The 57401-nt window shown below is 61.3% G+C and carries 54 protein-coding genes and 2 pseudogenes (2 of these 56 cut by a window edge); 18 read left to right on the forward strand and 38 right to left on the reverse strand.

What is annotated here, in order from left to right:
- From HGO38_RS18545 to HGO38_RS18585, 9 genes are all read right to left on the reverse strand, one after another.
- Window positions 1-762: the 5' portion of a GMC oxidoreductase gene (locus tag HGO38_RS18545; protein WP_250957397.1), read on the reverse strand. The gene continues 744 nt to the left of window position 1, outside the view; only the first 762 of its 1506 coding nucleotides appear in the window; it begins with the start codon at window positions 760-762; its stop codon lies beyond the left edge, outside the window.
- Between the two features lie 11 nt (window positions 763-773).
- Window positions 774-1889 carry an ABC transporter ATP-binding protein gene (locus HGO38_RS18550; protein WP_250957398.1) on the reverse strand — a complete coding sequence of 372 codons (1116 nt, stop codon included), beginning with the start codon at window positions 1887-1889 and terminating at the stop codon, window positions 774-776.
- 4 nt (window positions 1890-1893) lie between these two features.
- Complete coding sequence (locus HGO38_RS18555) at window positions 1894-2826, reverse strand: carbohydrate ABC transporter permease (protein ID WP_250957399.1); 933 nt, start codon at window positions 2824-2826, stop codon at window positions 1894-1896.
- Complete coding sequence (locus tag HGO38_RS18560) at window positions 2823-3776, reverse strand: carbohydrate ABC transporter permease (RefSeq protein ID WP_250957400.1); 954 nt, start codon at window positions 3774-3776, stop codon at window positions 2823-2825. Before HGO38_RS18560 ends, HGO38_RS18555 begins: the two co-directional genes overlap by 4 nt.
- Before the next feature lie 77 nt (window positions 3777-3853).
- Entirely contained in the window at window positions 3854-5116 is a 1263-nt protein-coding gene (locus tag HGO38_RS18565) for an ABC transporter substrate-binding protein (RefSeq protein ID WP_250957401.1), read from the reverse strand.
- Window positions 5117-5212: 96 nt separating this feature from the next.
- On the reverse strand, window positions 5213-6724 hold the full coding sequence (locus tag HGO38_RS18570) for an aldehyde dehydrogenase family protein (RefSeq protein WP_250957402.1): 1512 nt from the start codon (window positions 6722-6724) through the stop codon (window positions 5213-5215).
- Window positions 6725-7504 carry an enoyl-CoA hydratase/isomerase family protein gene (locus HGO38_RS18575; protein WP_250957403.1) on the reverse strand — a complete coding sequence of 260 codons (780 nt, stop codon included), beginning with the start codon at window positions 7502-7504 and terminating at the stop codon, window positions 6725-6727.
- Entirely contained in the window at window positions 7497-9110 is a 1614-nt protein-coding gene (locus HGO38_RS18580; RefSeq protein WP_250957404.1) for an acyl CoA:acetate/3-ketoacid CoA transferase, read from the reverse strand. The genes HGO38_RS18575 and HGO38_RS18580 overlap by 8 nt, the downstream gene beginning before the upstream one ends.
- 64 nt (window positions 9111-9174) lie before the next feature.
- Window positions 9175-10221 carry a LacI family DNA-binding transcriptional regulator gene (locus HGO38_RS18585; protein WP_250957405.1) on the reverse strand — a complete coding sequence of 349 codons (1047 nt, stop codon included), beginning with the start codon at window positions 10219-10221 and terminating at the stop codon, window positions 9175-9177.
- 411 nt (window positions 10222-10632) lie between these two features.
- Here HGO38_RS18585 and HGO38_RS18590 point away from each other — a divergent pair, with 411 nt between their 5' ends.
- Entirely contained in the window at window positions 10633-12015 is a 1383-nt protein-coding gene (locus HGO38_RS18590; protein ID WP_250957406.1) for a sensor histidine kinase, read from the forward strand.
- Entirely contained in the window at window positions 12012-12686 is a 675-nt protein-coding gene (locus tag HGO38_RS18595) for a response regulator (RefSeq protein ID WP_250957407.1), read from the forward strand. Before HGO38_RS18590 ends, HGO38_RS18595 begins: the two co-directional genes overlap by 4 nt.
- A 22-nt stretch (window positions 12687-12708) precedes the next feature.
- Here HGO38_RS18595 and HGO38_RS18600 read toward each other — a convergent pair whose 3' ends face one another.
- Entirely contained in the window at window positions 12709-13119 is a 411-nt protein-coding gene (locus HGO38_RS18600; protein ID WP_250957408.1) for a hypothetical protein, read from the reverse strand.
- A gap of 113 nt (window positions 13120-13232) precedes the next feature.
- Complete coding sequence (locus tag HGO38_RS18605) at window positions 13233-13577, reverse strand: hypothetical protein (protein WP_250957409.1); 345 nt, start codon at window positions 13575-13577, stop codon at window positions 13233-13235.
- Window positions 13578-13961: 384 nt separating this feature from the next.
- On the opposite strand from HGO38_RS18605, the gene HGO38_RS18610 reads away from it, so the two are divergent.
- Window positions 13962-14162, forward strand: coding sequence for a hypothetical protein (locus tag HGO38_RS18610; protein ID WP_250957485.1), 201 nt, complete (start codon window positions 13962-13964; stop codon window positions 14160-14162).
- Window positions 14163-14186: 24 nt separating this feature from the next.
- Here HGO38_RS18610 and HGO38_RS18615 read toward each other — a convergent pair whose 3' ends face one another.
- Complete coding sequence (locus HGO38_RS18615) at window positions 14187-15092, reverse strand: LysR family transcriptional regulator (protein WP_250957410.1); 906 nt, start codon at window positions 15090-15092, stop codon at window positions 14187-14189.
- A gap of 212 nt (window positions 15093-15304) precedes the next feature.
- Between HGO38_RS18615 and HGO38_RS18620 the strand changes: the two genes are divergently transcribed.
- The 7 genes from HGO38_RS18620 to HGO38_RS18650 all read left to right on the forward strand — a co-directional run bounded on the left by HGO38_RS18620 (window position 15305) and on the right by HGO38_RS18650 (window position 23916).
- Window positions 15305-16279, forward strand: coding sequence for an ABC transporter permease (locus tag HGO38_RS18620; protein WP_250957411.1), 975 nt, complete (start codon window positions 15305-15307; stop codon window positions 16277-16279).
- Window positions 16276-17178, forward strand: a complete 903-nt coding sequence (locus HGO38_RS18625; RefSeq protein WP_250957412.1) for an ABC transporter permease — start codon at window positions 16276-16278, stop codon at window positions 17176-17178. The genes HGO38_RS18620 and HGO38_RS18625 overlap by 4 nt, the downstream gene beginning before the upstream one ends.
- Before the next feature lie 5 nt (window positions 17179-17183).
- Window positions 17184-18158 (forward strand): ABC transporter ATP-binding protein, encoded by a 975-nt coding sequence (locus HGO38_RS18630; RefSeq protein WP_250957413.1) that lies wholly within the window; start codon window positions 17184-17186, stop codon window positions 18156-18158.
- Complete coding sequence (locus HGO38_RS18635; protein WP_250957414.1) at window positions 18155-19216, forward strand: ABC transporter ATP-binding protein; 1062 nt, start codon at window positions 18155-18157, stop codon at window positions 19214-19216. The genes HGO38_RS18630 and HGO38_RS18635 overlap by 4 nt, the downstream gene beginning before the upstream one ends.
- Complete coding sequence (locus tag HGO38_RS18640; RefSeq protein ID WP_250957415.1) at window positions 19213-20784, forward strand: ABC transporter substrate-binding protein; 1572 nt, start codon at window positions 19213-19215, stop codon at window positions 20782-20784. Before HGO38_RS18635 ends, HGO38_RS18640 begins: the two co-directional genes overlap by 4 nt.
- Window positions 20785-20858: 74 nt before the next feature.
- The gene (locus tag HGO38_RS18645; RefSeq protein WP_250957416.1) at window positions 20859-22763 is read left to right on the forward strand and encodes a CocE/NonD family hydrolase; all 1905 of its coding nucleotides are present in this window, start codon (window positions 20859-20861) and stop codon (window positions 22761-22763) included.
- Window positions 22764-22770: 7 nt separating this feature from the next.
- Window positions 22771-23916 carry a CapA family protein gene (locus HGO38_RS18650; RefSeq protein WP_250957417.1) on the forward strand — a complete coding sequence of 382 codons (1146 nt, stop codon included), beginning with the start codon at window positions 22771-22773 and terminating at the stop codon, window positions 23914-23916.
- Window positions 23917-23924: 8 nt separating this feature from the next.
- On the opposite strand, the gene HGO38_RS18655 is transcribed toward HGO38_RS18650, so the two are convergent.
- From HGO38_RS18655 to HGO38_RS18675, 5 genes are all read right to left on the reverse strand, one after another.
- Window positions 23925-24839, reverse strand: a complete 915-nt coding sequence (locus HGO38_RS18655) for an SMP-30/gluconolactonase/LRE family protein (protein ID WP_250957418.1) — start codon at window positions 24837-24839, stop codon at window positions 23925-23927.
- 16 nt (window positions 24840-24855) lie between these two features.
- On the reverse strand, window positions 24856-25806 hold the full coding sequence (locus HGO38_RS18660) for an ABC transporter permease (RefSeq protein ID WP_250957419.1): 951 nt from the start codon (window positions 25804-25806) through the stop codon (window positions 24856-24858).
- Complete coding sequence (locus tag HGO38_RS18665) at window positions 25803-26750, reverse strand: ABC transporter permease (protein ID WP_250957420.1); 948 nt, start codon at window positions 26748-26750, stop codon at window positions 25803-25805. Before HGO38_RS18665 ends, HGO38_RS18660 begins: the two co-directional genes overlap by 4 nt.
- Entirely contained in the window at window positions 26747-28216 is a 1470-nt protein-coding gene (locus HGO38_RS18670; protein WP_250957421.1) for a sugar ABC transporter ATP-binding protein, read from the reverse strand. Before HGO38_RS18670 ends, HGO38_RS18665 begins: the two co-directional genes overlap by 4 nt.
- 67 nt (window positions 28217-28283) lie before the next feature.
- Window positions 28284-29300 carry an ABC transporter substrate-binding protein gene (locus HGO38_RS18675; protein WP_250957422.1) on the reverse strand — a complete coding sequence of 339 codons (1017 nt, stop codon included), beginning with the start codon at window positions 29298-29300 and terminating at the stop codon, window positions 28284-28286.
- Window positions 29301-29590: 290 nt separating this feature from the next.
- Here HGO38_RS18675 and HGO38_RS18680 point away from each other — a divergent pair, with 290 nt between their 5' ends.
- On the forward strand, window positions 29591-30841 hold the full coding sequence (locus tag HGO38_RS18680; protein ID WP_250957423.1) for a sensor histidine kinase: 1251 nt from the start codon (window positions 29591-29593) through the stop codon (window positions 30839-30841).
- Window positions 30838-31557, forward strand: a complete 720-nt coding sequence (locus HGO38_RS18685) for a response regulator transcription factor (RefSeq protein ID WP_250957424.1) — start codon at window positions 30838-30840, stop codon at window positions 31555-31557. Before HGO38_RS18680 ends, HGO38_RS18685 begins: the two co-directional genes overlap by 4 nt.
- Before the next feature lie 156 nt (window positions 31558-31713).
- Here HGO38_RS18685 and HGO38_RS18690 read toward each other — a convergent pair whose 3' ends face one another.
- The 8 genes from HGO38_RS18690 to HGO38_RS31145 all read right to left on the reverse strand — a co-directional run bounded on the left by HGO38_RS18690 (window position 31714) and on the right by HGO38_RS31145 (window position 39037).
- Window positions 31714-33132, reverse strand: a complete 1419-nt coding sequence (locus tag HGO38_RS18690; RefSeq protein ID WP_250957425.1) for an FAD-binding oxidoreductase — start codon at window positions 33130-33132, stop codon at window positions 31714-31716.
- A 57-nt stretch (window positions 33133-33189) separates the two neighbouring features.
- Window positions 33190-34206, reverse strand: a complete 1017-nt coding sequence (locus HGO38_RS18695; protein ID WP_250957426.1) for a DctP family TRAP transporter solute-binding subunit — start codon at window positions 34204-34206, stop codon at window positions 33190-33192.
- Between the two features lie 56 nt (window positions 34207-34262).
- The gene (locus HGO38_RS18700) at window positions 34263-35540 is read right to left on the reverse strand and encodes a TRAP transporter large permease (RefSeq protein ID WP_250957427.1); all 1278 of its coding nucleotides are present in this window, start codon (window positions 35538-35540) and stop codon (window positions 34263-34265) included.
- The gene (locus HGO38_RS18705; protein ID WP_250957428.1) at window positions 35537-36040 is read right to left on the reverse strand and encodes a TRAP transporter small permease; all 504 of its coding nucleotides are present in this window, start codon (window positions 36038-36040) and stop codon (window positions 35537-35539) included. The genes HGO38_RS18700 and HGO38_RS18705 overlap by 4 nt, the downstream gene beginning before the upstream one ends.
- Window positions 36037-36762: an SDR family NAD(P)-dependent oxidoreductase gene (locus tag HGO38_RS18710; protein WP_250957429.1), complete on the reverse strand. Its 726-nt coding sequence runs from the start codon at window positions 36760-36762 to the stop codon at window positions 36037-36039. The genes HGO38_RS18705 and HGO38_RS18710 overlap by 4 nt, the downstream gene beginning before the upstream one ends.
- Window positions 36759-37622 (reverse strand): isocitrate lyase/PEP mutase family protein, encoded by an 864-nt coding sequence (locus HGO38_RS18715; RefSeq protein ID WP_250957430.1) that lies wholly within the window; start codon window positions 37620-37622, stop codon window positions 36759-36761. The genes HGO38_RS18710 and HGO38_RS18715 overlap by 4 nt, the downstream gene beginning before the upstream one ends.
- On the reverse strand, window positions 37622-38311 hold the full coding sequence (locus HGO38_RS18720; RefSeq protein ID WP_250957431.1) for a GntR family transcriptional regulator: 690 nt from the start codon (window positions 38309-38311) through the stop codon (window positions 37622-37624). Before HGO38_RS18720 ends, HGO38_RS18715 begins: the two co-directional genes overlap by 1 nt.
- 393 nt (window positions 38312-38704) lie before the next feature.
- On the reverse strand, window positions 38705-39037 hold the full coding sequence (locus HGO38_RS31145; protein WP_352230500.1) for a hypothetical protein: 333 nt from the start codon (window positions 39035-39037) through the stop codon (window positions 38705-38707).
- Between the two features lie 260 nt (window positions 39038-39297).
- On the opposite strand from HGO38_RS31145, the pseudogene HGO38_RS18735 reads away from it, so the two are divergent.
- Both HGO38_RS18735 and HGO38_RS18740 read left to right on the forward strand, forming a co-directional pair.
- Window positions 39298-39465 (forward strand): annotated as a pseudogene (locus HGO38_RS18735) (transposase domain-containing protein); the annotation flags it as partial.
- A gap of 898 nt (window positions 39466-40363) precedes the next feature.
- Window positions 40364-41284: a LysR family transcriptional regulator gene (locus tag HGO38_RS18740; RefSeq protein ID WP_250957432.1), complete on the forward strand. Its 921-nt coding sequence runs from the start codon at window positions 40364-40366 to the stop codon at window positions 41282-41284.
- A gap of 44 nt (window positions 41285-41328) precedes the next feature.
- Here HGO38_RS18740 and HGO38_RS18745 read toward each other — a convergent pair whose 3' ends face one another.
- The 3 genes from HGO38_RS18745 to HGO38_RS18755 form a co-directional block, all read right to left on the reverse strand.
- Window positions 41329-42300 carry a hypothetical protein gene (locus HGO38_RS18745; protein WP_250957433.1) on the reverse strand — a complete coding sequence of 324 codons (972 nt, stop codon included), beginning with the start codon at window positions 42298-42300 and terminating at the stop codon, window positions 41329-41331.
- Window positions 42301-42477: 177 nt separating this feature from the next.
- Window positions 42478-43467: an alpha/beta hydrolase gene (locus tag HGO38_RS18750; RefSeq protein ID WP_250957434.1), complete on the reverse strand. Its 990-nt coding sequence runs from the start codon at window positions 43465-43467 to the stop codon at window positions 42478-42480.
- A 7-nt stretch (window positions 43468-43474) separates the two neighbouring features.
- Window positions 43475-44170, reverse strand: a complete 696-nt coding sequence (locus HGO38_RS18755; RefSeq protein WP_250957435.1) for an MBL fold metallo-hydrolase — start codon at window positions 44168-44170, stop codon at window positions 43475-43477.
- Between the two features lie 6 nt (window positions 44171-44176).
- Here HGO38_RS18755 and HGO38_RS18760 point away from each other — a divergent pair, with 6 nt between their 5' ends.
- Both HGO38_RS18760 and HGO38_RS18765 read left to right on the forward strand, forming a co-directional pair.
- Window positions 44177-44539, forward strand: coding sequence for an RNA-binding protein (locus HGO38_RS18760; protein WP_250957436.1), 363 nt, complete (start codon window positions 44177-44179; stop codon window positions 44537-44539).
- On the forward strand, window positions 44536-45219 hold the full coding sequence (locus HGO38_RS18765; RefSeq protein ID WP_352230501.1) for a glutathione S-transferase family protein: 684 nt from the start codon (window positions 44536-44538) through the stop codon (window positions 45217-45219). The genes HGO38_RS18760 and HGO38_RS18765 overlap by 4 nt, the downstream gene beginning before the upstream one ends.
- An 89-nt stretch (window positions 45220-45308) precedes the next feature.
- On the opposite strand, the gene HGO38_RS18770 is transcribed toward HGO38_RS18765, so the two are convergent.
- From HGO38_RS18770 to HGO38_RS18785, 4 genes are all read right to left on the reverse strand, one after another.
- Complete coding sequence (locus tag HGO38_RS18770; protein WP_250957437.1) at window positions 45309-47264, reverse strand: methyl-accepting chemotaxis protein; 1956 nt, start codon at window positions 47262-47264, stop codon at window positions 45309-45311.
- 456 nt (window positions 47265-47720) lie between these two features.
- Window positions 47721-48977 (reverse strand): arsenic transporter, encoded by a 1257-nt coding sequence (locus HGO38_RS18775; RefSeq protein WP_250957438.1) that lies wholly within the window; start codon window positions 48975-48977, stop codon window positions 47721-47723.
- A gap of 45 nt (window positions 48978-49022) precedes the next feature.
- Entirely contained in the window at window positions 49023-50264 is a 1242-nt protein-coding gene (locus HGO38_RS18780) for an MFS transporter (RefSeq protein ID WP_250957439.1), read from the reverse strand.
- Between the two features lie 106 nt (window positions 50265-50370).
- The gene (locus HGO38_RS18785; RefSeq protein WP_250957440.1) at window positions 50371-50886 is read right to left on the reverse strand and encodes a hypothetical protein; all 516 of its coding nucleotides are present in this window, start codon (window positions 50884-50886) and stop codon (window positions 50371-50373) included.
- A 135-nt stretch (window positions 50887-51021) separates the two neighbouring features.
- Here HGO38_RS18785 and HGO38_RS18790 point away from each other — a divergent pair, with 135 nt between their 5' ends.
- Together HGO38_RS18790 and HGO38_RS18795 are read left to right on the forward strand one after the other, a co-directional pair.
- Window positions 51022-51684: a response regulator transcription factor gene (locus tag HGO38_RS18790; protein WP_250957441.1), complete on the forward strand. Its 663-nt coding sequence runs from the start codon at window positions 51022-51024 to the stop codon at window positions 51682-51684.
- Window positions 51681-53063, forward strand: a complete 1383-nt coding sequence (locus tag HGO38_RS18795) for a sensor histidine kinase (RefSeq protein WP_250957442.1) — start codon at window positions 51681-51683, stop codon at window positions 53061-53063. The genes HGO38_RS18790 and HGO38_RS18795 overlap by 4 nt, the downstream gene beginning before the upstream one ends.
- Before the next feature lie 283 nt (window positions 53064-53346).
- On the opposite strand, the pseudogene HGO38_RS18800 reads toward HGO38_RS18795, so the two are convergent.
- From HGO38_RS18800 to HGO38_RS18825, 6 genes and pseudogenes are all read right to left on the reverse strand, one after another.
- Window positions 53347-53691, reverse strand: a pseudogene (locus HGO38_RS18800) (transposase); the annotation flags it as partial.
- A gap of 195 nt (window positions 53692-53886) precedes the next feature.
- Window positions 53887-54513, reverse strand: a complete 627-nt coding sequence (locus tag HGO38_RS18805; RefSeq protein WP_250957444.1) for a cysteine hydrolase family protein — start codon at window positions 54511-54513, stop codon at window positions 53887-53889.
- Window positions 54510-55136, reverse strand: coding sequence for an amino acid ABC transporter permease (locus HGO38_RS18810; protein WP_250957445.1), 627 nt, complete (start codon window positions 55134-55136; stop codon window positions 54510-54512). Before HGO38_RS18810 ends, HGO38_RS18805 begins: the two co-directional genes overlap by 4 nt.
- A gap of 44 nt (window positions 55137-55180) precedes the next feature.
- On the reverse strand, window positions 55181-55861 hold the full coding sequence (locus tag HGO38_RS18815; protein ID WP_250957446.1) for an amino acid ABC transporter permease: 681 nt from the start codon (window positions 55859-55861) through the stop codon (window positions 55181-55183).
- Window positions 55858-56691, reverse strand: a complete 834-nt coding sequence (locus HGO38_RS18820; RefSeq protein WP_284739472.1) for an amino acid ABC transporter ATP-binding protein — start codon at window positions 56689-56691, stop codon at window positions 55858-55860. The genes HGO38_RS18815 and HGO38_RS18820 overlap by 4 nt, the downstream gene beginning before the upstream one ends.
- Window positions 56692-56777: 86 nt before the next feature.
- Window positions 56778-57401, reverse strand: the 3' portion of a protein-coding gene (locus tag HGO38_RS18825) for a substrate-binding periplasmic protein (protein WP_250957447.1). It continues 324 nt past the right edge of the window; 624 of the gene's 948 nt are visible here — the last part of the coding sequence; its start codon lies off the right edge, out of view; the stop codon is at window positions 56778-56780.

The following is a 57401-nucleotide window of genomic DNA, read 5'->3' on the forward strand; positions in this document are numbered from 1 at the left end:
CGTGAGACGTTTCGTCTCGCCATGGCTTTCGTAAAGGATCGACGAGATGCGTCCATCGGCCTGCGTGTCCAGCCGGATGACCCGTGAACGGGTCTGCAAACGCACATTTTGATAGGCGAGCGCCACCTTCAATGCCGCCGTTTCCGCATCCATCTTGCCATCATCGGAATTCGGATGGGCATCCCAGGGCGTCTTTGCCTTGGCGATCCATCGATCGATATCAATACCGAGCGGCAGGGAGAATGGATGAAGCCCCGCCTTCAACAGCTTGGCACGAACCTGCGCAATCGGCGCCTCTTCCGGCACGGGTTTGAAGGGGTAGTCCGCAGAATGCGCCGGTTCGGTCGGGTCTTGCCCGAGCGTTCCACGCACTTTGTAAAGCTGTTCCGCCTGCGTGTACCAGGCCTCCAGCTCCTCGTAGGCAAACGGCCAGGCGGGAGAGACCCCTTCCCTGTGTTTCAACGCCGCGAAATCTTCCCTCCGGTAGCGAGACAGCACCGAACCATAGAATTTGGAGTTTCCCCCCACATTGTAGTAGTTGCCCGGATTGAACCCGGTGCCATCCGTCTCGAACCAGGTTTCCTTGGGCCGAAAGTGTCCACGCTGAAAAATGGCGCGTTGGTCGCGATTTTCCGGTTGATCCGGAATATGGTCGCCCGCCTCCAGAATGAGGATGTCTGCACCGGAGGCGGCCAGTCCCGCCGCGACGGTCGCGCCTCCGATGCCTGATCCGATAATGACGATGTCAGGGCTCTTCTCCATGCCAGCCAAGCTCATGCAATCCGTTGTTCGGTCTGCGGATCGAAGAAGACCGCCTTGTCGAGGTTGAAGGCCAGCCGCGCTGTTTGCCCGGCATTGATCCGCACGTCGGCACGAAGGCGCGCCACGACTTCCTTGCCGCCAAGCTTGGTCACAGCGAAGGTGTCCGAGCCGGCTGGCTCGACGACATCGATGAGGCAGTCACTTTCGGCGATGGTCTGCGCGTTGCGGTCCGCGCCTTCGGGATCGGTCAGCGCTTCAGGACGAATACCGAACACCACCGTCTTGCCGGTGTGAGATGCCAGCTGATCGCGTCCCGGCGCGACCGGCAGCCTGATCGCCTCGCCGTGTTCCCGACCCAGAACGACGGAAAGGCCGCCGGGGCCGTTCTCGATCGTTCCGGAGAGCAGGTTCATGGCGGGCGAGCCCATGAAGTCGGCGACGAACATGTTGACGGGATTGTTGTAGATTTCGGCCGGCGTGCCGAACTGCTGGACCATGCCGTCTTTCATCACCGCGATCTTCGTCGCGAGCGTCATCGCCTCGATCTGGTCGTGCGTGACGTAGACGATGGTGGTGCCCGTCGCCTGATGCAGACGCTTGATCTCGATGCGCATGTCGACGCGCAACTTGGCATCCAGGTTGGACAGCGGCTCGTCGAACAGGAACAGTTTGGGATCGCGCACCAGGGCGCGCCCCATCGCCACGCGCTGGCGCTGGCCGCCGGAGAGCTGGCTGGGTTTGCGGTCCAGCAGGTGACCGATCTGCAGAACCTTGGCCACCTTGTCGATCGCCTGCTTGCGCTCGTCCGCCGGCACGCCGCGCATTTCCATGCCGAAGGAAATGTTCCCGCCAACCGTCATGTTGGGGTAGAGCGCATAGCTCTGGAATACCATGGCGATATCCCGCTTGGACGGATGAAGGTCGGCGATGCTGCGGTCGTCGACCCGGATATCGCCTTCGGTGATCGCTTCCAAACCTGCAATCGTGTTCAGCAGCGTAGACTTGCCGCAGCCGGAAGGGCCCACGAGGACGAGAAAGCCGCCTTTCTCAAGCTCGATATCGATCCCTTTGAGGATTTCCACCGCACCGTAACGCTTCTTCAGTTTCGAGATTTCGAGGAAAGCCATGGGATTATCCTTTGACGGCGCCCGCCATCAGTCCGCGTACGAAATAGCGGCCGGCGAGAATGTAAACGAGGAGCGTGGGCATCGCGGCGATCATCGCCGCCGCCATGTTGACGTTGTATTCGACGACGCCCGTCGAGGTGTTGACGACATTGTTCAGCGCCACCGTCATCGGCATCGCGTCCCCGGTGCCGGCATAGGCCGAGGCAAACAGGAAGTCGTTCCAGATATTGGTGAACTGATAGATCACGGTGACGACGATGATCGGCAGCGAGTTGGGCAGCATGATCCGCCGGAAGATCTGGAAGAAGCCGGCGCCATCGACCTGGGCGGCCCTGACCAGTTCGGTCGGGAAGGCTTCGTAGAAATTGCGGAAGAACAGCGTGGTGAAGCCGAGGCCATAGACGACGTGGACGAAGACCAGGTTGGCGGTCGGGTTGCCGAAGCCGAAGGAAAAGCCGGTGGCGTTGCGCAGGCTCATGCCGAAGCGCCCCAGGCTGCCGAGGATCGTCGCCATGGGCAACAGCACCGACTGGAAGGGGATGAAGCAGGCAAACAGCATCAGCCCGAACACCAGGGTGTGGCCGGGGAACCGCCATTTGGTCAGGACATAGCCGTTCAGGGCGCCAAGGACGGTCGAGATCGCCACGGCCGGCACGACCATCTTGATGGAGTTCCAGAAATAGCCCTTAATGCCTTCGCAGGTCAGGCCGACGCAGGTTTCACCCCAGGCCTTGAACCAGGCATCGAAGGACGGCGCCTGGGGCAATGACAGCATATTGCCGTTCTGGATTTCGTCCATCGTCTTGAACGAGGTCACCAGCATGACGAAGAGCGGCATCAGGTAGAGGATCGCGAAGAGGATCAGCAGACCGTAAATCGCGGTGCGGCCAACCCAACGGCTGCTGGAATAGGATGACGAGGACGCCGAACTGCTCATCGCGCCTTCTCCTTGAGTTCCGAGTAGAGGTAGGGAACGATGATCGCCGAGATGGTCATCAGCATGATGACTGCGCTTGCCGAACCGACAGCCATCTCGTTTCGCTTGAAGGTGTATTCGTACATGAAGTTTGACGGCAGCCAGGCCGAGCCGCCTGGCCCGCCGGAGGTCAGTGCCACGACAAGGTCGTAGGACTTGATGGCCAGATGCGCGAGCACGATGAAGGCCGACAGGAAGACGGGCCGGAGCAGCGGAATAATGATGCGGCGATAGAGCTGGAAGGTCGATGCGCCATCGATCTGCGCCGCCTTCATGATCTCGCCGTCGATGCCGCGAAGTCCTGCAAGGAACATGGCCATGACGAAGCCCGAGGCCTGCCAGACACCGGCGATCACGACGGTGTAGATGACGAAGTCCTTGTTCTTGATCCAGTCGAAGTGAAAGCTGGTCCAGCCCAGCTGATGCAGGGTCTGTTCCAGGCCGAGGCCGGGATCGAGGAACCACTTCCACGCAACCCCGGTCACGATGAAGGAAAGAGCCATTGGATAAAGGAAGATCGGCCGCAGCACGCCTTCACCCCTAATCTTCTGGTCGAGAAGGATGGCGAGGAACAGGCCAAGCCCCAGGCAGATGCCGATATAGAGAAAACCGAAGATCCCCATATTGGTGATCGAGGTGTACCAGGAGGACGGCGGATCGCTTTCCAGCGTCCAGCGCCAGAGCCTCTGGTAGGCCCGCGGGCCGGTCAGCGCATAGGATGGAAACGTCTTGGAGTTGGTGAACGACAGATAGACCGTCCAAAGAATGAAGCCGTAGACGAAGACGATGGTGATGGCGAAGCTCGGTGCCAGAACGATTTGCGGCAGCAGATCCTGCAATCGTCCACGGATCGACGATCGACGATCGCGCGTCGGCGTTCGAACGGGTTCCGTTGTTGCGACCCTACTCATGATGCTCATTCCTCCCGAGCGCAGTTCGACGACGGGTCCTCCCCGCACGGATGCGGGGAGGACTATGGAAGCGAGGCTTACTTTGCGTCGTCGATCGCCTTGACCAGCTCTTCGACGGCCTGGTCGGAGCTGGTGATCTGGCCGTGAACGAACTTCGTCACGACGTCCTTGTAGGCGTTGGCAACCGCCGGAGGCGCGCCATAACCCTGGGCCAGCGAGCCGAACAGCGTGCCGCCGTCATTGGCGGCCTTCAGGTCGGCAATGCCCTTCTTGCCGCAAGCATCGAAGTCGGTGTCCGGAACGTCGGTACGGGCCGGAACCGAACCCTTGACGACGTTGAAAGCCGACTGGAAGCTCTTGGAAAGGGTGGCGGTGGCCAGGGCGACCTGCGCTGCCTTCTGATCATCCGGCACATTGAACATGCCGAACATGTCGGAGTTGTAGATCACGCTGCCGTCGGTGCCGGGGAAGCGGTAGCACAGGAAATCGGTGTCCGGGGTCTTCTTGGCGGCGACGAATTCGCCCTTGGCCCAGTCACCCATGACCTGCACCAGGGCGTCGCCCTTGATGACCATGGCGGTGGCAAGGTTCCAGTCGCGACCGGAGAAGTTGGGATCGACATACTTGATGATCTGGCCAAGATTGTCGAAGGACTTCTTCATGGTATCGGACTTCAGCGAGTCCTCGTCGAGCTCGTTGAAGGCCTTCTTGTAGAATTCAGGCCCGCCGGTCGACAGAACGATGGAGTCGAACATGGTGGCTTCCTGCCAGTTCTGTCCGCCGAGGGCCAGCGGGATCACGCCCGCTGCCTTGGCCTTTTCGAGAAGAGCGATCAGGTCTTCAAAGGACTTCGGCTCGGTGCCGCCGATCTTGTCCATCACGGCCTTGTTGATCCACAGCCAATTGACCGAGTGGACATTCACCGGGGCTGCGACCCACTTGCCGTCATAGACCGAGAATTTCTGAAGGGCGGCCGGAACCGACTTGTCCCAGCCTTCCTTGACGGCCGTCTCGGTCAGATCGCCCATCACGCCGGCGGCGGCATAGTCGAGCACGGTGTAGCCGAGCATCTGCGAGGCGGTCGGATAGGTTCCGGCTGCGACCATGGCTTTCAGGGCCGTCATGGCCGCGTCGCCGCCACCGCCGGCAACCGGCACGTCCTTCCAGGCAAAGCCTTCCTTGGCCAGGTCGCCCTTCAGCACGTTGAGTGCTGCGGCCTCACCACCGGATGTCCACCAGTGCAGCATCTGCACTTCCTTGACGTCGGCAGCCCGCGCCGCCGTGACCGCCCCAGCAAGCGCCAGTGCGATGACGGACGTGGTTGTCAAAAACTTAGTCATTGAATTCCTCCCAATGCAAGTTTGGACGATGCGGGACCCATTCCCGCATCCATTACTCGCCCTCCTCAGGCGTAGTCTCACTGCTGGCCGAGCCAGCTATTCGGTCTTCGGCACCCACCAATTGGTACGGCTGCCGATATGCATGTTGAGCGTCTTGGTTTCCGTGTAATCCTCGACGGCATGCAGGCCGAGTTCACGGCCGAGGCCGCTCTGCTTGTAGCCGCCGAAGGGAAGCTCGGACGCTCCATCCATGAAAGTGTTCATCCAGATTGTCCCCGCCTTGACCTTCCGGCCAATCGTCAGACAGGTATCGAAGTCCCGGCTCCAGACGCCGGCCGATAGGCCGTAGTCGATGGAATTCGCAATGGATATTGCTTCTGCTGCAGTGTCGAACGTCAGCACTGACAAAACAGGACCGAACACCTCCTCGCGGGCGACAGCCATATCCGGCGTTACACCGGACAGAATAGTCGGTGCCATGAACTGGCCCATGCCGAGGTCCAACCCACCGCCACCATGCGCCACTTCGGCACCGGTCTTCAAGGCGCCGTCGACGAAGCCGTTGATTTTCTCCAGGTGCTGCGGCGTGATGATCGCACCCACCTGCGTCGTCGGGTCCAGCGGATCGCCAACGCGAACCTTCTGCGCAAGCTCCGCCACGCGGCTGATGACGCTTTCGGCGATGGACCTGTGCAGGATCAGCCGCGACCCTGCATTGCAGCATTCCCCGGCGTTGAAATAGGCGCCGAACACCGCCGCATCGATGAACGCATCGAGATCCGCATCCGGGAAGACGATCTGCGGGTTCTTGCCGCCGAGCTCCAGCGACACCTTTTTCAGCGTCTGGGCCGCATTGGCCATGGTCAACCGGCCGACGCCGGTCGACCCTGTAAACGACACCACGTCGACGTGTGGATGGGAGGTCATGACCGCACCGACTTCCGGCCCCGTCCCGGTCACGATGTTCACGACGCCTGCCGGAACACCGGCCTCCAGAAGGATTTCACCCAGCACAACCGTCGAGCCGGAGGTCAGTTCGGAGGGCTTGACCACCGCCGTGCAGCCGGCAGCCAGCGCGAAGGGAAGCTTCTGCGCGACGATCAGGAACGGAAAGTTCCAGGGCGTAATAATCGAGACCACCCCGATGGCCTCGCGCAGCACGACGCCCAGGGTTCCGTCACCAAGGGTGTTGTAGCTTTCCCCATGCAGGCTTCGCGCCAGAGCGGCGGCATAGCGCCAGATATCGACAGAGCCAGCGATCTCGCCACGCACCTGGCTGATCGGCTTGCCGGCCTCGATCGCATCAAGGAACGCCAGTTCTTCGGAGCGGGCAGCAATCAGATCCGCCGCTTTGAGCAGGATGGCTGAGCGCTCCGAGGCCGTCAGGCGCGGCCAGGGACCCTCTTCGAACGCGTCGCGGGCAGCCTTGATCGCGCGCTCCGCGTCAGCCTTGCTGCCGGCCGCGACCCGGCTGACGACAACGCCATGGCTCGGCGCGATGCGTTCGATCGGCGCGCCCGTGCCCTGCTCCCATTTGCCGCCGATCAGCATGCCGAACTCGCGGGCCTTGTGATTGGCAAGCGCCGTTGGGTTCACCAGAACCGTCATTTACCATTCTCCCTTGAAGTGTGCGGGGCGCTTTTCCGTAAAGGAAAGAACGCCTTCCTTGAGATCGCCGGTCTTGGCCGCGAGGATCGAGCCAAGCGCCTCGACGGCGGCTCCGGTATCCTCGCCGCTTGCAGAAGCGATCATCAGCTTGACGATTTCGACCGCGGCTGGGCCGCGCGATGCGACGCGCTGCGCGTATTCGAGGGCGTGGGTGAGGGAGCCGCCCGTCGGCGCCACGTGATCGACAAGGCCGAGCAGCTTGGCGTCTTCGGCTCCGAAAACCTCACCGCCAAGTGCCATGCGACGCACAATCTGTGCGCCGAAACGCTTGACCAGCCGCTGGGTGCCGGACCAGCCGGGAACCATGCCAAGCCCCGTCTCCGGCAACCCGATGCGAATATGCTGTTCGGCGATGCGGATATCGGCGATCCCTGCCAGTTCCAGCCCGCCGCCAAGCGCATGGCCGTTCAGCGCCGCCACCAGTGGCATGCGCAGCGTTGCAAGGCGCTCGAACACGCGGTGCCCACGGCGCACCCAGGCGTGACCGAATTCCTCGGGGCGCATGCCGCCCCAGGCACGAATATCGCCACCCGCGGAAAAGCCCTTGCCTTCCCCCGTCAGCACCGCAACCCGGATATCCGGATCAGCTTCGATGGCATCGGCGGCACCGGAGAGTGCTGCGAGCATATCGAGATCAAGCGCGTTGAGCTTTTCCGGACGGCAGATCGTCAGGACGGCAACAGGCCCGTCTTTTTCGATGCGAACGGTTCCACTAGCCATGGGCGAGCCCCTCCAGCGTGCGGATGGGCTTTACCGGAAGCGAAAGGCCAATCGGCCCTTCGCCAAACAGGCTAGCATCCATGGTCTTGAGTTGCGGCGACACGATCAGCGGGAACTCGGCCTGGTCCAAGATATGGGATAGCAGGTCCACGCCGGGGGCGATTTCGGTCAGGACGATGCCGTCCGGCGTCAGCTTCATCACAGCGCGCTCCGTGACATAGGTGATATCCTGTCCCTGCTCGACGGCACGGCGGCCGGAGAAGGTGACATGTTCCACCTCGTTGACAAGCTTCTTCAGCTTGCCCTCCTTTTCGATCACCAGCTTCCCATCGCGGATGCTAAGCTTTGCGCCCGCATTGAACATGCCGGAAAACACGATCTTGCGCGCCCGCGCCGTGATATCGACGAAGCCGCCCGCCCCTGCCGTCACATGCGGACGGAAAGACAGCTTGGACACGTTGACTGATCCGTCGCGACCGATCTCAAGGAAGGACAGAAGCGATGCATCAAAGCCCGCGCCCTGAAAATAGGTGAACTGATAGGGCGACGGCATGAAGGCATCGGCATTGGAGGCGCAGCCAAAGGCGAAGTCCAGAAGCGGCACGCCCCCCACGGCGCCCTGCTCGATCACCCAGGTGACGGAGCCGTGAAGGCCTTCTTCCAGAAGGATGCGCGGCACGTTCGCCGAAATGCCGAAACCGAGATTGACGCAGCTGTCCGCTTGAAGCTCCTGGGCAACGCGCCGGGCGATGACCTTCTGGATATTGAACTCCGGCACACGGAAGGACGACAGCGGACGCATCAGTTCGCCCGAGATCGCCGGGTCATAATCCGTCTGGGTCGTCTGCTTCTGGTCCGGATCAACGACGACATAGTCGACGAGCATGCCCGGAACCCGCACGTCATGCGGCCGCAGCGAACCTTCTTTGGTAATGCGCTTGACCTGCGCAATGACGATGCCGCCATTGTTGCGGGCAGCAAGCGCCTGATCGAGCCCGCCGAGATAGGCGCCCTCATGCTCATAGGTGAGGTTGCCCCGTTCATCAGCCGTGGTTGCGCGGATGATCGCCACCTTCGGGACGATGACCGGGAAGAACAGCCATTGCTCGCCAGCAAAGGTGATGCGCTCGACAATGGGTTCGGCGGTGGCCGCTTCATTCATCGCGCAGCCCTGACGGGCCGGATCGACGAAGGTATCGAGGCCGACCTTGGTGATGACGCCCGGCCGCTTGGCCGCCGCCTCGCGATGCATGTCGAACAGGATTCCGGATGGCACGTTGTAGGCCGGGATTTCGTTGCCCGTCACCATCTGCCAGATCAAGGGCGGTTCCGAGGTGGACGGACCGGACGGATAGGATCCACCGATGATCTTTTTCAGCAGACCCTTGCGCGCGATGTGGTCGACGCCCTTGATGCCGCTCATGTCGCCGGCGGCAATCGGATGCAGCGTCGTGATGTCCTTGGGATGGCCGGTCTGTTCGAACCGTTCGCCGATCGCCTTCAGCATGAGATCGGGGCAGCCGAGACCGCTCGACGACGAGACCGAAACGATGGCTCCGTCGGGGATAAGGGCAGCAGCCTCTGCGGGAGTGATATGCTTGCTCATGATCAAACTCATATTCCAGATTGAATATTCACGGCGCAGAGTGCCGGTGATGGCCAACGGATCGTCATAGCGGCGCCTCCGCACTGCCCCTGACCGTGGCGCCGCAACTTTCCCGTACGATCAGACGAACGGCGGTGGTGACGGACTCGGCTTCGACTTTTCCGGCATTGATCTGCTTCAGCAGAAGCTGGGCCGCTTTCTGCCCCATGCCCTGCGGATCCACGGAAACCGTCGTGAGCGACGGAACGGCAGTCTTTGCCTCGATCACATCGTCGAAACCGACCACCCCGAATTTAGGCCCGGCCTCAAGGCCCTGCACCCGCAATCCGTCGCAGACACCGAAGGCAACGGCATCATTGAAGCAGACCGCGGCCGTCGGGGGCTCAGGCAGCTTCAAAGCTCGGCCGATCGCATCGACACCCCCTGCCCTCGACGCACTGGATGCAATCACATAATCCGCATGGAGCTCGTGCCCGACCGCCTGAAGGCCCTCGCAATAGCCGCGATAGCGCTCCTGGAAGACCATGATGTCCGGATAGCCGCCGAGAAACGCGATCCGCTTGTGGCCAAGTCCTGCCAGATGTTTCACACCTGCCAGCGTGCCCGCCGCATTGTCGGACACCAGCGACGAGCATTTGGCGCCTGGAATATTGCGAACGGCCGTGACAACCGGGATCCCGGCCTCCGTCACCGCTTTCAAGTCCAGAGCGGTCGTTTCCCTTGCCGGAGATATGATCAAGCCGGAAATTCCATGTTCGCGCATGGATGCGATGACTTCCTGCTGCCGATCCACCCGCTCCGCCGTATTGGCCAGGAACTGCACGAAGCCAGCCGACTGCACGACGGTGTCGACGCCCACTGCAAGCTCTGCGAAGAACCCGTTCGTCAGGTCGTTGACGACCATTCCGATGATCTTGGTATTGCCCGACGTCTGGCGCAGCGTCGCCGCACCCCGGTTATAGACATAACCCAGCTCCCGCATCACCACGGTGACCTTGGCGCGCGTTGCCTCATTGACGAGAGGCGACCCCTGGAGGACGAGCGAGACGGTGGATTTGGACACACCGGCAGCACGCGCAATATCGATGACCGTCACGCGTCCTTTCGCCATCGACCCCTCCCCAAGGATACTCTCCGTCCTGGAAAAGGGTTTATTGGAACGTTCCAAATCGGTCAAGCGATTTTTCTGCTGAAGCGCGTTGCATGAGATCCGAAAGATGACAGGAACGAAAGAAAACGGCTGCTGATGCGGTATCTCACGCACAGAATCTGGTTCCGACGCAGAGAGACCCCGTGGGAGTTGGATCGTTCCATATATTAGCGGGCGACCGGTGCCTGTATAGACTGATCTCAAGGGCTGCCGCTTGTTGCTCGGTTCGCTTGGAGAGATCATCGGCCGCCCTGACCGTCCGATGCCAATCTTCGAAGGGCTACGCTGCTTATCCGGGTGATCAGACTTTGGTCCCTATCCGGCGCCATGGGTCCGACTTCTTTGGGCCCGTGGAATGCGCTATGAACGAGCATGGAGAGAACATCGGACACCAAGGACGTGCGGGCACCGACTGGAGGCACAAGTCTTGCCCGGCAGTTCGTGCTGGCAGCAGCAGGTGTCCTTCTGTTCGGCATGTCGATGATCGGCTTCTGGGTGAGCGGGCGCATCGAAGATTCCGTCATCCACAACGCAGCGGCGGCAACGGCGCTCTACGTGGACAGCATCATTGCGCCGCTGACGCAGGAGCTGGCAAAATCCAATACCTTGGGCGAAGGCGCGCGTGTTGCGCTCACAGAGACGCTCTCCCAGGGCGTCCTCAGGGAAAAACTGATTGCCTTCAAGATCTGGAAGCCCGACGGCACGATCGTCTTCAGCAACGAGGATGGCGCGATCGGCAAGCGTTTCGAGATGACCGACGGGCTGGTGACGGCCAAGGCTGGACAGATCCATGCGGAATTCAACCAACTCGAAGGACCGGAAAACGAGGTTGAGCGCCTGAGCGGCCTTCCGCTGCTGGAAATCTACAGCCCGATCCGCGAACCCTGGTCCGGCGACATCATCGGCATCGCCGAGTTCTACGAGAACGGCGTCGATCTCAGCTCCGAACTGACCAGTGCGCGGCTGCAAAGCTGGCTGGTCGTCGGCGTGGTGACGCTGGTGATGTTCGCCTTGCTGTTTGGCATCGTCGCCCGCGGCAGCCGTCTGATCACCCGCCAAAGAGTGGCCCTCGACGAAAAGGTGGAAACGCTATCGGCGCTGCTGGCGCAAAACCAGGCACTGCGCCGCCGCGTCGACCAGGCGACCCATCGCACCGCCGACCTCAACGAGCGCTACCTGCGGCGTCTCTCGGCGGAGCTTCACGACGGACCGGCGCAATTGCTGGCCTTCGCGTCGCTGCGGCTCGGGTCGATCCTGCCGGCCGGATCGACCAATCAGGATGGTGAACGGGTCAAGACGGCACTGGACGATGCGATGCGCGACATCCGCAATATCTGCCGAGGCCTGACATTGCCCGAGCTGGACGGGCTCGGCGTCGAGGACGTCTTGAGGCGCGTCATCGCGGCGCATGAAAGCCGGACCGGAACGCGCGTCGCCTTCACCTGCGATCCCGCACTTCCCGACCTGTCGAAAGCCGAGAAGATCTGCGCCTATCGCTTCGTCCAGGAAACGCTCAACAATGCCGCCCGCCACGCCGCCGGCATCGGTCAGCAGGTGACGGCCTCGGCGGCGGGCAGCGGGATCGAGATCACCGTCAGCGACAAGGGGCCGGGATTTAATCGGCGCACAGCCGGTGAAGGCCTCGGTCTTCTGGGGCTTGAGGAACGGATTGCCGGTCTCGGCGGAAAGCTCGACCTCGATTCGCAAAACGGCGCGCGCCTGACGATGCGCCTGCCAGGGAACACAGGACCATGACCGAACATACCATCCGCATCCTCGTCGTCGATGATCATCCGATGTTTCGGGACGGTGTTTCGAGAAGCCTTTCGGAACAGCAGGACCTTGAGGTCTGCGGCGAGGGCGCGTCCGCCGACGAGGCGATCCGGCTTGACCGGCAGCTGAAGCCCGACGTCATCCTGCTCGATCTTTCCATGCCGGGCGGCGGCCTCAATGCCCTGCGCCTTATCCTCGAACAGTCCCCTGACGCCCGGGTCGTCGTGCTGACGGCATCGGAGGCCGACGAGGATGTGCTGATGGCGCTGAAGTCCGGTGCGCGCGGCTATGTGCTGAAAGGCGTTCCCGCCACGACGCTGATCGAGGTGGTGCGCGGTGCGATGGCGGGGGAAAGCTATGTGTCGCCGGCGCTTGCGGCCCGCATCCTGGCGGAGCTGCGCATAGTGGCGCCGGTGGTTCATGGCTTGGAGAAGGGCGACAGCTCGCAGGACATGCTGGCGAGCCTGACGCGCCGCGAGGAGGAAATCCTCAAGCTGGTCGCGGCCGGCAACAGCAACAAGGAAGTCGCTCGGCGGCTCGACCTGCAGGAAAAGACGATCAAGCACCACATGACCCGGATCCTGCAGAAGCTGAATGTCCGCAACCGGACAGAGGCCGCCATGCTGCTGCGGGACGCTGGCCAACGCTCCTGACCGCGCCTGGCATGAGCGCGCTCTAGAATTTCTGGTAGTCGGCCGTCCTGGCTTCGCGGTTGATCACCAGCCGTCCGGCCGGGTCGAACACCTGGTATCGCCCATTGCGGATCTGCGCAAGCCAGCCCCCGTCATAGGTATGACGGCGCTCCTGTGCGTCCTTGTCGCCGCTGCCACGCGCAGAATCGTCGCTTCCGCCATTGTCATCCCTATCATTGTCATTGTCGTCGTCGTCGCCGCTGCCCTTGCCGCTGTGCCCTCCCGAGTCGGAATCATCCGAGCTTGAATGATCGGAGCCCGAGTGATCCGAGCCGGAGTCGCTGGAACCGCCATCCTTTGCCCACACGCCATGCGGCAATGCCAGGAGGGTAAGGACCGCAACCAGCAGTACTGCCGCAAAGGCTCTACCACGAAATCGAAGATCATTCGCCAACGCGTCTACTCCGTACCACTGGACGATTTTGCAATCGGATCACCGACGCACCCGAAAGGCTGCGCCGGTGGATTGAATCAGGTGTGGATCTTTGTCCGCATCGCTCATTCGGCTCAGGCGCGGCGACCGCCGTGATCGTCGCCGGCTGCGTCGTCCGATCCGCGACCACGACGGTTGTGGCCTGGCTTATCATCCGCGCCGCGCCGTGCGACCTGCGTTTCGTCCAGCTTCAGCAGGAATGTATGGTTCGGGCCGTCGTCACGGCCGCGGCCGCGGCGGGTGTGGCCCGGCTTGTCATCGGCGCCTTTCCTGGCAACGAGGTCGTAGGGCTGAGCGAGGCGGGTTGTGCCTGCGACTCCGGTATCAAGCTCGCCGTTCAGGGCGGCACTGGCCGGGATGGCGGGGGATAGCATGGCCAGCACGATCGCCGAGCGCAGGACATATTGGGTTACCGACATTGTAGTGCTCCTCACATGGGTTTCGACCAGAGCCGAAGGTTGGTGCGAAAGGCCTTTGGCATCTCACAGCGACAAGATGCGCCCATGCGGCATGCCCTGTGAACGGCCCTGGGACCTTTGAGGGCGCCCCAGGGACCTTGGTCCGGTTTCGGATAGGGTTGTTGCAAAGGCCTGTCGTCGATCATCCGACGCCTGTCGACGATGGCGGCTGCGAAGCGACCTATCCGTTCATCGCCGACACGCAGACAGCATCAATCTGATCGCTGGTTGTCGTCGGCATCCATTTCATGCAGAAGAGGCCGGCAATGGCTCGATTTCTCAAAAGGGCCAGGCGACGCGAAACAGCCGTATGAGACAGGCATGGAGAGTCAAATTATAAAGATCATGGTCTTGCTGCACAGCGCCGATGGCGCTGACTGGCAGTCTCCGCCCAAGGGCACAAGCCTGAAGACATTGAGCGAAGCCGAGGAGCAGGGCTTCATCCAGATCCGCGGCGAATTTCAGAAACGACAATTCTGTTTGACAAAGCTCGGCATCGACCATGTCGAGCGCGACAAACGGCGTCTGGAAGCACGCAGGCTCTGAACCGGCCGAAATGGGCGATGGACGCTAGAGGCTCCTGTCGTCGAGACTCGGCCCGTGGCGGCGGAGTATCTCGATAAACGCTTCCGCGGTCCAGGACAGCGGCGCACCCGACAGCGTGATGATGCCATAGTCGGCGACCTTGTCCGGCAGGAAGGGCCGCATCGCGATGGCATCATTGCGGAAAAAGGCCGCGATCAGCGAGGGCACGATGGCAATGCCCAGACCCTGGGCTGCGCAGGCGCAGGCGGTTTCCACCGAGTGGACCTCCAGGCTGCAGCGATAGCTCGGCACGATGCGGCGCAGTTCGTGCTCCAACTCATTGCGGTTGATCCGCTGTCGTCCCAGCAAAATCAGGTCGTTGCGGGCCAGGTCATTGACGGTGATCGCCTCCTTGGCCGCCAGCGGATGATCAAAGGGCATCACGCAGGTCGTGCCGCTCTGGAACAGCGAGCGGGCATCAAAGGAATGCTCTTCCGTAGGCAGCCGCACGAAGCCGAGATCGGCGACGCGGCTGCGCACCATCCTCTCGATCGCATCATAGGGGCCGCTCAGGATCTCGACCGTGACCCGCGGGTGGTCCGCCTTGAAACGGGCCACCAGCGGCGGCAGCATGGTCGTCGTCAGGCTGTGGGGAAAGGCGATCCGGATCAGCGCCTCGCCGAACACGCCGGTGCGGATATCGCCGATCTTGTTGCGCAGCTTGGCTACACTGTCGGCCACCTCGTCGACTTCGCCGACCAGCAAATGCGCTTCCGGACGTGGCACCAGCCGACCCTTGTCGCGCAGGAACAGCTCGCGGCCGATTTCCTCCTCCAGCGCGGCCAGCTGCCGGCTGATCGCCGACTGCGACATGCCGAGTTCCGCCGCTGCCGCGATGGTCGAGCCGGTATCCATGATCGTCTTGAAAATTTCGAGCTGTTTGAAATTCATGGCGCCGATCCTAAGGCTGCCACCGTGGAAGGCAAGCCGCCGCGGTGTTATCCCGCATGCTCGGCGCAAAACGCATAGGATCATGCGCTTCACTCATAATATTGCGCGCTTTTTCCGGCCCGCTATCGTCACCTCAACAAAAGACAAAAAAGGGGTTCTCCGATGACATCTCTCTGTCCCCGTCTGCATCGATTCAGGCGGGAGTATCGCTTGTGACGGTTTTCATCATCCGCCGGCTGATGCAAAGCGTTGTCGTGCTGCTGATCACGGCACTCATCGTCTTTCTCGGCGTCTATGCCATCGGCGATCCGATCGAGATGCTGATCTCGCCCGATGCGAGCCCCGCTGAACGCGCTCAGGTTATCGTCTCGCTCGGTCTCGATAAGCCGCTTTGGCAGCAGTTCCTGACCTTTGCCTGGAATGCGCTGCATGGCGATCTCGGGCGCTCCTTTGTCTTCAATCGCCCATCCATCGCCCTGATCTTCGAGCGGCTGCCGGCCACATTGGAACTGACCCTCACCGGTCTGTTCATCGCCTTGGTCGTCGGCATCCCGCTCGGCCTGGTCGCCGGCCTGAAGCCCAATAGCGTCACCGACGAGGCGATCATGACCGGCTCCATCCTCGGCTTTTCCCTTCCGAGCTTCTGGCAGGGCATGATGCTGATCATGATCTTTTCGATCTGGCTCGGCTGGCTGCCCTCGACCGGCCGCGGCGAGGTCGGCAGTTTCCTGGGTCTGCAGTCCAGCCTGTTCACGATCGATGGCGTCACGCATCTGATCCTGCCGGCGATCAATCTCTGCCTGTTCAAGCTCTCTCTTGTCATACGGCTGACGCGCACCGGCGTGCGCGAGACCATGCCGCTGGATTTCATCAAATTCGCCCGCGCCAAGGGCCTGTCGGAGCGGCGGATCGTGCTGGTGCATGTGCTCAAGAACATCCTGATCCCGCTCGTCACCGTCATTGGCCTTGAGCTCGGCAGCATGCTGGCCTTTGCCGTCGTGACGGAGACGATTTTCGCCTGGCCGGGCATCGGCAAGCTGCTGATCGATTCCATCATGAGGCTCGATCGTCCTGTTGTGGTGGCCTATCTGCTGGTCATCGTCAGCCTGTTCATCTTCATCAATTTCGTGGTCGACATCCTCTATTCGCTGATCGACCCACGCGTCCGGCTGGGAGATGCGCAATGAGCGGCCATTTCCTCAACCTTCGCGACGACACGCTGGCCGGTCGTCTGGTCGGCGGTCTGCTGCAAAGCCCGAAGGCCACGATCGCGGCCATCGTCTGCCTGTTTCTCCTGCTGACGGCGCTCTTCGGTCCCTTCCTGACGCAGCAGGATCCCTACGATCTCGCCGTGCTGGATATTCTCGACTCCAAGCTGCCGCCCGGATCGCAAAGCATGGACGGCATGGTCTATTGGCTCGGCACCGACGGCCAGGGCCGCGACATGTTGTCGGCCATGGTGCACGGCCTGCGCACCAGTCTCGGCGTCGGCGTGTTTTCCGGCGTCGTGGCCCTGATGGTCGGCACCATGCTGGGTCTGATCGCCGCCTATTTCGGTGGCCGTATCGATGCGATGATCATGCGCATCGTCGACCTGATGCTCGGCTTTCCCACCATTCTCGTGGCGCTCATGCTGCTCGCCCTGCTGGGGCAAGGGGTGTGGAAAGTGGTGCTGGCGCTGATCCTCGTGCAATGGGCAACCTTTGCCCGCGCCGTGCGCGCAGCTGCCCTGGTCGAGAAGAACAAGGACTATATCGAAGCGGCCGTAACGCTTGGCATCGGCACTCCGCGCATCCTGTTCGGTCATCTCCTGCCAAACTGCCTGCCGCCGCTGATCGTGATCGGCATGCTCCAGGTCGCCAATGCCATCTCGGCGGAAGCCACGCTCTCCTTTCTGGGCATCGGCCTGCCGATTACCGAGCCATCGCTCGGGCTGCTGATTGCCAATGGCTATCAGGTGCTGATGTCGGGTGAATACTGGATGAGCGTCTATCCGGGCCTGCTGCTTCTGATCCTGGTGTTCTCCATCAATATCGTCGGCGATCGCCTGCGCGAAGTGCTCAACCCCCGGCTGGGCGAAAGGTGACCGCGATGACCAGACCCATTCTCGACGTCAGGAACCTCTCCACCCATTTCACCACCCGTCGCGGCACCATCAAGGCGGTCGACGATGTCAGTTTTGCCGTTGGCCAGCGTGAGATCGTCGGCCTGGTCGGCGAATCCGGCTCGGGCAAATCCATCACCGGCTTTTCGATCCTCGGCCTGGTCGATCCGCCCGGACGCGTTGCCTCCGGCCAGATCCTGTTCGATGGCCAGAATCTTTTGGACCTGCCCTCCCGATCGATGCGGCAAATTCGCGGCAAGCGGATTGCGATGATCTTCCAGGATCCGATGATGACGCTCAATCCGGTGTTGTCGATCGGGACGCAGATGATCGAGACGATCCAGGCCCATGAAACGGTCTCACGGGCCGAGGCGCGGGCCCGGTCGCGCGATACGCTGGGCCTGGTCGGCATCCCTTCGCCGGAGGAACGGCTGGATGCCTATCCGCACCAGTTTTCCGGCGGCATGCGGCAGCGTGTGGCGATCGCCATCGCGCTTCTGCATCGGCCCGACCTGATCATCGCCGACGAGCCGACCACCGCGCTTGACGTTACAATTCAGTCGCAGATCCTGTTCGAGATCAAACGGCTGGCCCAGGAGTTCGGCATGGCGCTGATCTGGATCAGCCACGACCTCGGTGTGGTCGCCGCCCTCGCAGACCGGATCATGGTCATGTATGCCGGCCGGATCGTCGAGGCGGGGCCGGTTGATGGCGTGCTGGCACGCCCGGCCCATCCCTACACATCCGGTCTCCTCAATGCGGTGCCCGCAGCCGTGCCGCGGGGCCAGCCTTTGCGGCCGATCCCCGGCATGGCCCCCTCGCCGCTCGACAGACCTTCCGGCTGTTCGTTCCGGGATCGTTGCGCGCGCGCCACCGCTGTCTGTGCGGCCGAACCTGCCCTTGAGCAGGCGGCCGACCGGGAGTGGCGCTGTTTCCATCCGCATGCAGGGAGGGCCGCATGACGACCCCGCTTATCGAGGCTGTCAGTGTCAGCCGCCGTTTTTCGCGCAAGCTGGACTATGCCGAAAAGATCGCCCGCGCCCTGGGGGCCAACCTGCAGGACCGCACGGTGCATGCGGTCGATGACGTCGATCTGTCCGTCATGCCGGGCGAAGTTGTCGGCCTGGTCGGCGAATCCGGATGCGGAAAATCGACGCTTGGGCGGATGATGGCCGGCATCATGCCGGTCAGCGATGGAGAGGTGCGCTGGAAGGGCAACGCCCTGCCGCTTCTCAAAGGCGAGGAAAAGCGGGCCGCCCGGCTCGCCGCCCAGATGATTTTCCAGGATCCGATGTCGACCCTCAATCCGCGCAAGCGCGTGATCGACCTCATTGGCGAAGCACCGCGGGTGCATGGCCTGGTGACCCGTCGCGAGACGCGCGACTACGTCGCGGACATCACCCGCCGGGTCGGGCTCGACCCCTCCTATCTCGACCGCTATCCGCACCAGTTCTCCGGCGGCCAGAGACAGCGCATCGGCATTGCCCGGGCGCTGGCGGTGAGGCCGGACCTTCTGGTTTGCGATGAGTCCGTGGCCGCTCTCGATGTCTCCATCCAGGCGCAGATCCTCAATCTGTTCATGGATCTGAAGCAGGAATTCGGGCTGACCTATCTGTTCATCAGTCACGATCTTGGCGTGGTCAAGCACATCTGCGATCGGGTGGTGGTGATGTATCTCGGCCGGATCGTCGAAAGTGCGGCGCCGGACGACCTCTTCGCCGCGCCGAAGCATCCCTATACCGAGGCCTTGATCCGGGAACTGCCGGAGATCGGTGATCGCAAGCGGGTTTTCACGCCGATCCGCGGCGAGATCCCGTCGCCGCTTCATCCCCCCGCCGGTTGCCATTTCCATCCGCGCTGTCCGATGGCGTTCGATCGCTGCCGCGTCGAGCGTCCGCGTCTTCAGGCGACGGGACCGGGACATGTCAGCGCCTGCCATCTCAACGATCCGATACCTGCACCAACCACCACACTGCCGGTCCAGCCGGTCACCATAACAAAGAAGGGAACAGACCTATGAACATCCGCTCATTTCTTCTCACCACTGCCGCCAGCACGCTGATTGCGCTGAGTGCTCAGGCCGCCGACCTGACGATCGGCAGCTCCACCGAACCATCGGCAATCGATCCGCAGTTCTCGCGGACTGGCAACAATCAGAACATCGCGATGCAGGTTTTCGACCGTCTGGTGCAGACCGATGCCCAGATTCATATCGAGCCGGCTTTGGCTGTGTCCTGGACCAATATCGATCCGCTCACCTGGCATGTGAAGCTGCGGGATGGCGTGACCTTCCATGACGGTGCGCCGCTGACCGCGGAGGACGTCATCTTCTCCCTGACCCGTGCCAAGGATATTCCCAACAGCCCGGCGCCGTTTTCGGGCAATGTTGCCGCCATCGACAGCATGAAGGCCCTCAACACCCTGACCGTCGAGTTCAAGACCAAGAAGCCGGCACCGGATTTCATCGAGCAGATCGGTTTCGTCTATATCGTTCAGAAGAAGGCGGCCGAAACCGCCACGATCGAGGATTTCAACAGCGGCAAGGCGGCGATCGGCACGGGCGCCTACAAGTTCAAATCCTGGACGCCCGGTGACAACCTGACGTTGACCCGCAATGAAAGCTTCTGGGGCCAGAAGCAGGATTTCGACACCGTCACCGTCAAGTTCATCTCCAATGACGCCTCGCGTGTTGCGGCCTTGCGCTCCGGAGCCGTCGATCTGATCGATGCCGTGCCGCCGGGCGACATCAAGACGATCGAAGGCATCGAGGGGCTGAAGGTCTTCTCCATCGCCTCGGCACGCATGATCTATATGGCCCTCGACAGCGCCCGCGACGTGACGCCCTTCGTCACCGACAAGGACGGCAAACCCCTCGAGAAGAACCCGCTCAAGGACAAGAACGTCCGAGCTGCTCTGTCGAAGCTCGTCAATCGCCAGCTGATCATCGACCGTATTCTCGACGGTTCTGCCGAACCGGCCGGTCAGTTGGTTCCAACCGGCGTCGCCGGCAATGATCCCTCGATCCCGACCCCGGCGTTTGATGCCGAAGGTGCCAAGGCGCTGTTGGCGCAGGCCGGTTATCCTGATGGCTTCGGCATTACCCTGCATACGTCAAACGATCGTTTCCCGGGCGATTCCGAAATTGCCCAGGCCCTCGGCCAGATGTTTGCCCGCGGTGGCCTCAAGGTGAACGGTGTCGTGGCCCAGCCCTACAACGTCTACACCAAAGCGGCATCGGCGCAGGAATTCAGCGCCTTTGTCTTCTCGCTCGGCAATTCGACGCCGACCTCTGCGACCGGTCTGCGCAATCTGCTGATGACCAACAACAAGGAGGCCGGCACCGGCTCTTTCAACCGCACGCGCTACAGCAATCCGGCGTTTGACGATCTGATGCGCACGGCCGTCGGCGAGTTCGATGAAACCAAGCGCATCGAACGGCTGCAGCAGGCAACCAAGATGGTGTTCGAGGATACGCCTGTCATTCCGCTCTACTGGCAGAAGGTCCATTGGGCCGGCAAGGCGAACCTGTCCTATGTCGCCAACATGACGGAAGACACAAGCGCCACCCTGACCACGCTGGCCAAATAATAAACGGGGAAACCAGCGGCGGCGCGCGTCTTGCGCCGCCGCCATGGCATCGCAGAGCATCCAAGGAACAGGCAATGAAGACCCTTAAGGCCACACGCTTCGAGGCGATCACCGACGACGTGATTGTCGAGCGGGACGTCATGGTACGAATGCGCGACGGCGTGCAGCTGGCGACCGATATCTATCGTCCGGCAGTGGCCGGCGTCGCGATTGCGGGGCGCTTGCCTGTCATCATGGAGCGCACCCCCTATGGCAAAGCGGAACGTTCGCGCTCGGAAATCGAGATCGGCATGGCCGCTCCGCTCAAACGCGAGGAGGTGGCCACCTTTTTCGTGCGGGCCGGTTATGTGGTGATCTATCAGGATTGCCGTGGACGCTACAATTCCGAGGGGCAATTCAGCAAATATATCTCCGAGGCCGAGGACGGCTACGATACGGCAAGCTGGCTGATCGAGCAGCCGTGGTCGAACGGCACATTCGGAACGATGGGCCTGTCTTATGCAGCCCATACGCAAGCTGCGCTTGCCTGCCTCAATCCGCCCGGTCTCGCCTGCATGGTCATGGATTCCGGCGGGTTTTCCAACGCCTTTCAATGCGGCATCCGCCAGGGCGGGGCGTTCGAGCTGAAACAGGCGACCTGGGCCTATAACAATGCCCGCGAAGCCAGCAAGGGCATCACCCGCGCGGCGATCGAGGCGGAAAACATCCAAGCCTGGTTCAAGGCCATGCCCTGGAGCGAGGGAGTGTCGCCCTTGCGCGCCGCGCCCGACTACGAGAGCTATCTGCTCGATCAGTGGCGCAGCGGCAGCTTCGACGACAGCTGGCGTCGCGTCGGCCTCTATATGGAGGGCTATTACGACACCTTCCCTCAGGTGCCGATCGTATTGATGTCGAGCTGGTACGATGCCTATGTGAAATCGACGCTCGACAACTATCGCGGCCTATCCGGCCATCCGGATCGGCCGCTGCGACTGATCATGGGGCCATGGCTGCACGGCAACCGGAATACGACCTTTGCCGGCGATGTTTCTTTCGGCGCCGAAGCGCCGCTTGGCGGCAATGTGATGGAAACCTGGCTCGGGTTTCGCCGCAGCTGGTTCGACCGTTTCCTGAAGGACGCGCAGGTCGATACCGGCGACGATCCGGTGGTCCGAGCCTTCGTCATGGGCGGAGGCTCGGGGCGGCGCAATGGCGATGGCCGCCTCGACCATGGCGGCCATTGGATCTCGGCCAGCGACTGGCCACTGCCCGGCACCGTGATACGCCGCTTCCACCTGCATGGTAACCGGCAGCTTTCCGAGGTTTCGCCAGCGGGCGATGTGCCGCCGCTGACCTATGACTATGATCCGAAGCACCCGGTGCCGAGCATTGGCGGCTCGCTGACCAGCGGCCAGCCGATTTTCGAGGGCGGCGGCTTCGACCAGCGCGAGGCGGACCAGTTTTTCGGCTCGGACAATCCAGGCCTGCCGCTGTCCGCGCGTGCCGACGTGCTTTCGTTCGAAACCGAGCCGCTTTTGGAAGACATGGTCGTCGCGGGCCCCATCAGTGTCGAGCTTTTCGTTTCCTCCGATGCGCTGGATACCGATTTCACGGCGAAACTCGTCGATGTCTATCCGCCCAGCGAGGACTATCCGGCCGGTTATGCGCTCAATATCACCGACGGAATCATCCGCTGCCGCTATCGCAATTCCTGGTCCAAGCCGGAACCGATCACACCGGGCGAGGTGTTTCGGGTGGTGATCGAACCTTTCGCGACGGCCAACCGGTTTGCCAGGGGCCATCGGATCCGGGTCGATATCGCCTCGTCGAATTTTCCGAAATACGACGTCAATCCGAACACGTTTGCACCGGAGGGCTACGGTCGAACAGCCAAGGTTGCCCGCAACAGCGTGTTCTGCGACGCTGCCCATCCGTCGGCCATCCTGCTGCCCATCGTCGGGCAGGATAGCCTGACACCATTGAAGCCACAGGCGAAGTAGCAGAACCATGCCGATTTCGATTGCCGTCACGGGACAGATCCTGCTGCACGAACCGCTCGACCTCACATCCCGTGGCGCTGAGGCCGTGCGGTCGTTTCTGGCAGCCGACGTGGCGGTTGCCAATCTGGAAGCGACGGTCGAGACGGCAGGCAGCTGGCCGACCAAGACGAAGACGCTGCATCTGGCCAGCGCCGCAGCGCTTGCGTCGCTGCGCGAGCTCGGTTTTCATGGGCTGGCGCATGCCAACAATCACGCTTTCGATCTCGGACCGCCCGGCATGGCGGCAACGCGACGGGCAGCGCAGGCGCACGGACTGGCGCTTGCCGGCAGCGGCGATACGATCGATGCGGCGGCCGCTCCGGCTGTTGTAGCGAGCCCGGCCGGCTCGCTTGCCCTGTTTTCGGTGGATCTCGGGCCCCAGCCCGAGATCGTCTATGCCGCGCCGGATCGCGCCGGCATTGCCCCCTTGCGGATGCACCGGACGGTGACGGTGACGCCTGCCGATTTCCATCGCCTTCAACAGATCATAGAGGCCCTTGGCGATGACCGTCGGTCCGCGGCGCGCTCGGCGGTTGGCTACCAGGCGCAGACCGATAGCGGATTGGATGTCTTCGGCACCAAAGTCCAGCAGGGGGACGCCACCGGTGCCGACTGGGCGCCCAACGCCGCCGACCTTGAGCGACTTGTTGCCGGCATTCGAAACGCCCGGCTGGCCGGCCATCTGGTTGGCATAGCCCTGCACAATCATCACTGGGATGCGGACTGGACGCAGACACCCGCCTGGCTTACCGATCTCGGTCGGCGCCTGATCGACAAGGGCGCGAGTTTCATTCTGGGCACCGGCGCTCCCGTCATGCAGCCGGTTACCTTTTACCGGGAACGACCCATTATCCCCGGCCTCGGCAATTTCGTGTTCCACACGCGCCGCCCTCTGACCTATGACGCTAGGGGTGTTGACGTCTGGCGCAGCGCGGCGATCCGCATGCAATTCGACGACACGGGATCCTGCACGCGCCTCGATGCCCTGCCGATTGCCGTCGGAAGGCCGGCGCTTACAGATGGAAAGCCGGAAGCACCGGTTCCGCTTGGCGATGCCGACGCCGATCAGATCCTGAAACGGCTGCTACCGGAGGGCTCCGGAAGACCAGGCTAGATCACTGTCTAAGGCCGGCTCGCCCCGGCGACCGTGACGTAGATGGAATAAAGCGACTGTGTCGCGGTGATAAACAGGCGATTGCGGCGGGGACCGCCGAAGGTCAGGTTGGCGACCACCTGCGGCACCAGGATCTTGCCGATCAGCGTGCCGTCCGCGGCAAAGCAGTGCACCCCGTCGGCGGCGCTGGACCAGACATTGCCATCGACATCGACACGCAGGCCGTCCGGTATGCCCTTGTCAATATGGCAGAAGACCCGGCCGTTTATCAGCGTGCCGCCCTGCTCGACCTCAAAGACACGGATATGGCGGGGGGCGGTGTCGTCATGGCTGGCGCCGCTGTCGGCAATGTAGAGCCTGCTTTCATCCGGCGAAAAGGCCAGTCCGTTCGGCTGCAGGAAATCACTGACAACGGCCGTCAAAGCGCCCGAGACCGCGTCCAGCCGGTAGACATTGCGGGTCGCCAGTTCCGGTGCTGTTTTGTAGCCCTCGTAGTCCGACAGGATGCCGTAGGTCGGATCGGTGAACCAGATGCTGCCATCGGAATGCACGACCACGTCGTTTGGAGAATTCAGCCGCTTGCCCTCAAAGCTATCGGCCAGCATGGTCACCGTGCCATCCGGTTCGGTCCGCGTGACGCGGCGCGTGCCGTGTTCGCAGGAGACGAGGCGGCCCTGCCGGTCGCGGGTGTGGCCGTTGGCAAAATTTGAAGGGTAGCGATAGACCGAAACCTGTCCATCCGGCGTCCAGCGCAGCATGCGCTGGTTGGGAATGTCGCTCCACAGAAGCTGCTGCGCGTCATCGAACCAGACCGGGCCTTCGGCCCAGCGGCAGCCGGAATGCAGTTCCTCAAGGGCGGCACTTTCGACGATCAGCGCTCTGAACCGCGGGTCATGGATTTCATACAAGGGGGATTCGGGCATGGGCATGATCCGCAATTCAGCGTTGGTTTGGATTTCGACCACCGGCAACGACGATGACGGCGATGATGATGAGGCCTGTCATGACAAGGCGAATGCCGGCTCCGGCGCCATAGGTGTTGAGCATGGACACCACCAGGAACATGAAGAGCGATGCGCCCCAGATGCCCGGCACGTTGCTGTCGCCGCCGGCCACCGCCGTGCCGCCGATGACGACGACGGCGATCGACATCAGCAGATATTCCGAGCCCATGTTGAGGGCCGCACCGCCGGAAAAGCTCGCCAACAGATAACCGCAGAGGGCCGCCAATACGGCGCACAGGATATAGGTGACAAAGCGCGTGCCATCAACCGGGATTCCGGCCATGCGCGCCGCGCGGATATTCTGGCCGATGGCGGCGATCCAGCGGCCGTAGACGGTTTTCTGCAGCAGAACGAAAGCCAGCACGGACAGAACCAGCGCCACAAGAGCGACATTGGGAATGCCGGCGGTCGTTTCCGTCGTGAAATTGGCAAGCGCCTCGGGCGGCTTGATCCGCAGACCACGATTGGTCCAGATGGCCGTCGACTGGACGATGAAGCTCATCGACAGGGTGGCAATGATCGGCGGGATCTGCAGCAGCTTGATCAGCGCGTAATTGCCGATGCCGACCGCGATGCCGATGCCGATCGCCACGGCAAGGCCGGGCAGGATCATCGAATTGTCGACATTCATGAATTTCAGCGCCACCGTCCCGGCCAGCGTCATCGTCGCCGGGACACTAAGATCGATATTGCCGGGACCAAGGGTGATGACGAACATCTGCCCCACGCCGACCAGGATGGAGAAGGCGGCAAAGGTAAGGGCTGCCTGACTAAGGCCGACAGTGCTGGCGCCGCCGGTAAACAGGATGGTCGTCAGCCAGACGACAAGGGCGGCGACACAGGACCAGATCCACGGTTTGCGGGTAAGAGAGCCAAGGAAGGTCATGGGCGCTTACTCCGTCTTTCAAGCCGATTGAGCAGTAGCCGCAGACCCAGCACGACGATCAGGATCGCACCTTGCGCACCGATCTGCCAGTCCGGCGAGATGCGCAGGAAGGACAGGAACGAGCCGGCCAGCGTCAGGGTCAGCGCGCCGATGACGGCGCCGATCGGCGAGATGCGGCCGCCGGTGAACTCGCCGCCGCCGAGAATGACACCGGCGATCGACAGCAGCGTATAGCGCAGGGCGATATTGGCGTCGGCCGAGGTCGTCAGGCCGACAAGGGAAATACCGGCAAGAATGGCAAAGACGGCGGCCAGCCCATAGGTCGCGGCGCGGGCGCCAAGGATCGACCAGCCGGCCCGCTCCACCGAGCGGGCATTGCCGCCGACGCCGCGCAGGATCACACCGAAGGAGGAACGCATGATCAGGAAATGCGAGACCGCCGCGATGATGATGCTAGCAATGATCGCCATGGGCACAAAAGGTGGCTTGGAGATCATCACGGCGCGCGCCCATTCCGGGGCCTGGCCGCCTGGCGCCGGCAGGATCAGCACCGCCAGCCCGCCCCAGACGAAGCTCATGCCGAGCGTCACAACGATCGAGGGCAAGTTGCGCATATGGATCAGCACGCCAAGCGCCGCATAGGTGGCGATGGCGCCTAAGAGAATGAGGATACCGAGGAAGGGCGTCGCCTGCAGGAAGGTCGCCGCGACACAGGCGACGAAGCTCACGAAGGTGCCCATCGACAGGTCGAGATCGTTGACCGTCATGATCAGCATCTGGGCGATCGTGGCCAGCGCAATCGGCACGGCGAGATTGAACAGCAGGTTGAGACCGACATAGCTCATGGCGCGCGGCTGCAGGTAGAAGACGGCGATCAGCAGGACCGTCAGCGACAGGGCCGGAATGATCAGCCGGATCGTATCAGGTGACAGGATTTTCCTCATGCCGCTGCCCCCATGAAGGACGCCGCGAGAATGTTCTTCTCCGTCACATCCTCACCCCTTAGTTCCGCGACGATGGCGCCATTGTTGAAGACATAGACGCGGTCGCACAGGCAGACCTCGTCCATTTCAGTCGAATACCAGATGAAGGTGCGGCCCTTTTCGGCTTCAGCCCGAAGGATGGCATAGACCTCCTGCTTGGTCCCGATATCGACGCCGCGCATCGGATCGTCCATCAGAATGGTCGGGGCTGATGTCGCCAGCGCCCGGCCGAACAGCACCTTCTGCTGGTTGCCGCCCGAAAGCGACAGGATGGAATTGCCGATATCGGGGGTGCGGATTTCCATGCGGTCTTTCCACGCCTGCCCTAGCGCTGCTTCCGCCGGCTCGTCCAGCAAGCCCGCGCGGCCGGCGAGATCCCGCAGAGGGGCGATCGACAGGTTCTTCAGAATGCTCCACAGCGGGAATACGCCGTTCAGCGCCCGGTCACCGGCAATGAAGGAGACCTCGGGCGTGCGGCTGTTGAACCAGCTTCCGGTGCGCGACAGATAGAGATCGACCAGCGCATCGGTCTGGCCATGGCCGCCGAGCCCGGCCAGGCCGACGATTTCCCCGGCGAAGGCTTTGAAGGGCAATCCCTTGCCACGACGGGGTGGCGCCGCCAGCAGCGGCGTGAGGGCTTCGGTCGATCTCATCGGCTTTGCCGCCTTGCTGCCGGCGACAACGCTGCCCATGGCGGAGACCAGGCTGTGTTCGTCGAATTCCGCGGCTAGGCGCTCCGTGACGATCCGGCCGTCCTTCATCACGATGATGCGGTCGGCGGCCGACAGGATTTCGCCGAGAATATGCGAGATGAAAATCACCGACCCACCACTGTCGACAAATGTCCTGACATAGGCGAGCAGTTGCGTGGCAAGGCTGGCATCGAGCGACGAGGTCGGCTCGTCGAGGATGACAAGCCGCACCGGCTGGGACACCGTTGAGAAGGCCGTGGCGATCTCGACCATCTGCCGCTGCGAAATGGAGAGATCGCCGACCGGAGTCGCGGGATCTATGCCATGCCCGGGAAAAATCTCGTCGAGCTTGGCACGGATGATGCCGGCCGCCCGGCGGCGCCAACCCCAGCCGGTCAGGGACCGGTGCATGACGCGGGTGTTTTCGATCACCGTCAGGTTGGGGCAGAGCGACAGTTCCTGGAAAACGCAGCGTACGCCTTTGGCGCGGGCAGAGGCGATGGCGTAGCCGGGCACAGGCTGGCCATGGCAGCTGATCGTGCCCGACTGCGGCGTCAGCCCGCCATTGATGACGTTGACGATCGTCGATTTGCCGGCGCCGTTATGGCCGACCAGGCCGATGCATTCGCCGGCTTCAATCCGGATCGTCACACCGTCGAGCGCCTTGACCGCGCCGAAGTGAACTTTGGCATCGGTGACCTCGATCACTGGGTGCCGCTGGGCCTTGTCTGTCATGCTGTCTGTTCCCGCAGGAGAAACGGTCCCGCCGCTCCCGAAGGAGGGCGGAACCGCAGGGAGGATGTCACTTCGCTTCAGCGATGACTTTCTCGGCGTCGGCCTGGGAATATTCGACATTGGCCACGCCGCCTTCCTGGGTCGTCGCCAGGCTGGCATCAAGCGTATCCTGGCTGATGCTGAGGAACGGCACGACCAGGTCCTTCTTGACGTCCTTGCCGTCGAGGATCTGCTGGGCGACCCAGAAGGCCAGCGTCGACACACCAGGCGCGATCGACACCGACATGGTCTCGTAGCCGTTGGCGTCCTTCTGTTCCTTCCACCATTTCAGCTCGTCCTGGCGGTTGCCCATGACGATGGTCGGCATGGGCCGCTTGGCGGCGGCAAAGGCCTGCGCCGCACCATAGCCGTCTCCACCCTGGGTTGCCACGGCGGCGATTTCGGGCAGGCTCGGCAGGATGCCGGCAACGGCCTTCTGCGCCACGTCCTGCGCCCAGTCGCCATGCACGGAGCCGACGATCTTGAACTGCGGGAATTGCTTGACGCCCTCGTGAATGCCGGCCGAGATCTCGTCATCGACGAAGACGCCGGCCAGACCGCGGATTTCCAGCACATTGCCGCCGGCCGGGATCTTCTTCGACAGGTATTCGATCTGGCTGCGGCCCATTTCCTTGAAGTTGACGGCGATGCGCCAGGCGCAGGGCTCGGTGACGATGCCGTCGAACGACACGACGGTAATGCCGGCGTCGCAGGCTTCCTTGACCGCGCCGTTCAGCGCCGTCGGCGAAGCGGCATTGATGACGATCGCATCATAACCCTGCAGGATCATGTTCTGGATCTGGGCGGCCTGTTCGGTCGCCTGGTTTTCGGCCGTCGTGAACGGGTCGGCTGCCGCGACGATGCCGGACTTGACGGCTTCGCCGGTCACCTTTTCCCAGCTGGTCAACATGGCCTGGCGCCAGGAGTTGCCGGCATAGTTGTTGGACAATGCAATCTTCTTGGCCGAGGTTTCGGCCATGGCCTGGATCGGCATGACGGCGAACGCAAGCGCGGCCGATGCCAGAAGCACCTTATGGAATGTCATCTCTCTCTCCCTGTTGATCCAGCCTCATCGGACCGGATCCTGTCATCCTGCCCGTGGCGGGCGGATGCGCCTTTTTGTGAACTGCCGAGCTTCCTCCTCTCAGCCGGGACAGGATGATATAGAAGAAGGAGATTGTATAGGAACTTCAAGGCAGCGACTTTGCGGTTTGTGCTGTAGATGGTGCGGGATCACGCAGGACGTGACGCGCCGCTCGGCGCTTAGTAGGGATAAGAGGAGACCTGGGTTATAGCTGTGGAGGCAGCGGACGCCACGGGGAGGAGAACATCACCATGCTGAAGATGGCGCCCACAGCGCTGCTCGACCATTATCTCGGCATATCGCGCCTTCTGGCCGGTCAGCTCGAGTTCCGCTCGGCCATCCGGGCTGTGGCCAAGGAAATCTCCCATATCATTCCCCACGATCACCTCGACGTCTGCATCATCATGCACGGCGGCAAATACCATACGGCCTATGAAACCGGGCTGGAGACCGCCTGGAGCACCCACCCGCCGGCGCTTGTGTCGGGCAGCCCGATCCGCACCCTGCTCTGGGGCGAGGTCACGCATATCCTGACGGACGACGCTTGCCGCGATCCGCGCTTCAATTTCGAAGGCGCCTTCGTGCGCCCGGTCTTCGACCAGGATCTGCGCAGCCGCATCCATGTGCCCTTGAAAGTGGAGGGTGACGTGATCGGTGCGCTCAGTTGCTCCTCCCATGAGACCGCTGCTTACACCATGGACGACATCGCCAATGCGCATTCGATCGCCGACCTGCTGTCGCCCTATTTCTTTGCGCTCAGGGCCGCCGAGCAGGCGCAGCGCTCGGCGATCGTCGAGGCCGAGGCCCGGGCCCGCGAGGAGGGCCTGCGGCTCGGTGCGCTGAATCTTACCGAAGCGCTGGAGCGAGAGCGGCAGCGCATCGGCATGGACCTGCACGACCAGACGCTGGCCGATCTGACGCGCCTGTCGCGCCGGCTGGAACGGCTGGCGCACGAGACGGAGGTGCCCGGCGAAGCCCTGGAGCCGCTGGCGCGCGGGCTGCAGCATTGCATGCAGGACCTGAGACAGATTATCGAGGAGGCCAAGCCCTCCGTGCTGCAGCTGTTCGGTTTTGTGCAAGCCGTTGAAAACCACCTCGACCGCTCGGTGCGCGACAGCGGTCTGTCGATCCTGACGGAACTGGTCGACGAGACCGACGGCGTCATCGACAGTCTCGACCAGACCGTCTGCGTGGCCCTGTTTCGCATCATCCAGGAAGCGATCAACAATGCCGTGCGGCACTCCCAGGCCGGCCGGATCACGGTGCGGATGCGCGAGGTCGGCGGTGGCATTTCGATCCAGGTCGGCGACGACGGCATCGGCATCGAGAAACGGCGGCGGCGCAATGGCGGCGGCATCGACAACATGAAGACCCGGGCGCGGCTGATCTCGGCCAAATTTTCGATCAGCGCCGGACACGACACGATCGGCACCGTTGTCGGCATCCATCTGCCGGTCGCAGCCGGAGCCCGGCGTATCTTGAACCAGAGGAGCGATGCATGAAGGTTCTCATTGTCGAGGATGATCCCCTCCACCGCTCCTACCTGCATGAGGCGGTGTGCGCCGCCTTGCCGGAATGTGAAACGGTGATCGAGGCCGAAAGCGGCAATGCCGGTGAGAAGCTGGCACGGGACCACAAATCCGCGCATATCGTCATGGATCTGCAGATGAACAATCGCAATGGCATCGAGGCAGCACGCACCATCTGGAAAGAGCGCCCCGATACCCGCATCCTGTTCTGGTCCAACTATTCCGACGAAGCCTATGTGCGCGGCGTGTCGCGCATCGTCCCGGACGGTGCGGCCTATGGCTATGTCCTGAAGTCGGCCTCGGACGAGCGGTTGAGGCTTGCCCTGCGCAGCATCTTTGTCGAGGCGCAATGCGTCATCGACCGTGAAGTGCGCGGCATGCAGCAGAAAAGCCTCGGCCAGGCCAAGGGCTTCAGCGACACCGAATATGAGATCCTCATCGACATCGCGCTGGGTCTTACCGATCGCGCCATTGCACGCCGCCGCAATCTGTCGCTTCGCAGCGTTCAGAACCGGCTGCAGCAGCTCTACGAAAAGCTCGGCGTCTACCAGGCGCCTCTTGAAGACCATGACGAAAGCCGGTTCAATCTGCGGGCCCGCGCAGTGACCGTCGCCCTACTGCGCAAACTGCTCAACTACAGCGCGCTCGAGCGGGCGGAAGCCGAGCTGGAGGAATGGCTGGCGCAGTGACCACCTGGGCCCCTCCATGAGTTACCAGGAGCGGGGTTGGGCAGACCGCGCCGACCTCTTTGAATTGGGCAGCGGAGAAAAACGGGCAGAACCTCCGCCGGCGAGACAACCGTGTTCAAGAACGCCGGCGGCGAAAGATCGCCGTGGCCGCCCGTGTCAAGCGGACGGCAGGTCGAAGACCTTGCCGGGGTTGAGGATGCCCTGAGGGTCGAGCGCCCGTTTCAGGGTCGCCATCAGCGCAAGTTCTTCCGGTGTCCGGGTATAGGACAGATAGGGCTTCTTGACGGTCCCAATGCCATGCTCGGCAGAGACCGTGCCCCCGAATTCCCGGACGGTTTCATAGACGATGCGGGCGATCTCGGCGGATGGTTGGGGCGAGGCTCCTCGCTGCAGCGCGACGATGTGAATGTTGCCGTCGCCGATATGACCGTAATAGACCGACAGCATGTCGGGCAGCGCATCGGCGAGGCGCGCCCGGCAGATTTGTGCAAATTCATCCATGCGGGCGACAGGCAGGCCAATGTCGAAGGCGACGTGCGGACCGAGCACGGTCTGGAACTCGCCGGCGGCATCCCGTGTGCGCCAGAACATGGTGACGTCCGCCATGCTCTGCGAAATCGCCGCGTCCTCGATGAGGCCTGCCCCGAACTGGGTCTCCAGCCATTCCATGAAACGCGGCCCGTCGACATCCTCCGACAAACCCTGCGCCTCCAGCAGAACGTAGAAGGCATGTTCGCCGGCAATCGGCTTGCGGATGCCCTTGACGGTCTCGGTCGCTTCCCTCCAATAGTCGGGCCACATCACTTCGAAGGCAGAGAGCAGCGGGCCAAGACCGCGCCGGGCGGCGCCGAGCAGCGAGACGACATGTTCGTAGCTTGCCACGCCGCACAGCGCAGCAAGCGTGCATCCGGGACGGGGCTGCAGCCGAAGGACCGTCCGGGTGATGATGCCGAGCGTCCCTTCGGAGCCGATGAACAGCTGTTTCAGGTCGTAGCCGGCATTGTTCTTGATCATCTTGTTGAGGCTGGTCACCAGCGTGCCGTCGGCCAGCACATATTCAAGCCCCAGAACCATCTCGCGCGCCATGCCATAGCGGATCACGCGATTGCCGCCGGCATTCGTGCCGAGATTGCCACCGATGACGCAGCTGCCGCGGGCGCCGAGGTCGAGCGGCACGAAGAAACCCGCTTCCTGCGCCGCCATCTGGATCACCTCGAGCGGTGTCCCTGCCCTGACGGTCATGGTCGCTGCGGCCGGATCGATTTCCTCGATGCCGGTCAGCCGCTCGACGGAAAGGGCGACCGCGCCTTCGATCGGATGGGCGCCACCGGCAAGCCCCGTCAGGCCGCCCTGCGGCACGACGGCAACACCATGCATCGAGCAGATGCGCATGGCGGTCGCCACGCCCTCGGGCGTATTGGGCCTGACAAGCGCAATCGGCCTGATCGCCGGCAGGAAGCTGGTATCGGCCCCGTTGCGAACGGGTATGTCGTCGCCGACGAGGCAGGTCGCGGATGGAAAATGCGCGACGAGCGCGGCAATGCAGGCGGTCTGGTTTGGAGAGAGGCTGGACATGGGTTCACCTGGTTGGAAGAAATACCCCGCCGCCTGGAAAGCGACGGGGCGGCACGGTTATTGACCGCGAACGGCCTTCAGTTCGGCCATCAGCTTGTCGAGGTTTTCCTGGCCGACAGTCTGGATCGCGGCTTCATAGACGGGCGCGACCACTTCGCGCAGCTTGGCGACTTCCGCTTCCGGCAGCTCGGATACCTCCATGCCGTGTGCCTTCAGCTCTTCCAGGGCCTCGTTCACGGCCGCGCGCGACCGAGCGATCTGGGCGACACGGCCCTCCTGGGCGCAGGTCTTCAGCAAGGCCTGTTCATCGGCATTGAGTTTATCCCACACCATTTTGGAGATCAGCACAGGCGTCGGCGAATAGGCATGGCGCGTCAGGGTCAGATACTTCTGTACCTCGTAGAACCGGCTCGCCTGAATGAGCGGAAGCGGGTTTTCCTGCCCATCGACCGCCTTGGTTTCGAGCGCGGTGAACACTTCGCCGAAGGCCATCGGAACCGGGTTGGAGCCAAGGCGGCGGAAGGTGTCGAGAAAGATGTTGTTCTGCATCACCCGGAAATTCAGCCCCTGAAAGTCGGAAACGGCAGCGATCGGGCGCTTGGAATTGGTGGCGTTACGGAAGCCGTTTTCCCAGATCGACAGCAGGATCAGGTCGTGCGCCGGCATTTTCGATGCCACATAATCGAAGAACGGCCCCGTCATGATGGCGTCCACCTCTTCGTCATTGGCGAAGAGGAACGGCAGTTCGAACGTGCTCATCGCCGGCTCGATACCGCCGATCGCAGCCGCGCCCGTCACCACCATTTCCAGCGAGCCGGAGCGCACCGACTGCGTGGCTTCGGCGTCATCGCCGAGCTGGCCGTTATAGAAACCACGAAGCTTCATGTTTCCGTCCGTCGCCTTTTCCAGGCAGGCGGACATTCCCTTGATGCCGGCGGAAACCGGGTGGTCTTCGGCAGCGCCGTTCGACACCTTGAAGGTGTGGCTGCCATATTCGGCGCGAGCCGGCACGGCCGACAAGGCCGTGGCCAGGGCAAGCGCCGAAACCGCGATGAGATTGGTGGAGCGTTTCATCTTTTCATTTCCTCCCTTGGAAAGACAAAGTGCAGATGGACTGACCGGACCCCGCCTCAGCGCAGCCAGGCCATTGGGGCTAGAACCAGCTCGGGGAATATGACGAGCAGGAACATGACGAAGACCTGGGCGCCAAGGAATGGCAGGGCGCCCATCATGACGCGGTGCATCGAGACATTGGACACGCCGGAGGCGACCGACAGCACGATGCCGACCGGCGGTGTCACCAGGCCAATGGCGTTGTTGATGACGAACAGCACGCCGAAATAGATCGGGTCTATGCCGGCGGCGGTGACCACCGGCAGCAGGACCGGCGCGAGGATCAGGATGGTCGGGCCCATGTCGAGCGCGGTGCCGACGGCCAGCACAAGAAGCATGATGACGAACATCAACAGCTTGGGGTGGCCGATGAGTGGCTCGACGATATTGAGCACTATGCCCGAAAGGTCGGCGATCGAGATGAACCATGAGGTTGCCAGCGCGGCTGCGGCGAGCAGCATGACGACGGACGTCGTCAGCGCCGCATTGCGGAACGCGTCGAACAGATGGGAGACCTTCAGCTCGCGGTAGACGAACATGCCGACGAACAGGGCATAGACGGCGGCGACGACGGCCGCTTCGGTCGGCGTGACGACCCCGAAGCGGATGCCGCCCAGGATGATGACCGGCAGTCCGAGCGACCACAGCGCCTGATAGGTAACCTTGATGCGTTGCGGCCAGCTCTGGCGCGGCAGAGGGGCGACATTGTCCCGCTGGGCGACGATCAGCCAGGCGATCAGCGCGCCAAGACCCATCATGATGCCGGGCACGATACCGGCCATGAACAGCTGGGTGATGGACAGATTGGTCGCGACGCCAAGAATGATATAGGCGATCGACGGCGGAATGATCGGCGCGATGATACCGCCGGAGGCCAGAAGGCCCACTGAACGGGCTTCGTCATGCCCGGCGGCCCGCATCATCGGCAACAGAATGGCGATCAGCGCCGCTGTGTCTGCCGCCGCCGAGCCCGACAGCGAGGCCAGGATGATGGCGGCGAAGATGGCCACGACCCCCAGGCCGCCGCGGAGATGGCCGACAAAGGCCATCGCGAAGGCGATGATGCGCTTCGACATGCCGCCGGCATTCATCAGCTCACCGGCGAGCAGGAAGAAGGGAATGGCGAGCAGGGCAAAGCTGTTGGCCCCGACGACAAGGCGCTGGGTGATGATCTGCGTGTCGAACATGTCGAGCGTGATGCCCATGGCGACAGCACAGATGATGAGGGCGAATGCGACGGGAACGCCGGTGGCCAGCGTCACTCCGAGCGTGACGAGGAAGATGACCAGGCTCATTCGTGGATCTCCCCGACGCTTTCGGGAAGATCGTTGATGCGACCCGTCATGTATCCGATCATCCGCTGGGCCGCCATCAGTCCGACACAGAGGCTCATCGGCACGACGACGCCGAATAGCCAGCTCATCGGCAGACCGGTCACCGGCGCGATATTGGTGGCATTGACCTTCCACTGCATCACCGTACCGAACAGGATCAGGACGCAGCAGCCGACGACCAGCGCATTGGCGGTGGCCAGCAGGACGCGGCGCGCGCCCGGCCCGACGGAGACCACCAGCAGGTCGAATCCCATATGAAGATTGCGGCGCATGGCCGAAATCGAACCGAGAAAAATCAGCCAGACGAAGAAGAAGCGGGACATTTCCTCCGAAATGTCGATACCCGACTGAAAGCCGTAGCGCAGCACGACATTGCCGAACACCATGACGGTCATGCCGGCGAGCAGCAGGACCAGGAGCCAGTCCAGCCCCTTGAATAAAAGATCTATTGCCTGTTTCAAATCCGTCCTCCCGAAACGCGGATTGTCTCTCCCGTGGTATAAGGCGCGCCGAAGAGCAGCCAGCCGGCCGCCTCGGCAACATCGGCGGGCGAGCCCAGCCTCTTTTGCGGAATAGCGGCCACGACCTCGTTCATGGCAGCCTCCGAGGCGAACACCCCCCTTTGCATGTCTGTTTCGATAATGCCCGGCGCGATGGCATTGACGCGGATGGCCGGCGCCAGATCGCGCGCCATGGCACGCGTCAGCGCAAGCACCGCGCCCTTCGTGGCGCCATAGACCGACAGGCCCGGCGCACCGCCGTTGAAGCCGGCAATCGACGCCATGTTGACGATGGCGGCATCCGCATGGGGTCGCCTGGCCTTCAGGAAGGCCGACGTGACCAGCAGCAGGCCGCGCAGGTTGACCGAGAGGACCCGGTCGATCTCGATGGCGTCCATCTCGTCGAATCCCATCTTGCGGCCAAGGACGCCCGCATTGTTGACGAGATGGGTCGGCGCCCAGTCGCCGACGGCAACGCCGAGGCCCTTTTCGATCGACGATGTATCCGCGATATCGACGACCTCACCGCGCGCCAGGTCCCCAAGCGATGCCAGGCTTGCCGCAAGAGCGTCGCCATCGGCATCCAAGAGCACGCAGCGATGTCCGAGCCCGATGACGGTTCGCGCCACCGCAAGACCGATGCCGCGGGCTCCGCCGGTGATCAGGATGCAGGCGGTGCTCATGCACCGAACCTGTCGCCGAGAGCCTGATGCTCGGCCAGGCCGACCACCTTGGAAAATTCGCTGTAGCTCATCGACGGCGGGCCACCTGCCGGCGTCCCCGCCGTCGCCAGATGGGCAAGCGCGTCGGCGGCAGCACGGGCTGCCGAAAACAGGGTGGTGACGGCATAGAAGACCACCGTAAACCCCATGGCCTCGAGGTCCAAGCGCGTCAGCGCGGTGGTCTCGTTGCCATCGACGATCGAAACCACTTTCGGCCCCTCAAGACCGCGCGCCACGGCTTCGACCTCGGCGACGGTTTTTATACCGTCGACGAAGACCAGATCGACTCCGCTATCCTGATAACGCTTGGCGCGGTCGATCGCTTCCGCCGCGCCGAGCGAGGGCAAGGCGTCCGTGCGGCCTATGACGAGGAGGGGGTGCTCTGCCCTTGCCGCGACCGCGGCCCTAAGGCGCGCCGCCGCCTCCGTCGCATCCACGAGTTTGATGCCGGCGAGCTGACCGCAACGCTTTGGCGCGACCTGGTCTTCGAGATGAAGCGCCGCGACACCGGCTTGAACATATTCCTCGACCGTGCGCGTGATGTTGGAGACACCGCCATAACCGGTATCGGCATCGGCGATCACCGGAATGTCGACCGCGCGCACCATGTTGCGTGCCTGTTCCGCCATTTCGCTTAAGGTCAGAAGGCCGATATCGGGTTGACCGAGCCGCATCGCGGTAGCGCCAAACCCGGTCATGTAGACGGCGGGAAAGCCGGCCTGCGCGACAAGCCTGGCGGTGAAGGCGTCCGGCGCACCGGGCGCCGCAACAATCCGGCGAGCATTCAGAAGCTCGCGGAGAGCCAGTGCCTGGTTGCGCATCACTTGATTACCCCGTCCTTGTTCGAAAGAATCTTGCGCACACCGCGCATCGTGCGGCCGACATGCTCACCCATCAGTTCGTTGAACCGATCCCAGTCGCGCTTGCGCAGCGCCTCCAGGATCAGGCGATGCTCGGAAAAGCTCAGCTCCCGCTGCTCCTTGTTCGGCGCCGTCAGGATGGTGCGGATGGTAGCGATCCGTGCCTCGGCCAATTGGTAGGAATCCTGCACCAGGCGATTGCCGCAAAAGGCAAAGAAGCTTTTGTGATAGGCGGTGTCGGCCCGCGCATAGCCGCGGTCGTCACCCGTCGCCAGGGCCTCGGCCATGGCATCGACGATGGCCTGGAGGGATGCCGTGAATGGGTCGGCCGAACGGCGCATGGACAGGATGCAGGCCTGTGTTTCGGTGATCAGGCGGAACTCGCAAAGCTCTTCCACATCTTCGATCGAGGGATCGAAGATGAAGCTGCCGCGTTTCGGGCGCACTTCGACCAGACCGGCGAATTCAAGTGCCTTCAGCGCCTCGCGGACCGGGCTTCGGCTCACCCCGAAAAGGGCCGCCAGACGATCCTCCGACATGCTTTCGCCGAGGTGAAACTCGCCGTCGATAATAGCCTGCCGCAGGCGCTCGGTGACGAGCGCCGTCAACGGCTGCGGCTGCACGATGCGGAGCGCCTTTTCGGTATCCATTGCTAGTCCTCCAGTCCCGGCCGACGTTATATGTAACATGTAACATGCTAGTCAAGTGGGTTGATAAGCTCTGAACAGCGATGCCCGACTTGTCGAACGAGGCCCTGTGCGACCGGTGGCTAAAGGATCCATGCACCCGAAAGCGGTCACTCTGCCCCGGTGTTTGCTTCTGTCATTGCTCCAGACGCCCGAACACGACTTCAGCCGTGACGAGCGGAACGCGCTGATCCTCTCGACCCTCTGATCCTGACAAAGGGCTTTGAGGCAGCGTGCTGCTACTGGCTCGATGAATGAGTCCTGAGCCTAAACATCAGCCTCGCTGATCGGCGGAGAACCCAATCCGATTCCACGCGCGGCGTTTCTGTAAATCGACCGGAGTCGCCGCCGATTTCGCTATTGGGAGCGCAGCCGGTCGTTCCTTCTGGGGCATTGCGGCGTCAGACCGCGTCCGGCGGCGCTTCGCTGCGGGTGATTTTCCGGTCCATTGCGTAAAGGCCGACCAGGGCGGCCGCGAAGCCGGATGCCGCGCCGACGGCAAGCGAATTGCAGCCCCATCACGATGCCGACGGTCGAGGCGTCATGCTGGGTCAGTTCCGTGAAGACCAGCCAGTCCTGTGCCGTTTGCTGCACCCATGTGCCGATATTGGATACCAGCGCGCCGGCCGCCCAGATGCGGGAGTTGCGATGCCGGAGCGACCGGAACGGATTGGCGAGCGAGCCGCTCATGGGCGTTCGGGGTCGTTGCCGCCATGAAAGCGGCCGAAGTGCCGCGCGGAAAAACACACCCATCAGCAGGATGCCCAATCCCAGCGCAAAAGCGTCGGCAAGATTGGCCAACGAGCATTCACCGACCTTCCAGACGAGAAGATAGGCGATGACGAGATTGGCGAAGCCCCAGAGAAGGTTGACGGTGGCGGAAGACAGACCTTCTCCCGGCGGCTTGGCGAAAGGCGTCTGGAACGGCCGCCCCGTGGCGCCGCTGACAAGATGCGGGAGCCGAGAACTGGGCGACCGTCGCTTCGCTCATCGAAACGTGCAAGCTTAATTCGGTTGATCCCTTCGCCTATCTGAACGCCACGCTCACCGCCATCGTCACCGGTCACAGGCAGAGGCGCATCGATGAGCTTCTGCCGTGGGATTATTCGGGACGCTGATACACAGAGTAGTCGTCGCGAAAGTCTAAGGGCTCACACCGCTTCGGCCAAGGATGTCGACCCTCTGGCAAGTTCCAGTCGCTGGTACAATGTCGAGCTTATCTCCGACGTTAAAACCGTCACGAGGCGTGCCAATCTCAAACTGGTGCCTACAAGCAATAGCCTCCCCAGTGGGCGCAGTCCTTGAGAAAGATAGCTCTGCCATCGTCACGATGGTCGTCCCGCGACGATTTACGTCTTCGTCCCAAACGGCTTCAACCGTTGCAACGGAACGCTCAAAATGCTGGAGCCGCCACAGATAAAAACCAAGGATAGCCACGCAGGCAACTAAACCGATCAATGGAAACACGATCCTCATCACCGCGAGTTCTCGTGTCACCTTCGCATCGTATTTCCTTCGAAGCATCGCTATCCACCCACATACGCATACAACTATGAAGGGATGACACGATCTGTGCAATGGGCGAACGAATTCGGTGGTGTGATGGAAATGCAGGTTACGGATTTGGTGGTAGGCAAGGTATATTTACGCCATTGCGAGATAGAAACCTGAAGGCCTTTTCAACCCGGTGGATTTCAATCCTTGGCGCTTTGTCTATCTCCAGGATTACGACGCCGGGGACATCGTCACTCCCCAAGCACGCTCTCCGAAAAGCCTTCAACACCAAATCGAGAGAACGACAGGATTGTTGCTGCACAACCGTTTGGCGTAGATTGTCAGCCAGGATTGCATGCCGTTTGGCATGCAACGAACCCTTGCTTCTCGCCATACAGAGCCGATACACGTAAGCGGGTCGTGGAAACATACACTGCGCCGGATGAATAGACGCAGCAGCATAAACATCGGCGTTGGGCGGCTAGCACGGTGTCGCGTTGAGAGCGCATAGGGAGCATGCCCTTGAACAAACGCATTTCTGATTTCGATGCCGGTCTTATGCTGACCCTCGACGCCCTGCTGAAGGACAAAAACGTTACGCATGCTGCAGCCCGGCTGAACATCACGCAGTCGGCCTTGTCGGCACGGCTGACGAGATTGCGCCAGCTGCTGAACGATCCGCTGTTCATACCAGCGGCCTCTGGGCGGGGAATGATCGCCACGCCACACGCAGCGGCTCTGGAGCCTGAACTGGGGCGCCTGCTCGAACGGTTCAACGACTTCGTCAATACAGCCCATCTCTTCGATCCTGCGACAAGCAAACGGATCTTCCGCATCGCCGCCACCGACAATCCTGCTGCCATCCTCGCACCCGACCTCATTCCTCTGTTTCAGGCCCGCGCGCCGCTCGCCAAAATCGCCTTCACATTGCCGGACAAGGCACGGATTGCCGAACATCTGGAGAACGGAGATGTCGATCTGTTCGTCGGTGCCGCGGAAGACGCTGCTCCCGATCTGATCGCTCAGACCCTTTTCCAGGAGGAGTTCGTGACCGCTCAGCGGCGTGGCCATCCGCGCGGATCAGAGGCCATAACCCTCGAGGAATTCTGCGATGCGGACCACCTTCTGATTTCGACCAGCGGCGGCCATTTCTCTGGCATGATCGACGATGCGCTTGCCGAAGCCGGGCGTGAACGTCGCGTGTCGGTGTCGATCCAGAGCTACGCGCTTGCGCCGCTGGTGCTGTCCAGCACGGACTGCATCTGCACCCTGCCTCGGCGGTTTCTGCAAAGGTTCGAGGACACGCTCGACCTGTTCGCACCGCCGCTTGCCCTGTCGATTTTCAGCATGAACCTGTTCTGGCATCCCAAAATGCGAACCGATCCGGCGCATATGTGGCTTCGCAAGCTGGTCATGGAGGTCGCCAAGACGACGACCCGCTAATGTCAGGGCCGACGCACACTTGCATCGGCCCCGATGATGGCTTGTCAGAACTTCTGCAACACAGCGTCACTGACCTTGTCCGCCTTCGGGTCGAAAAGCGTGTCGAGGCGCGAGTTCAACACCCAGACATCGTCGCCGACCCGTGTCGGCGCGGTTGGCATGGACGCCGTGCTTTTGACGTCACGGGCGATCGTCGCGGTTTTCCAATTGTCACCGGACACAAGCTCGACCGTCTTGTCCGCACCGAGATTGACGGCGACGAACAGGTGTTTCCCGTCGAACAGATGGAACCCGTCGGCACCCTTGATTGGTTCGGGCAGCTTCACCTTCTGCACGTCGGTTGGATCGGCAATACTGACCTTGAACAGCTCGCCGGAATTGTATTTGCCGACCAGGAGATAGCCTCCTTCGTGATAGGCGATGCCGTTGATATTGAAGCCGTCAGCGTCCTTGAACAGAGGGCTCTGAGCAAAGATGATCGCCTTGCCCGCAGCGTCGATCTTGTAAATGACCGGGGCGAAGCTGTCGGTGACAAAGGCATTGCCTTGCTCGTCCAGCGCCAGATCGTTGGCGAAATGCGGCCCCCCGCTGAGAGCGCCCAGGTCGTAGTAGGCAAGACGCTGTCCCGTGGTCGCGTCGTATTTGGCAACGCCTGCGAGCTTGCCCTGCGTCGCGGGGGTCGTTCGGGTTCCCGCACCCGGATCCGAGTTTGCAGCCCAGAGCGTGTTGCGGGCGTCGTCGACGAGGATCCCGACTGTCGAGACAAGCGTTTCGTCGGTGACGAACGGCTTGTATGCCCCATCGGGTGACACCGTGCCGATCGTGCCATGGGTGACCGATCCAACGAAGAAGCGGTTCTGCCTGGCAGACCAGCTCATGCTTTCGGCATAGTTCTTGTCCGCAGTGAACCGGATCTCGCTCTTGCCGGAAAGCGGCGATGTATTTCCGGCAAAGGCAGTAGAGGAGGTCAAGAGGGCGACGGCGGCGACGGTAGCGAGGAGTATACGAGAGATCATGATGTGCTCCTTTCGATCTTCGATAAGCCTGATTTACCGGGTCGCCCCAGGTCGCTGAAATTGCTTCTCGCGATCACACCGATCGACTGAATTCATACCTCGAGACACTCAAGTTGCCGCCCGCACCAAAACAAAAAAAAGCCGCTCGAAAGCGGCTTCTGACAGAGAGCAAGGCGTTTATTCGGGCGCATAAGCCTCCCGGAAGAAGGCGGAGATGGCGCGAAAGGCGCGCATCCGGTTCTTCTCCAGAAGCGCCATATGGGTGGCCTCGCCGATCTCGATCCAGATCCGGTTCGGCGCCGAGGTCAGTTCCTGAAAATAGGCCAGCGCAAGATCGATCGGGACATCGATGTCCCACTCGCCATGCAACAGCAATACCGGGACCTGAATGTCCGACGGTTTGTAATAAGGTTTGCCTGCACGCCAGTAGTCCCTGATATCCTGGATGGGACCATTGGTCGCTCGCAACTTGCCGGGTTCCCTGGCTTCGCTCCACGGATCGTCCGCCAGCGTCGCCGCCGCCCATTGCTCGAACCATCCCTCCGGAATGATGGTTGCGCGCGCATGTTCGGGTGCAGTGCCCAGCCAACGCTGCAGGGTATTCATGACCGGCACCAGCCGATAGGCGGTCAGATCGCCGCCCATATCAAGCGGAATCGGCTTTTCGCTCAGCCATTGCGGGGCGAGAACAACCAGCTTCAAGACCTTGTCGGGATTGGCGGCGGTGTAGGCTCCGGTCACGGTGCCACCCCAGGACATGGCAAACACGTTGACCTTGGCAAGACCGCGATGCCGAAGGACGAAGTCCACCGCCGCGCCAAAGTCACGAACGCCGACATCGGTGCCGATGATCGGCGGGCTCAAAGCCGGATCCATCTCCATAAGCTCCGGCCGCGAGGACTTGCCATAGCCGCGGACATCGACCGCGAACACATCGAATCCCTCGGACGCAAGATAGTCCATGAACGAGAACCCGCCGAGCGGAACATCGTAGAGGCTTCCCGAAGAATAGGTCGCCCCATGCACCATGACGATGGTCGTTTCCGGCGCAAACCGGCTCATCCCGGCGGGGTGCTTGTTGCGGATATGGAGTTCGATGCCGGACGTGTCGCTTGGGATACGGTGATCTTCGACCACGATGGTGGCGATGTCGATATTGCTGGTCATGTCGTCCTCAAATGTAGGTCCAGGAGAAACCATCCTGTGTCCGCGCGACATAGCCGGCGGAGGAGGCTGGGAAATGCGTGGCAAGGTAAAGGGCGCGGATCTCTGCAAGACGGGTCAGCATCTGGTATCGCGAGGCCTGAGCCTGATCGTGGAATTCGCAGAACACCGTATTGAGATCGGGATAGCGGACCTGAACCGGACTGTGAAGGATGTCGCCGCCGAAGACCGCGGTCTCTCCACCCGAAGTCACCGCAATCGACATATGTCCGATGCTATGGCCTGATGTCGGGATGAAATCGAAGAGATCGAGATAACGTCCGCCGGTTGGCTCGATAAAGTCAACCAGCCCTGCATCAAGGACCGGTGCAATGCTGTCTTCATAGACGCCGGAACTTGGGGTATTGGCGTCGTTGTGGCTTGCCGGGCTCGCATAATATTCACACTCGGCGCGCGGAAAAACGTATCGGGCGTTCGGGAATGTCGGCACCCATTTGCCGTTTTCCAGACAGGTATTCCACCCACTGTGGTCAACATGGAGATGCGTGTTGAAGACGAAATCGACCTCATCGGGATCGACACCCACAGCCCGGAGCCGTTCGATGAATGGAATGGCCTGCCGATGAAATATCGGATTTCTGGGCCGTTCCTTGTCGTTTCCTGAACCCGTGTCGACAAGGATCAGACGGTCCGGTGTCCTGACCACCCATGTATGGATACTGAGCCGCAGGCTCTTGGCCCCGTCGTCGACATCATCCCGCAGACCGGGATCCGCCGCGATCCGCTCGGCAGCACCTTCCTTCGGATAGAGGAAGGAGACCGGGACATTGCTGAGTTGCTGTTCCTAGACCTTGGTTATCGTGACGTCGCCTATGCGATGTGTCTTGCGTTCGCTGCCCATGGAAATCCTTCGGGTTCGAGGCTTCTGGCTGCCGAACATAGGCAGCCTGCGCAAGCGCAAGGAATCGAACCTAACCATAGGTGCGATCAACGAAATCGATTGGTCGAAGGACGGAAGGTCGGGCATCTCTGGGTCGGGCTGCCCGACAATGGCGGCGACCTCTTTCAGGGATGACGATGATGAACCTGTATTTCCACGCCACACCGAACTCCATGAAAGTCGCCGTGCTGCTGTACGAGCTGAACCTGCCTTTCGACGTCACCCCGATCGATATTTTCAAAGGGGAACAGCATTTGCCGGCGTTCCGAGCGGTGAACCCGAACGGCAAGGTTCCCGCCCTCGTCGATGACGGCGTCATCGTTTTCGATTCCCACGCGATCCTGCTCTACCTGGCAGAAAAACACGGGCGTTTCATTCCCTCTGCCCTGTCGAGAAAAGCCGAAATGCTGTCTTGGCTGCACCTGGTTGCGACCGGCCTGTCTCCCTATTCGGGACAAGCGATCCACTTCCTGCATTATGCTCCCGAAGACCTCCCCTATGCGAAGAACCGCTATGTCAAGGAGGTCGAGCGCACCTATGCGGTGCTCGACAAGAGGCTTGAGAGTTCCGAATGGCTGGCTGGCGACGACTACACCGTTGCGGACATGGCGCTTTGGGGCTGGGCGGCATCTGCGGGCTATATCTTCGGAGAGAAAGGCCTTCGCGATTTTCCTGCGGTGCAGCGTTTCATGACGGTGATGTCGGAACGCCCGGCCGTGCAGCAGGCATTGGCTTTGAAAGCGGCGCATTCCTTCAAAGCCGTGCTGGATGCTGAAACGAGGAAAGCGCTTTTCCCGCAAAACGCAAACGGCTGAAGCATTGTCTTAACAAGGGCAAACGGGCCGGAACGAGGAACTGCGGGTGACAATGTCTCCCGCAGTGATTCTCCGGCGAGTGCGAGCGCTTAGAACTCTTCCCAGGTATCCTGAGCCACGGCTGCGGCAGAACCGCTACCGAATGCACCGGCGATCTTGCGCCCGAGCGCCCGTGCCGGAGAGGCGGCCGGTTTGGACGCGCTCGAAGCGGATCTGACCGGCGCTGGTGACGGCATGGCGCGGCTTGCACTCTCGCCCTGTCCGAGATTGAAGCGAGACAAAAGCTGGTTGAGAGATGCCGCTTCCTTGGCGAGACTGTGACTGGCAGCGGTCGATTGCTCCACCATGGCCGCGTTCTGCTGCGTGCCCTGGTCCATCGTGTTGACGGCGGTGTTGATTTCCTGGAGGCCAACCGACTGTTCGCGCGACGATTCCACGATCGCACCGATGTGGCGGTTGATTTCCTGAACTTCCGTGACGATCACTTCGAGTGCACGGCCAGTTTCACCGACGAGGTTGACGCCTGAGCGGACATGCTCGCCGGAGGTCGTGATCAGCGCCTTTATCTCTTTCGCAGCCTTTGCAGACCGTTGCGCCAGTTCACGAACCTCCTGCGCAACAACCGCAAAACCCTTGCCTGCATCTCCGGCACGGGCCGCTTCGACACCGGCGTTCAGCGCCAGAAGGTTCGTCTGGAACGCTATCTCGTCGATGACGCTGATGATATTGGTGATCTCTCCCGATGAGCGCTCGATTTCGTTCATCGCAGTGACAGCCTGACGCACGACCGCGCCGGATTTCTCGGCGCCCGCACGGGCTTTCGCCACAAGGTGTCCGACTTCCTCGGCACGATTGCTGGAGTCCTTCACCGTCGTGGTGATTTCCTCCAGAGCGGCCGCCGTTTCCTCAACAGACGCCGCCTGTTGCTCGGTGCGCTTCGAAAGATCGTCTGCAGCCGACCGGATCTCATTGGCGCCGGCGTCGATGCCACGGGCATTCTGACCCACGGCATGCAGGGCGTCGTTAAGATTGCCGATCGAGCCATTGAAGTTGCTGCGCAGGCCATCCAGATGGGCAACGAATGGTGTCTCGATACGATAGGCGACATCACCATCGGAAAGACGGTCGAGGGCCTTTGCCAATTGATCGACGGCAAATTGCGTGTCCGCTGCCTCTTTCGCCTTCTGGGCTTCGCGTTCGATACGTTCTTTTTCCGACATGCTGCGGTTGGCTTCAGCTTCTTTTTCCAGGCGGCTGCGCTCAAGCGCATTGTCACGGAAAACGGAAACGGCCTTGGCCATATGGCCAACCTCATCCTTGCGATCCTGTCCCTCGACAAGCGCTTCGGTCTGCCCCTGAGCGAGTGAGATCATGCGTTCGCGCAGGCGTGCGATCGGGGTCGTAATGCCTTTCGTGGCGACGACAAGTGAGGCCAGAATTCCGAGCGCGAACGCGAGGCCGATCACGGCAAGAGACGTCAAGATCGTAGAATTGGTCTGGTCGGAGAGTTCATCGCTTCTGGTTCCAACCGCTTTTCTGATTTTGTCCAACGACGTCGCTATGTCGGCCGTCAGCGGCAGGACCAGGGCATCTGCTTTCGCCAATGCGGCTCTTGCCCCCTCGTCCTGATCCACCTGCCCCAGTTGGACCGCTTGGTCGGTCAGGGCAACAACGTCATTTGCTCTTGCGATGAACGCATCGATAGTCGCGCTTTCCTGAGGAAGGAGTTCTTTGACGCTTCGAAACCGGTCGAAAAGCTTCGACTTGCTGTCATTGTAAAAGTCAACCGCCGTCTTCATGGCTGGATCTTGCCCGGGATAGACGAGGATCTGATAGGCACCATAAGCGACTGCGGACAAATTCCGGTTTGCCCGCGACATCTCGACAGTTGCCGCATTGTCATTGGCAATGAAGTCGGAATACTGGGTGTCTGCGGCCTTGTAACGGCTGGAAACGAAAGCCGTGGCGCTCACCCCGACAATGCAAAGCGGAATAATCAGCGATAGAATTTTTGTACGAATACTCGTATTTTTAAGAAAAGACATTGTTCCTCACGGTTAAATTTGTGCGTCAAGACCCACCAGCTCACATAGCGCCATGACGGAGCAATGGACCGGGCAATTTTCATAGGGTGGGAGTCGCAGATGGAGTGCTTCATGACAGAAGAGTATGCCGTCATGGCAACCTGGGTCGATGTTCTGCCGATCACAGATTAGAAATTTGTAGTTTAAATACAATTAACATTAGCAACACGGTCGGGTAGACACTGCTGCAACGCATCAAAAGGGTTCTGACCTGGCAAGAGAGTACCGTTAAACAGCCGCCATCATGGCGTTGTACTCAAAAGACTTATGCAATCTCGGGTTCATGTCATGCCCTCAGACCGTGATGGCGCGACGATCGCAGCATCTTTTCGTGCCGCAGCTATGGCTATGGACTGACACCGAAATCGCATTCAAGTGGCGGAAAGCAGCGTCTTGGCCGCATCTCAAAAAACGCACCTATTGGATGGCAAGAACAGCAAGCGATGCCGCGAGCGCCGGCACCATCGCCACGATACCGATCTTCATGAATGTCCAGGCTCCAATCTGCAGCCCTTCGCGGCGAAGCGCAGAGAGCCAGAGAATCGTTGCCAGCGACCCGGTAACGGAAAGATTGGGACCAAGATCGACGCCAATGAGCACCGCGCCAGCGATCTTGTCGGAAACCTGCGCCAGTTGGACGGTACTTCCGGCGACAAGCCCGGCGGGCAGATTATTGACGAGATTGGAAAACAGGGCCACGACCACCCCTGCGCCAGCAGCGGCCCATGTTGGAGAGGAGGAGGCCTGACGGGAAAGGTGCTGCGCCAGCGTGTCGATCAGTCCCGTCTGGCTCAATGCCTCGACGACGACAAACAGTCCGGCGACAAGCGGCAAGACGCTCCACGAGACACCTTTCAGCGTCGCGGCAGGACTTTTCCGCGTGATGATCAGGATTGCCCCAACTGCCATGCAACCGGAGAGAAAGGTTGGAAGCCCAAGATCGAAATGCAGGGCGGATGCGGCAAGCATTATGACGGCCGTCCCACACAATGCAAAACCAGTCAGCTTTGCGCTGGGCGACAATGGCACGGGCTTAACGTCGGAGGAGACGCTATCGGCCGTGATGACAGAGCGCTGGGTCCAGTACAATGCAAGGAATGTCACGACAATGGCGACGATCGAAGGCAGGCCAAAGGTTGCAAGCCATCGCGATAGCGGCGGCATATCCCCACCCCCGAAAATCACCAGATTGGCTGGATTGGAGATGGGCAGGACGAAGCTGGCCGCATTGGCGATGAAGGCGCAGATGAGGAGATAGGGCATCGGGTCCCGTACCTTTGCCGCCCGGCAAGCCGCATAGACAGCCGGCGTCAGCACCACTGCCGTCGCATCATTCGACAGGAATGCAGTGACGCAAATGCCGACGGCGTAGATCAACACGAAAAGACGCCTGGGCGATCCCTTGGCCTGGGCCGTGGCGATCGAGGCCAGCCAGTCGAACAGGCCCTCCTGGCGCGCGAGCTCGGAGAGCAACATCATACCGATCAAAAACAGGTAGACGTCAATGCCCTTGGCCACGCCTGCCCAGGCATCGTCTGGACCGATGAGCCGGAATCCGACAAGCAGAAGCGCGCCGAGTACCGCCCAGATGGCTTCCGGCCAAGCGAAGGGTCTGGTGATCACACCGAGTGCGGTCAGCCCGGCGATGCCCCATGTCATGGTCAGTGCATTCATTGTGTTTCCAGACAGAGTTTTGCAGCAGGCGCCGACACGTCGCCATCAGCGATTGGCCGGGGCATTCATATCGTTCTTTTGTGGAGGAGCAATGCTGTCTCGACCGATCAGGAAGGCAGCGAGAGCCAACACGGCAACGCCGCCATGGACCCAGTAGGCAAGCCCGTAGCCGCCGATGTCCGTCAGCCAGCCGGCGACAATATTGCTGAGTGATGCCCCGAGCCCCTGTATGGTCATCACCGTGGCGAGACCAACATTGAACCGCCCGGTGCCGGCAAGCAGGCGTTCCACCGCAACCGGGGTTGCGATGCCGATCAGGCCCGCACCAATCCCGTCCAGGATCTGGACGGGGAAGATGACGGCAAAATCCGTGAATGAGCCGGCAATCGCGCCGCGGATCGGCAGGGCCAGCAATCCGATGACGAAAATGCTCGCCAGGCCAAAGCGCCGGATAAGAAACGGTGCGGCAAGCGCCATGACGATCATTGCAAGCTGAGAAACGCCGGTGGTCACCGCCGTCGTGCGGAATGGCGTGCCGAGCTGGATGGAAAAATCCTGGGCAATCAGGCGGCTGATCGGCGCATTGCCGAAGTGAAAGATCATTAGCGTCACGGCAAGCAGAATAAGTCCCTTGCTGCCGACCAGGATCGAGTACCCGGATGGCCCCGGCGCGCCATCATCATGCGCCAATCCCCGCGCCACGTCGTGGTCGATCTTGTCGGGGTCGATTGCGAGCACCGCGAAGACGGCGGCGATTGCCGTCAGGACCATAAGACCGATCACCCCGTTCAAGCCGAAGGCAACCGTCGCTGCATACATGCCGGCAAGTGAGGCAACATTGCCAAGGTGGTTCCAGAACTCGTTTCGAGCCACCTGATGCGAAAACTGCCTTTCACCGACAAGTCCCAGCGTCAGCCCCATCAATGCCGGACCGACGATGGCACCGACAATGGCTGTCGCAGACTGGCCGCCGAAGACTGAAGCGTTGCCGGGACTGGCAAGCGTCCACAAGGCCGCTGCGGTGACCAGGACGACCGGGATGATGATCAGCATCCGTTTGCGGCGCGATGCGTCGACCCAGGCCCCGAACAGCGGCGTGGCGATCATGCCCAGCACGCCACCGATCGTAGCGATGATACCGAGCGTCATCGGTGACCAGCCATGGGTGGCAAGAAAGCCGTCGAGAAACGGACCGAGGCCGTCGCGCGCATCGGCAAGGAAGAAATTGAGGAAGGCTAGCGCCACCAATGATCGATCGGTCAGGCCTGTCCGTGAGGTGGTCTGCATGCCGGCCTCTCCTTGCACTTTGCGTTATGGGTTGATGGCCGCCAGGAACGGGCAACGGATGTCAAAGTTCCAGGCGGCCGTTTGGGCGATCAGGACCCCGAGGTCGTCAGGGCCGGCCATGGCTCGGCATGTCTTCCGACGGGCCATGGCGCGGTGGCCCACCAGCCGGTCCAAGCGCTTCGACGCTGCCATCCTGGCGAACGATGTAGCTCGCATGCAGGAAACCCCGCTCGAAACGGCCCTGGACGCTGATGGCTTCATTGAGATCGACCAGCTTGCCATCGTCACCGGCGGCCCCGGCGTCGACCAGCGCGCGGCCGCTGTCATCCTGAACGATGAACTTGTTGCCGAACACCTCCGCTACCTTGCCTTTGACGGTCACCAAGCCCCAGGCGGGCATCGCCGAAATCGCAACCGGCGTCATGGGGGCGAGCTCCATGCTGGGACGGGTCAGTTTCACCGCACCGGCACCGGCCACTGCTCCGAGCGTCAGGATGGCGAAGGCTGCCACGCCGAATGCCGCCAGACGCGTCCTCTTTCCGTGCGGTGGTTTTGGCGGGTGCGGCTTGTCGGTAACGGTTTCGTTGTGATTGGTGGAAGCGTTGTGGTCTTCGGTTGACATTTCGTTCTCCTGTTCTGGTTTGACGAGAGAACTTTATCGGTACATTGCCACCACAAGCCTGAACCTCACGGTTCAGGTTGAGTTAAGCTTGGTTGGCTTAACAATGAGCGCTTGCCAGGCAGAAACGGACCCCAGATGCGCGTGCTTCTTGTCGAAGACGACACCGATCTATCGAAACGCATTGCCGCCAGCCTGCGCGCGGAAAATTTCGTCGTCGACATCGCCCGGAACGGCGAGGATGCCCAGCATGCCGGCCTCACCGAATTCTACGACGTCGCAGTGCTGGACCTTGGGCTGCCGAAAATCGATGGCGTGTCCGTCCTCAAATCCTGGCGGGCTGCCGAGCGCACCTTTCCGGTGCTCATCTTGACAGCCCGCGACGGATGGCCTGACAAGGTCGAAAGCTTCAAGGCAGGCGCGGACGATTTTCTGACCAAGCCGTTCAAGGTCGAGGAACTGGTACTGCGGCTGCGTGCCCTCGTCCGGCGCTCGACCGGACACGCCACCCCGAAGATCACCTGCGGTCCCTTGGCATTCGATGCCCAACTCGGCACGTTCGAACTCAGCGGCTTGCCATTGAAACTGACCGCCCTGGAATGGCGGGTCTTGTCCTGTCTGATGCTTCGAAAGGGTATCATCGTCGATCGGCGCGAGCTGATCGAAAGGGTTTACGATGGCGATGCCGAGGTCGATTCCAATTCGATCGAAGTGATTGTCGCCAGATTGCGTCGAAAGATCGGGGCGGAATTGGTCGAGACGGTGCGTGGACGCGGCTATATGCTGACAGGCGCACCATGATTGGCGTTGAATTCTTCAAACGCGCATCGATCTCAAGGCGCCTTGTCGGATTTTCGCTCGTCTTCGTGACGGCGACGGTCATCGTTGCGTCGGCCATTCTCTATCTGATCGTTGCCGGTGTGGTTCGCGAGCAGATCGACCAGCGGCTGGACACGCAGATCGAAGGGCTGCGTGGCGCGCTTTCGGTCAACGCGGACGGAACTGTGGTGCTCGCAAGCTCGCTGGACGGACCGCCATTCGACCGTCTGGGCTCGGGATGGTACTGGCAGGTCACGGGCAACCAACAGCACATCACCTCAAGATCGCTTGCCGGCCAGAGCATCGACAACCCTCCCCGCCCGTTCGACTGGCGGCACGTCTTTGGGGGAGAACCACAACCAGCCGACGGCGTACAGTTCCGTGGAGACGAACTTTACATCCGCGTCGCAGCGGCTGGCATCGGCGGAAAGGCGGTTGAAATCACCGTTACGGCGCCGCAATCGGCGCTCACCGCACCGGCGCGGCGCGCACTCTTATGGCTGATCCCCACCATGGCGGTGTTGGGCACCGTTTTGGTGGCAGGTGTCTTGCTGCAGGTACGTTACGGTTTGCGCCCTCTTCGACAACTGACCTCGAACGTCTCGGAAATCACCTCTGGCAATCTGCCGAGACTGCCCGATATCGACGTGGAAGAGTTGCGTCCGGTTGCCCGGGAAATCAACCGCCTGGTCGATCAAAACGCCCAGCGGCTCATCGACACGCGCCTGCACTTTGCCAACCTCGCCCACGGTCTCAAAACGCCGGTTGCCAGTCTTTCGCTGGCGCTCAATTTCGGCAACGACCCTGAAGGCGAAATGCGCAGCCTGGTTGACAGGATCGACCAGCGTATTCGCCATCATCTCGCCCGTGCCCGAAAAACCGCCGCGGGTGGGACGGGGCTCAGCACGGCCATCAAACTTCGTATGGATGATCTCATGCTGGTCATGTCGCGGATTTATGCCGACCGAGGCATCACAGCCCATTGCGATGTCGATCCGGACCTGTCCGTCGCCTGCCCTGGAGAGGATCTTGATGAGATCCTTGGCAATCTGATCGACAATGCATTCAAGTGGGCAACAAGCTCGATCGCCATTTCTGCAAAGATTGCCGGCAGCGGGATTGTTGTCACGATCGAAGACGACGGCCCTGGCATGGCGCCCGCGACGGTCGCGGAGGCCCTCCTGCCTGGAAGGCGGATGGATGAAACGGTTCCAGGTGACGGCTTCGGATTGACGATTGCCAGTGAACTGATCCAGCTCTACGGCGGAACGATTACGCTCTCCAACGCTGCCGACGCGGGGCTTCATTGCTCTCTTTCGTTGCCGCGAGCGGTCCTCACCGTATTAGGGCCACCAACGTGACAACAACGAGAATGCTCTGATCCCCAAAGACCAAGACATTCCCAAAAGTCGGCGGGAGATTGGGGCTCAGGTCACACTGGCTACCCAAAAGTCGCTATCCCAACTTGGTCCAGAAATTCGCCATTGGAGAGCGCGGTCAAGGGACGGAGCTGGCAGACGAAGGCCGACCCAGCAACCAAGCTGAGGTGGCACAGGTACGCCTTGAACAAATCTGGAGATCTTGTCCCAAGGAGTGGTGTAGCTTCGGCGCTCGCCGTGCTTTCCGGACAAAGCCGGGAATGGATCAGCTTGCCGGTGGCAGGCTGATGAGCGGATCATCGCTCATCGTGGCGATTGTCTCAAGTGTCATGTAGCGGGAGCGCTGGACGGCCCATTCATCGTTCTGTTCGAGCAGCAGCGCCCCGACCAGGCGCACGATGGCGTCATCGTTGGGGAAGATGCCAACGACCTCTGTCCGTCGCTTGATCTCGCCGTTCAATCGCTCAATGGGGTTGGTCGAGTGCAACTTGTTCCAGTACGCCTTAGGAAAGGTCATGTAGGCGGGCACGTCTGCGCCGGTCTTCGTGCCGACCTCAAGGACCATCAGCTTCTTGGCAGCAAAGCCGATCATCTCCCGGAGCAAATCGGCATCAGCGCTCTTCTCATTCGCGTGGGCGTGCTTCCACGGGCATAATGTGCTTTCGCCTAATCCTACCGGGCAACGCCGCCAGCGATGATGGCTTCGTGCTTTTTCGTCGCAAGAATGCTCAAAAGCGCACAATTACCCAATTGCAACACCGTATGCCCGTCTTCGAAGCTGTGATGGCTCGATTATTCTCAACAATTATTTCGCTTGCACCTGCCCGGCATAAATCTCGATTGTCTTCGACGCCGACCGAGCACTCTTGTTGGTCATGGCTTGCTGTCGCAAGACCGCCAAAGCGGCCTCGGTGAGGCGCGGATCGGCGTCCGTGCGGCCACTGCATTCTTCAATGACGAAGGTGAAATAGCCGCGGTCAAGGGCATCATAGGCGGAAGCGAGCACACAATCGTTGATATCAAACCCCAGCAGATGCAGCTCATCAACGCCTTGCGCCATGAGAAAGTCGCGGACCCGTTCATCGTCATTCACCTTGAACACCGATCGCAGGGTTTTATGAAGTGTCATCTGCGGCTTGCCGGTTGCGGCAATGAATGTCTCAATGACCGGGTCGGACGGGCCGGCATCTTCCTTTGACAGGGTCCATCGGAGTTGCCGCTCGAACATGGAGCCGACTGGTGCATGAAAGGTTGCAATGAGATAGGCGTCATATTCGGCCCGGCGAACATATTCCCGGATCCGGCCAAGCGTTTCGTGCGCAGCATGGGCTGTCAGGGTAGCAGGTTGAACGTCGATGACCAAAAGCGCGCGGCGGCTTCCGGCCAGCGGCATCTCAACCATGATGCTGCCATCGTCGGCTTTCCCCATCATGCAGCCTTCCGGCGGCCATACTTCGCCACATGTTCAAGATAACTCACCCCCAGCGAAAGCGGATAGGCCATGATGAAATACATCACGCCGGTGACCAGATAAAGCTGCATAGGCATGTAGTATTCGCTGGCGAGATCGTTGGCCCGCAGCATCAGTTCGGGTGCAGAGATCAGCGATGCGACGGACGTATCCTTCAGCATCGCGATGGCGGAATTGGTCATCGGTGGCAGGATGAGAGGCACCGACTGAGGCAGGATCACGTAGCGCATGGTTTTGAACCGCGTCATGCCGATCGCTTGCGCTGCCTCGGCTTGGCCCCGATCAACGGAGGCGATGCCCGAGCGATAGATTTCGGCCATATAGGCTGCGTAATGCAATCCGAGAGCCAGCACGGCGGCTTCGAAGCTGGGAATGACGAGGCCGAGCGAGGCAAGACCGAAATAGATGAGAAAGAGCTGCGTGAGCGTGGGCGTGCTGCGGATAAGCTCGATATAGATCCTGCAGCTGCCAGCGATAAGGCGAAGCCGGGACCGCATCCCCAGTGCAAGCAAAAGTCCAATGACGGCACCAAGAATATAGGCCAGCCCCGCCATTTGCAATGTTTGCCCGGCAGCGACCAGCAATTGCGGCATCCACTCTGCGATCAGGTTCATCAAGCGTTCTGATATCATCTTGTGTGCACCCCTCGCCCGAAGCGACGTTCAAGGACGCGCGACAGATATGAAAGCGGCAGGCTCAGCGCCAGGTAAACCAGTGCTACGAGGCAATAGATCTGCGTGCTGAGGAACGTCCGATCGATCAGCATGTGCCCCTGAAAACTGAGCTCGGGAGCAGCCACTGCAGAGGCAAGCGACGTCTCCTTCAAAAGGCCGATCGAGAAATTGGCCAGCGAGGGCAGGATGAGCCTGATGGCCTGCGGCATGACAATCGAGGTGAGGATCATCACTCGTCGCATCCCGATCGCCTGGGCCGCCTCGGTTTGCCCCCGATCGACGCCCTGAATCCCGGCACGGAACACTTCTGTCAGATAGGCCCCGCCATTCAGACCAAAGCCGATAATCGCAGCCGGGATCGGATCAAACCTGATGCCGATGGACGCCAGTCCGAAATAGATGATAAACAGCTGGGTCAGAACAGGAACCGCGCGGAAAATCTCGACATACACATAGATGATGACGGAGATAACGCGCGAGCCGGTCGTCTTGAGACAGGCCAGCAGAAAGCCAATCAGCAACGACACCACGAGCGCGCCAAACGTCACGGTAACGGTCATCACCGCACCGGTGGCGAGTGCCTCCAGAAAATACGGCAGATTGTCATAGAAGCGGAGCCATGTGCCTTCTGTCATTGCAGCACTTGTTTGCGCAGTACAGCGCGCAGGAATGACTGGGTCCGGGCCTGGTCGGGGGAATGGAAGATATGCTGCGGGGGCCCCTGCTCGACAACCCGCCCTCCATCCATGAAGACAACGCGGTCGGAAACTTCTTCGGCAAACTGCATCTCGTGTGTCACGATGATCATGGTCATGCCATCGCGAGCCAATTGCGCCATGACGTTGAGCACATCGCCGACAAGCTCCGGATCGAGTGCGGAGGTTGCTTCGTCGAAGAGCATGAGGCGCGGCTGCATGGCCAATGCCCGTGCGATGGCGACCCGCTGCTGCTGTCCGCCCGAGAGCATCTCGGGATAGGCATCACGCTTCTCGGCAAGGCCGACCTTATCGAGAAGTTCAAGCGCTAGTTCGCGCACCTCGGCTGCGGGTCGACGCCCGACCTTGACCGGACCGATCTGTATATTCTGCAGAATGGTGAGATGGGGAAACAGATTGAACCGCTGGAACACCATGCCGATCTTTGAACGCTGATGCGCGAGAACCCGATCAGGCAGCGCGATCCGGCGGCCGTTTATCGTCTTCTCGCCAATGACTTCTCCATCAATGGAAATATGGCCGCTGGTCGGCGTCTCGATGTAGTTGATGCAGCGCAGAAGGGTCGTCTTGCCGGATCCGCTCGGTCCGATGATCGAGATTTTCTCACCGGCATGGACTTCGATGTCGATACCTTTGAGAACTTCAAGCGGGCCGTAACATTTATGCAGATCGGCAATCTTCACCAAGGGAAGTGGTGAATTGCCGGAGCGACCGTCGGCAACCGGGCCTGAAACCAATTCAGCGGGCATCCAGAGCCTCCTCTCGCACGGGGATCAAGGTTGAATTAGGGGGTTATCACGGGCAGGGCCGGGATCGGTGCCTGCCCGTTTGGTAATCAGGCGAAATAGGCCGAGAAATCCTTCGGCGTATGCGCCGCTGGACCGATATAGCTCCCCTTTTCGTCCCGGTCGACGCCGACACGAGGGTTCTTCTCCATCGGAATCATATATTCTCCGCTCGTCATGCCGTTGCGGGCGAGCAGTTCAGCGTTCTTCTTGGTCTTCCACAGCCATTTGATGCCTTCGTTGACAGCATCGAACAGATCCGTGTTTTCGCTGTTCATGCCCATGACGGCCTGACCGCGACCTGACAGGCTCGGATAGACTGTGTTGGGCTTGATCGAGAGCTGCTTCAGGTCGAGCCCTGGATTCTGCGCGATCATGTAATCGACGTTCATGGAATCCATCACGGCAAAATCCAGACGACCCGCCAGCACATCCCGGATGCAAGCATCGACTGTATCGTAGAGTTTGACTTCCTTGACGCCGGGGATGCTCTTCAGATCGGGCACATAGCTGTATCCGGTACCGGTGCCGACCGTGAAGCCCTTGGCATCATTCAAGTCGAATGTACCATCAAAGGGCATCGACTTGCGCATGGTGATGAAATTACCGTTGTAATAGATAGGATCCGTCAACAGCATCGCCTCAACACGCTTGGTGTTCCAACCCATATTACC

Origin of the sequence: Rhizobium sp. CG5, assembly GCF_023701945.1 — a bacterium.
Taxonomy (GTDB): Bacteria; Pseudomonadota; Alphaproteobacteria; order Rhizobiales; family Rhizobiaceae; genus Allorhizobium.

Coding starts and splice junctions, on each gene's coding strand:
- HGO38_RS18550 (WP_250957398.1), bottom strand. CDS start 1,889: ATGGCTTTCCTCGAAATCTCGAAACTGAAGAAGCGTTACGGTGCGGTG.
- HGO38_RS18555 (WP_250957399.1), bottom strand. CDS start 2,826: ATGAGCAGTTCGGCGTCCTCGTCATCCTATTCCAGCAGCCGTTGGGTT.
- HGO38_RS18560 (WP_250957400.1), bottom strand. CDS start 3,776: ATGAGTAGGGTCGCAACAACGGAACCCGTTCGAACGCCGACGCGCGAT.
- HGO38_RS18565 (WP_250957401.1), bottom strand. CDS start 5,116: ATGACTAAGTTTTTGACAACCACGTCCGTCATCGCACTGGCGCTTGCT.
- HGO38_RS18570 (WP_250957402.1), bottom strand. CDS start 6,724: ATGACGGTTCTGGTGAACCCAACGGCGCTTGCCAATCACAAGGCCCGC.
- HGO38_RS18575 (WP_250957403.1), bottom strand. CDS start 7,504: ATGGCTAGTGGAACCGTTCGCATCGAAAAAGACGGGCCTGTTGCCGTC.
- HGO38_RS18580 (WP_250957404.1), bottom strand. CDS start 9,110: ATGAGCAAGCATATCACTCCCGCAGAGGCTGCTGCCCTTATCCCCGAC.
- HGO38_RS18585 (WP_250957405.1), bottom strand. CDS start 10,221: ATGGCGAAAGGACGCGTGACGGTCATCGATATTGCGCGTGCTGCCGGT.
- HGO38_RS18590 (WP_250957406.1), top strand. CDS start 10,633: ATGGAGAGAACATCGGACACCAAGGACGTGCGGGCACCGACTGGAGGC.
- HGO38_RS18595 (WP_250957407.1), top strand. CDS start 12,012: ATGACCGAACATACCATCCGCATCCTCGTCGTCGATGATCATCCGATG.
- HGO38_RS18605 (WP_250957409.1), bottom strand. CDS start 13,577: ATGTCGGTAACCCAATATGTCCTGCGCTCGGCGATCGTGCTGGCCATG.
- HGO38_RS18610 (WP_250957485.1), top strand. CDS start 13,962: ATGGTCTTGCTGCACAGCGCCGATGGCGCTGACTGGCAGTCTCCGCCC.
- HGO38_RS18615 (WP_250957410.1), bottom strand. CDS start 15,092: ATGAATTTCAAACAGCTCGAAATTTTCAAGACGATCATGGATACCGGC.
- HGO38_RS18625 (WP_250957412.1), top strand. CDS start 16,276: ATGAGCGGCCATTTCCTCAACCTTCGCGACGACACGCTGGCCGGTCGT.
- HGO38_RS18630 (WP_250957413.1), top strand. CDS start 17,184: ATGACCAGACCCATTCTCGACGTCAGGAACCTCTCCACCCATTTCACC.
- HGO38_RS18635 (WP_250957414.1), top strand. CDS start 18,155: ATGACGACCCCGCTTATCGAGGCTGTCAGTGTCAGCCGCCGTTTTTCG.
- HGO38_RS18640 (WP_250957415.1), top strand. CDS start 19,213: ATGAACATCCGCTCATTTCTTCTCACCACTGCCGCCAGCACGCTGATT.
- HGO38_RS18645 (WP_250957416.1), top strand. CDS start 20,859: ATGAAGACCCTTAAGGCCACACGCTTCGAGGCGATCACCGACGACGTG.
- HGO38_RS18650 (WP_250957417.1), top strand. CDS start 22,771: ATGCCGATTTCGATTGCCGTCACGGGACAGATCCTGCTGCACGAACCG.
- HGO38_RS18655 (WP_250957418.1), bottom strand. CDS start 24,839: ATGCCCGAATCCCCCTTGTATGAAATCCATGACCCGCGGTTCAGAGCG.
- HGO38_RS18660 (WP_250957419.1), bottom strand. CDS start 25,806: ATGACCTTCCTTGGCTCTCTTACCCGCAAACCGTGGATCTGGTCCTGT.
- HGO38_RS18665 (WP_250957420.1), bottom strand. CDS start 26,750: ATGAGGAAAATCCTGTCACCTGATACGATCCGGCTGATCATTCCGGCC.
- HGO38_RS18670 (WP_250957421.1), bottom strand. CDS start 28,216: ATGACAGACAAGGCCCAGCGGCACCCAGTGATCGAGGTCACCGATGCC.
- HGO38_RS18675 (WP_250957422.1), bottom strand. CDS start 29,300: ATGACATTCCATAAGGTGCTTCTGGCATCGGCCGCGCTTGCGTTCGCC.
- HGO38_RS18680 (WP_250957423.1), top strand. CDS start 29,591: ATGCTGAAGATGGCGCCCACAGCGCTGCTCGACCATTATCTCGGCATA.
- HGO38_RS18685 (WP_250957424.1), top strand. CDS start 30,838: ATGAAGGTTCTCATTGTCGAGGATGATCCCCTCCACCGCTCCTACCTG.
- HGO38_RS18690 (WP_250957425.1), bottom strand. CDS start 33,132: ATGTCCAGCCTCTCTCCAAACCAGACCGCCTGCATTGCCGCGCTCGTC.
- HGO38_RS18695 (WP_250957426.1), bottom strand. CDS start 34,206: ATGAAACGCTCCACCAATCTCATCGCGGTTTCGGCGCTTGCCCTGGCC.
- HGO38_RS18700 (WP_250957427.1), bottom strand. CDS start 35,540: ATGAGCCTGGTCATCTTCCTCGTCACGCTCGGAGTGACGCTGGCCACC.
- HGO38_RS18710 (WP_250957429.1), bottom strand. CDS start 36,762: ATGAGCACCGCCTGCATCCTGATCACCGGCGGAGCCCGCGGCATCGGT.
- HGO38_RS18715 (WP_250957430.1), bottom strand. CDS start 37,622: ATGCGCAACCAGGCACTGGCTCTCCGCGAGCTTCTGAATGCTCGCCGG.
- HGO38_RS18720 (WP_250957431.1), bottom strand. CDS start 38,311: ATGGATACCGAAAAGGCGCTCCGCATCGTGCAGCCGCAGCCGTTGACG.
- HGO38_RS31145 (WP_352230500.1), bottom strand. CDS start 39,037: ATGAGCGGCTCGCTCGCCAATCCGTTCCGGTCGCTCCGGCATCGCAAC.
- HGO38_RS18745 (WP_250957433.1), bottom strand. CDS start 42,300: ATGATCTCTCGTATACTCCTCGCTACCGTCGCCGCCGTCGCCCTCTTG.
- HGO38_RS18750 (WP_250957434.1), bottom strand. CDS start 43,467: ATGACCAGCAATATCGACATCGCCACCATCGTGGTCGAAGATCACCGT.
- HGO38_RS18760 (WP_250957436.1), top strand. CDS start 44,177: ATGGATACTGAGCCGCAGGCTCTTGGCCCCGTCGTCGACATCATCCCG.
- HGO38_RS18765 (WP_352230501.1), top strand. CDS start 44,536: ATGACGATGATGAACCTGTATTTCCACGCCACACCGAACTCCATGAAA.
- HGO38_RS18770 (WP_250957437.1), bottom strand. CDS start 47,264: ATGTCTTTTCTTAAAAATACGAGTATTCGTACAAAAATTCTATCGCTG.
- HGO38_RS18775 (WP_250957438.1), bottom strand. CDS start 48,977: ATGAATGCACTGACCATGACATGGGGCATCGCCGGGCTGACCGCACTC.
- HGO38_RS18780 (WP_250957439.1), bottom strand. CDS start 50,264: ATGCAGACCACCTCACGGACAGGCCTGACCGATCGATCATTGGTGGCG.
- HGO38_RS18785 (WP_250957440.1), bottom strand. CDS start 50,886: ATGTCAACCGAAGACCACAACGCTTCCACCAATCACAACGAAACCGTT.
- HGO38_RS18790 (WP_250957441.1), top strand. CDS start 51,022: ATGCGCGTGCTTCTTGTCGAAGACGACACCGATCTATCGAAACGCATT.
- HGO38_RS18795 (WP_250957442.1), top strand. CDS start 51,681: ATGATTGGCGTTGAATTCTTCAAACGCGCATCGATCTCAAGGCGCCTT.
- HGO38_RS18805 (WP_250957444.1), bottom strand. CDS start 54,513: ATGATGGGGAAAGCCGACGATGGCAGCATCATGGTTGAGATGCCGCTG.
- HGO38_RS18815 (WP_250957446.1), bottom strand. CDS start 55,861: ATGACAGAAGGCACATGGCTCCGCTTCTATGACAATCTGCCGTATTTT.
- HGO38_RS18820 (WP_284739472.1), bottom strand. CDS start 56,691: ATGCCCGCTGAATTGGTTTCAGGCCCGGTTGCCGACGGTCGCTCCGGC.